The organism is Propylenella binzhouense, from assembly GCF_009866965.1.
GTDB classification, from domain to species: Bacteria; Pseudomonadota; Alphaproteobacteria; order Rhizobiales; family Afifellaceae; genus Propylenella; species Propylenella binzhouense.
This window is the reverse complement of sequence record NZ_SPKJ01000007.1, coordinates 57,061-99,758: the sequence shown is the minus strand read 5'-3', so window position 1 is coordinate 99,758 and position 42,698 is coordinate 57,061. Positions and strand designations below refer to the sequence as shown.

41 protein-coding genes and 2 pseudogenes (1 of these 43 running past the window's edge) are annotated in these 42,698 nt (G+C 66.6%); 11 read left to right on the top strand and 32 right to left on the bottom strand.

Features of this window, described 5'->3' with window-relative positions; all coding sequences use genetic code 11:
• Nucleotides 1–1,726: DUF4384 domain-containing protein (locus E4O86_RS04280; protein ID WP_161139268.1), on the top strand; the 1,726-nt coding region annotated here is incomplete at its 5' end.
• A gap of 64 nt (nt 1,727–1,790) precedes the next feature.
• On the opposite strand, the gene E4O86_RS04275 is transcribed toward E4O86_RS04280, so the two are convergent.
• Nucleotides 1,791–2,234: a hypothetical protein gene (locus E4O86_RS04275; protein WP_205520690.1), complete on the bottom strand. Its 444-nt coding sequence runs from the start codon at nt 2,232–2,234 to the stop codon at nt 1,791–1,793.
• A gap of 271 nt (nt 2,235–2,505) precedes the next feature.
• Between E4O86_RS04275 and E4O86_RS04270 the strand changes: the two genes are divergently transcribed.
• Nucleotides 2,506–3,441 carry a ring-cleaving dioxygenase gene (locus E4O86_RS04270; RefSeq protein ID WP_161139267.1) on the top strand — a complete coding sequence of 312 codons (936 nt, stop codon included), beginning with the start codon at nt 2,506–2,508 and terminating at the stop codon, nt 3,439–3,441.
• A gap of 1 nt (nt 3,442) precedes the next feature.
• Here E4O86_RS04270 and E4O86_RS04265 read toward each other — a convergent pair whose 3' ends face one another.
• From E4O86_RS04265 to E4O86_RS04245, 5 genes are all read right to left on the bottom strand, one after another.
• Nucleotides 3,443–4,087, bottom strand: a complete 645-nt coding sequence (locus tag E4O86_RS04265) for an alpha/beta hydrolase (protein ID WP_246206189.1) — start codon at nt 4,085–4,087, stop codon at nt 3,443–3,445.
• Entirely contained in the window at nt 4,080–5,576 is a 1,497-nt protein-coding gene (glgA, locus tag E4O86_RS04260; RefSeq protein ID WP_161139265.1) for a glycogen synthase GlgA, read from the bottom strand. Before glgA ends, E4O86_RS04265 begins: the two co-directional genes overlap by 8 nt.
• 3 nt (nt 5,577–5,579) lie before the next feature.
• Nucleotides 5,580–6,845, bottom strand: coding sequence for a glucose-1-phosphate adenylyltransferase (gene glgC / locus E4O86_RS04255; RefSeq protein WP_161139264.1), 1,266 nt, complete (start codon nt 6,843–6,845; stop codon nt 5,580–5,582).
• Between the two features lie 218 nt (nt 6,846–7,063).
• Nucleotides 7,064–7,366, bottom strand: a complete 303-nt coding sequence (locus E4O86_RS04250; RefSeq protein WP_161139263.1) for a hypothetical protein — start codon at nt 7,364–7,366, stop codon at nt 7,064–7,066.
• Between the two features lie 69 nt (nt 7,367–7,435).
• The gene (locus E4O86_RS04245; RefSeq protein ID WP_161139262.1) at nt 7,436–8,413 is read right to left on the bottom strand and encodes a GlxA family transcriptional regulator; all 978 of its coding nucleotides are present in this window, start codon (nt 8,411–8,413) and stop codon (nt 7,436–7,438) included.
• 235 nt (nt 8,414–8,648) lie between these two features.
• Here E4O86_RS04245 and E4O86_RS04240 point away from each other — a divergent pair, with 235 nt between their 5' ends.
• From E4O86_RS04240 to E4O86_RS04225, 4 genes are all read left to right on the top strand, one after another.
• Nucleotides 8,649–9,206: a dihydrofolate reductase family protein gene (locus E4O86_RS04240; protein WP_161139261.1), complete on the top strand. Its 558-nt coding sequence runs from the start codon at nt 8,649–8,651 to the stop codon at nt 9,204–9,206.
• Nucleotides 9,207–9,366: 160 nt separating this feature from the next.
• Nucleotides 9,367–10,554, top strand: a complete 1,188-nt coding sequence (locus E4O86_RS04235) for a DJ-1/PfpI family protein (protein ID WP_161139260.1) — start codon at nt 9,367–9,369, stop codon at nt 10,552–10,554.
• A gap of 131 nt (nt 10,555–10,685) precedes the next feature.
• Nucleotides 10,686–10,928 (top strand): type II toxin-antitoxin system Phd/YefM family antitoxin, encoded by a 243-nt coding sequence (locus E4O86_RS04230; RefSeq protein ID WP_161139280.1) that lies wholly within the window; start codon nt 10,686–10,688, stop codon nt 10,926–10,928.
• Complete coding sequence (locus E4O86_RS04225; protein WP_161139259.1) at nt 10,928–11,353, top strand: type II toxin-antitoxin system VapC family toxin; 426 nt, start codon at nt 10,928–10,930, stop codon at nt 11,351–11,353. The genes E4O86_RS04230 and E4O86_RS04225 overlap by 1 nt, the downstream gene beginning before the upstream one ends.
• Before the next feature lie 10 nt (nt 11,354–11,363).
• Here E4O86_RS04225 and E4O86_RS23435 read toward each other — a convergent pair.
• Nucleotides 11,364–11,492: pseudogene (locus E4O86_RS23435) on the bottom strand (GMP synthase (glutamine-hydrolyzing)); the annotation flags it as partial.
• 30 nt (nt 11,493–11,522) lie between these two features.
• Between E4O86_RS23435 and E4O86_RS23430 the strand changes: the two are divergent.
• Nucleotides 11,523–13,052, top strand: a complete 1,530-nt coding sequence (locus tag E4O86_RS23430; RefSeq protein WP_246206187.1) for a thiolase family protein — start codon at nt 11,523–11,525, stop codon at nt 13,050–13,052.
• A 1-nt stretch (nt 13,053) separates the two neighbouring features.
• A complete protein-coding gene (locus E4O86_RS04210) occupies nt 13,054–13,473 on the top strand; it encodes a Zn-ribbon domain-containing OB-fold protein (protein WP_161139258.1) in 420 nt (139 codons plus the stop codon).
• 47 nt (nt 13,474–13,520) lie between these two features.
• Here the strand turns inward: E4O86_RS04210 and E4O86_RS04205 are convergent.
• From E4O86_RS04205 to E4O86_RS04150, 12 genes and pseudogenes are all read right to left on the bottom strand, one after another.
• A pseudogene (locus E4O86_RS04205) lies at nt 13,521–13,792 on the bottom strand (IS481 family transposase); the annotation flags it as partial.
• A 338-nt stretch (nt 13,793–14,130) separates the two neighbouring features.
• On the bottom strand, nt 14,131–15,351 hold the full coding sequence (locus E4O86_RS04200) for an ABC transporter substrate-binding protein (protein WP_161139257.1): 1,221 nt from the start codon (nt 15,349–15,351) through the stop codon (nt 14,131–14,133).
• Nucleotides 15,352–15,367: 16 nt separating this feature from the next.
• A complete protein-coding gene (locus E4O86_RS04195; protein WP_161139256.1) occupies nt 15,368–16,075 on the bottom strand; it encodes an ABC transporter ATP-binding protein in 708 nt (235 codons plus the stop codon).
• A complete protein-coding gene (locus E4O86_RS04190) occupies nt 16,068–17,852 on the bottom strand; it encodes a branched-chain amino acid ABC transporter ATP-binding protein/permease (protein ID WP_343039091.1) in 1,785 nt (594 codons plus the stop codon). The genes E4O86_RS04195 and E4O86_RS04190 overlap by 8 nt, the downstream gene beginning before the upstream one ends.
• A complete protein-coding gene (locus tag E4O86_RS04185; protein ID WP_343039090.1) occupies nt 17,849–18,796 on the bottom strand; it encodes a branched-chain amino acid ABC transporter permease in 948 nt (315 codons plus the stop codon). The genes E4O86_RS04190 and E4O86_RS04185 overlap by 4 nt, the downstream gene beginning before the upstream one ends.
• A complete protein-coding gene (locus E4O86_RS04180; RefSeq protein ID WP_161139255.1) occupies nt 18,793–19,794 on the bottom strand; it encodes a zinc-binding dehydrogenase in 1,002 nt (333 codons plus the stop codon). The genes E4O86_RS04185 and E4O86_RS04180 overlap by 4 nt, the downstream gene beginning before the upstream one ends.
• Nucleotides 19,795–20,059: 265 nt before the next feature.
• Complete coding sequence (locus E4O86_RS04175) at nt 20,060–20,842, bottom strand: carboxymuconolactone decarboxylase family protein (protein ID WP_161139254.1); 783 nt, start codon at nt 20,840–20,842, stop codon at nt 20,060–20,062.
• A gap of 28 nt (nt 20,843–20,870) precedes the next feature.
• Nucleotides 20,871–21,686, bottom strand: a complete 816-nt coding sequence (locus E4O86_RS04170) for an ABC transporter ATP-binding protein (protein ID WP_246206186.1) — start codon at nt 21,684–21,686, stop codon at nt 20,871–20,873.
• Between the two features lie 2 nt (nt 21,687–21,688).
• A complete protein-coding gene (locus E4O86_RS04165) occupies nt 21,689–22,477 on the bottom strand; it encodes an ABC transporter ATP-binding protein (RefSeq protein ID WP_205520689.1) in 789 nt (262 codons plus the stop codon).
• 2 nt (nt 22,478–22,479) lie between these two features.
• Nucleotides 22,480–23,607 carry a branched-chain amino acid ABC transporter permease gene (locus E4O86_RS04160; RefSeq protein ID WP_161139252.1) on the bottom strand — a complete coding sequence of 376 codons (1,128 nt, stop codon included), beginning with the start codon at nt 23,605–23,607 and terminating at the stop codon, nt 22,480–22,482.
• The gene (locus tag E4O86_RS04155) at nt 23,607–24,473 is read right to left on the bottom strand and encodes a branched-chain amino acid ABC transporter permease (RefSeq protein WP_161139251.1); all 867 of its coding nucleotides are present in this window, start codon (nt 24,471–24,473) and stop codon (nt 23,607–23,609) included. The genes E4O86_RS04160 and E4O86_RS04155 overlap by 1 nt, the downstream gene beginning before the upstream one ends.
• Before the next feature lie 31 nt (nt 24,474–24,504).
• Nucleotides 24,505–25,749, bottom strand: a complete 1,245-nt coding sequence (locus E4O86_RS04150) for an ABC transporter substrate-binding protein (protein WP_161139250.1) — start codon at nt 25,747–25,749, stop codon at nt 24,505–24,507.
• A gap of 251 nt (nt 25,750–26,000) precedes the next feature.
• On the opposite strand from E4O86_RS04150, the gene E4O86_RS04145 reads away from it, so the two are divergent.
• From E4O86_RS04145 to E4O86_RS04135, 3 genes are all read left to right on the top strand, one after another.
• Entirely contained in the window at nt 26,001–26,774 is a 774-nt protein-coding gene (locus tag E4O86_RS04145; RefSeq protein WP_161139249.1) for a carboxymuconolactone decarboxylase family protein, read from the top strand.
• A 229-nt stretch (nt 26,775–27,003) separates the two neighbouring features.
• Nucleotides 27,004–28,617, top strand: a complete 1,614-nt coding sequence (locus tag E4O86_RS04140; protein ID WP_161139248.1) for a flavin-containing monooxygenase — start codon at nt 27,004–27,006, stop codon at nt 28,615–28,617.
• Between the two features lie 28 nt (nt 28,618–28,645).
• Nucleotides 28,646–29,428 (top strand): SDR family oxidoreductase, encoded by a 783-nt coding sequence (locus E4O86_RS04135; RefSeq protein WP_161139247.1) that lies wholly within the window; start codon nt 28,646–28,648, stop codon nt 29,426–29,428.
• Nucleotides 29,429–29,435: 7 nt separating this feature from the next.
• On the opposite strand, the gene E4O86_RS04130 is transcribed toward E4O86_RS04135, so the two are convergent.
• From E4O86_RS04130 to E4O86_RS04070, 13 genes are all read right to left on the bottom strand, one after another.
• Nucleotides 29,436–30,206, bottom strand: coding sequence for an SDR family NAD(P)-dependent oxidoreductase (locus tag E4O86_RS04130; RefSeq protein WP_161139246.1), 771 nt, complete (start codon nt 30,204–30,206; stop codon nt 29,436–29,438).
• A complete protein-coding gene (locus E4O86_RS04125; RefSeq protein WP_161139245.1) occupies nt 30,194–31,564 on the bottom strand; it encodes a flavin-containing monooxygenase in 1,371 nt (456 codons plus the stop codon). Before E4O86_RS04125 ends, E4O86_RS04130 begins: the two co-directional genes overlap by 13 nt.
• Nucleotides 31,565–31,613: 49 nt before the next feature.
• Nucleotides 31,614–32,561 (bottom strand): alpha/beta hydrolase, encoded by a 948-nt coding sequence (locus tag E4O86_RS04120; RefSeq protein ID WP_246206200.1) that lies wholly within the window; start codon nt 32,559–32,561, stop codon nt 31,614–31,616.
• Between the two features lie 2 nt (nt 32,562–32,563).
• On the bottom strand, nt 32,564–34,303 hold the full coding sequence (locus E4O86_RS04115; RefSeq protein WP_343039089.1) for a flavin-containing monooxygenase: 1,740 nt from the start codon (nt 34,301–34,303) through the stop codon (nt 32,564–32,566).
• A 200-nt stretch (nt 34,304–34,503) separates the two neighbouring features.
• Entirely contained in the window at nt 34,504–35,796 is a 1,293-nt protein-coding gene (locus tag E4O86_RS04110) for a TRAP transporter large permease (protein ID WP_161139244.1), read from the bottom strand.
• A complete protein-coding gene (locus E4O86_RS04105) occupies nt 35,796–36,290 on the bottom strand; it encodes a TRAP transporter small permease (protein ID WP_161139243.1) in 495 nt (164 codons plus the stop codon). Before E4O86_RS04105 ends, E4O86_RS04110 begins: the two co-directional genes overlap by 1 nt.
• 91 nt (nt 36,291–36,381) lie before the next feature.
• Nucleotides 36,382–37,422, bottom strand: a complete 1,041-nt coding sequence (locus tag E4O86_RS04100; protein WP_205520687.1) for a TRAP transporter substrate-binding protein — start codon at nt 37,420–37,422, stop codon at nt 36,382–36,384.
• A 175-nt stretch (nt 37,423–37,597) separates the two neighbouring features.
• Nucleotides 37,598–38,764: a CaiB/BaiF CoA transferase family protein gene (locus tag E4O86_RS04095; RefSeq protein WP_161139241.1), complete on the bottom strand. Its 1,167-nt coding sequence runs from the start codon at nt 38,762–38,764 to the stop codon at nt 37,598–37,600.
• Nucleotides 38,765–38,814: 50 nt separating this feature from the next.
• Entirely contained in the window at nt 38,815–39,444 is a 630-nt protein-coding gene (locus E4O86_RS04090) for a TetR/AcrR family transcriptional regulator (protein WP_161139240.1), read from the bottom strand.
• 104 nt (nt 39,445–39,548) lie between these two features.
• A complete protein-coding gene (locus tag E4O86_RS04085; RefSeq protein ID WP_161139239.1) occupies nt 39,549–40,706 on the bottom strand; it encodes an acyl-CoA dehydrogenase family protein in 1,158 nt (385 codons plus the stop codon).
• 59 nt (nt 40,707–40,765) lie between these two features.
• On the bottom strand, nt 40,766–41,224 hold the full coding sequence (locus tag E4O86_RS04080) for a Zn-ribbon domain-containing OB-fold protein (RefSeq protein ID WP_161139238.1): 459 nt from the start codon (nt 41,222–41,224) through the stop codon (nt 40,766–40,768).
• 17 nt (nt 41,225–41,241) lie between these two features.
• Nucleotides 41,242–42,420, bottom strand: a complete 1,179-nt coding sequence (locus E4O86_RS04075; protein WP_161139237.1) for a thiolase family protein — start codon at nt 42,418–42,420, stop codon at nt 41,242–41,244.
• Nucleotides 42,417–42,698 carry the 3' end of a thiolase C-terminal domain-containing protein gene (locus E4O86_RS04070; protein ID WP_161139236.1) on the bottom strand. The gene runs 888 nt beyond the window's last position, so the window shows 282 of its 1,170 coding nt (coding positions 889–1,170); the start codon falls outside the window, past its right edge — the gene reads right to left on this strand; its stop codon occupies nt 42,417–42,419. The genes E4O86_RS04075 and E4O86_RS04070 overlap by 4 nt, the downstream gene beginning before the upstream one ends.

Here is a 42,698-nt window from a genome sequence, read left to right as displayed (position 1 = left end):
GGCCGCGCTGGAGCCGGAAGCCGTCGCCGTCGAAGCGCCCGCCGCTCCCTTCGACCTCGCCGCCGCCGACGGTTCGCCGCCCGGGGCCGAGGCGAGCGTGCCTGCCGCACCGCCTGCCGCCGCGCTTGCGCCGGTCGCGCCGGCTGCGTTCGCCCCGCTCGCGTCGAACCTCGCGACGGAGCCGGCGATGCCGATTGCGGGGGCAACCGAGATCCGGGCAATCCGCGAAGCAGGCCCGCCTGCCGCGGCACCATTGCCCGCCGCGGCACCATTGCCCGTCGCGGCCCCGGCCCCGATCGCCCCGCCGACCGGGACCACGGCGACGGAAGCTTCTCCCCGGACGGCGATCGCGGCGGCCGCGAGCATCTCCCCGCCCGCCGCGCCCGTTCCGGAGGCCGTCGCGGCCGAGACAGTCGCCCTGTCCTCTCCCGCCGCACCGGAAAGCATGCCGACGGTGGCCGACGCCATCGTCCTGAAGGCCCAAGCGGCTCCCGTTCAATCCATCCCGGCACCGGCGGGCACCGGCTTGGCGGAAACGGTCCGCGACGCCCCGGCGCCGGTTCCAGCCGAGACGTCCATGCGCGCAGCGGCGCCGCCGGCCGCCCCGGTCGAGCCGCCGGCCGCTTCGGAACCCGCGCCGATCGAAGCCGCTGCGGCGAAGCCTCCTTTGCCAGCCTCGAAGCACACGCTTGCGGCCATCGCGTCCTTGCCGGCGGACGGCCGAACCGAGGTCCTCGCCCGCTCCGCGGAGACAACGTCCGCCCTCGTCCCGGCCGCGCCTTCCGCCACGGGCGTAGCCGCAGCCGCGGCAGCCATTCCCGCCGCTCCCGAGGCGCTCTCCGCGATCCCGGAGACGGCGGCGGTCGAGCGCGTTGCGGCCCTTTCCACGGCGCAGCCGGTCCCGAGCGCCCCGCTCGCGCCGGTGCGGACGACGTCGGGCGCGGTCCCCGCGCGATCCGAAGCCCCGGAGGCAGTGCCCGAAGCGGATGCCGCCAGACTGGCGATGGTTCCGCTGGCGCCGCCGGCATTCGAGGGCAACGGCCCGCTGCAGCGGATCGAGGAGACCGTGTCCGGGCTGCCCTGCGCGCAGCTCGACGCCCGCTTCGATGCCGGCGCGGTGAGGGTGTCGGGCCACGTGCGGTCCGAGGCGGATCGCAGCCGCCTGGCGACGCGCCTCGCCGCCCTCGACGGGGTCTCCACCGTGGACGATGCGGACGTTGCCGTCGTCGGCGAGCCCTATTGCCGTGTTCTCGACGCGCTCGCCCGGCCGGGATTCTCGCCGTCGCGCTATCAGCGCTACACGGCCGCGGCGTTCGCCGAGCCCGCGCTCTTCGGCGTGAAGGGCTTCCGCGGCGGCGACCGCCTGACGATGGAACTGCAGGCGCCGCGCTTCCCGAGCTCGATCTATGTCGACTACTTCGCCGCCGACGGGAGCGTCCGCCACATCGTGCCTTCCGCCCGGCAGGCCGGGAACCGCTACGCGCCGAACGCATCGATCAGGATCGGGGCGGATGCGGAGCGCGGGCTCTATGTGGGCCCGCCATACGGACTGGACGTGATCGTGGTCACCGCCAGCTCCAGGCCGCTCTTCGCGGGGATGCGGCCGGAGGCGGAGCAGGCCGAGCCCTACCTCGCGGCCCTGGCCGCGGCGGTCGAGGCGGCACGGCAGGCGGATCCCCGCCTCACCGTCGAATACACCTACAACCTCGTCCAGACCGCCCCGTGACGCCGCCGGCGCGGCAACCGCGCCGGTGCGCTCCGTCGAAGGCGGGCAGCCGGCGCCCGCAGGCCTATTTCATCGCGGCCTTCGTCGTCATCCGGACGCCCGGCGACACGAAGTACATGTGGACGTCGAAATGCGGCACGGTGAAGCCTTCATGCCCGTTCGGCTCGAAGTTGAATTCCATGTGGTCGATCGGCGGCTGCTCCGTCCCGGCGAACCACGGAACCAGCTTCTCGAACGACTTTCCCGCGGCGAAATCCTTCTGCGCGATCATGTATTCCATGCAGACCACGCGCCCGTTCATGACGCAGTAGATCGGCCCGAGCGGAAGCGTGGCCGGATTGGCCCAGTGCTCCCCCATGCCCGGAACGAAGGGCGACACCTGCACCACCCCCTTCGGAAGGCTCTCGACCTTCGGCAGCTTGTCGATGCTGGTATCCGCCCGGCCCGCCTGCGCCGCCGCAACCATCGCGAGTCCCGCCACCAAAGCGGCGGCCAGTTTCACAGTCATTCTTCCCCCCAATGCATCCGACCAGCCGGGCCGATCCGGCCGCGCCGGTAACGCTCCCCTGTCGCGCCCGAATTCTCGGCCGCGGCGCTGGCGCATTTCTTGTACTCTACCCGGCGTCTCTCGGCTCGCGCGATCTCGCGGAGCGGGAATGACCGGTGCACCGATGGTTCACCGGGAATGAAACAAACTGTCGGGCAGACCCGGGCTCGACCCGGCGCGGCCAGGACGCGACATAGACCGGGACAGAAACGCGAACCCGATCGAGGACGCCATGGAACTCAAAGGCATCCACCATCTGACCGCCGTCTCGGCCGACGCGCCGGGCAATGTCAGGTTCTACACCAACACGCTCGGCATGCGGCTCGTGAAGAAGACGGTGAACCAGGACGACGTCTCGGCCTACCATCTCTTCTACGCGGACGGTAAAGCGACGCCCGGGAGCGACATCACCTTCTTCGACTGGCCGGCGCCGCGCGAGCGCCGCGGGACGCACAGCATCGTCCGCACCGGCCTTCGCGTCGCCGGCGAGCAGAGCCTCGAATGGTGGGCGGACCGCCTCTCGGCCGAGGGCATGACCCATTCCGGCATCGGGACCGAGGACGGCCGGGCGGTGCTCTCCTTCGAGGACCCGGAGGGGCAGCGCCTCGCCCTCGTCGACGACGGCGGCGCCGGCACGGCGAATCCCTGGGCGGAGAGCCCGGTCCCGGCCGAGCACCAGATCCGGGGTCTCGGCCCGATCACGATGAGCGTGCCGGACGCCGCCCCCACCGAGCTCGTCGTCACCCGCGTCCTGAAGATGAGGCCGGCGCGGCGCTACGAGACCGCGGACGGCGAGGTGCATGTCTACGAGATGGGCGACGGCGGGCCTGCCGCCGAGCTTCACGTGCTCGTCCAGCCCGGCCTGCAGCCGGCGCGACCTGGCGCGGGGGGCGTGCATCACGTCGCGTTCCGCAGCGCCGACGCCGACTATGACGGCTGGGCCGACCGCCTGCGGGAGCTCCGCATTCCGACGAGCGGCAAGGTCGACAGGTTCTACTTCCGGAGCCTCTATTTCCGCGAGCCGAACGGCATTCTCTTCGAGATCGCGACCGACGGGCCCGGCTTCGCCACCGACGAGCCGATGGAGACGCTCGGCAAGACGCTCGCCCTGCCGCCCTTCCTGGAGCCGCGGCGCAAGGAGATCGAAGCCGGCCTGAAGCCGCTCTGAGCTAGGCCGCGACGATCGCGGAGAGGAGGTCGCGCACGCGCGCGACCTCGTCCTCGTTCACCGTGTGGCCCATGCCCGGATAGATGCGGGCATCGACCTCGGCGCCGCGCGCGCGGAAAAGTGCGGCGCTCGCCTCCACCCTTTCGAGCGGAATGTGGAAGTCGACGTCGCTGCAGCCGAGGAAGGCGGGCGTGCCGGCGAGCGAGCCGCGGTCCGGCCAGACGGTTCCCTCCGGGCCGATGAGCCCGCCGCTCAGCGCGACGACGGCGCCGTAGCGCCTTGGATTGCGGATCGCGAATTCGAGCGCGAGGCAGGCGCCCTGCGAGAAGCCGAGGATCGCGACGCGTTCGCCCGGCAGGCCGGCCGCCTCGATCTCGGCGACGAGCGCGCCGATCCGGCCGAGCGCCGAACCGAGCCACGGCTCGTTCGAATCGGTCGGCGCCATGAAGGAATAGGGATACCAGGTCGATCCGGCCGCCCGGGGGGCGAGCGCCGCCATCTCGGCGGGAAGGACCAAGCGGGCGAGCCCCATCATGTCGGCCGGGTTGCTGCCGCGGCCGTGGACGAGGATCACCGCCCCGCGCGCGGCCGAGAGCGCGGGGCCGGCGCGCGACACCGGCTGGCCGGCATGCGGATCGTCATTCAAGTTCGGCTCCTTCCGGCTCGGCGGCGGGGGCGGCGGCGACCTCCGGCGCCCGCTCGGAGGCGAGCGAGCGGTAGAGCTCGGCATAGCGCGCCGCCGGCCGCTCCCAGCCGACCGGAGCGCCCATCGCGTTCCGCTGGAGCCGGCGCCAGGCGGCGGGATCCGCCCAGACGGCGAGCGCGCGCTCGATGGCCTCGGCGAGCGGGCCCGGTGCCGGCGGCGAGAACTGGAAGCCGGTCCCGGCACGCATCGCGAGCGCCATCTCGTTGGCATCGACCACCGTGTCGGCGAGCCCGCCCACCCGGGCGACGATCGGCAGCGCGCCGTAGCGCATGGCGCAGAGCTGGGTCAGCCCGCACGGCTCGAAGCGCGACGGCACCAGGACGGCATCCGCGCCGCCCTGCACGAGATGGGCGAGCGCCTCGTCATAGCCGATGACGACGCCGACGCGCTTCGGATCGCGCTCGGCGGCGGAGCGGAACGCCGCCTCGAGATCCGCATCGCCGGTCCCGACCAGGGCGAGCTGGAGCCTGCGCCCGGCGAGCCGCGGCAGCGCGGCGAGCAGAATGTCGAGCCCCTTCTGCCAGGAAAGCCGGCTCACCACGGCGCAGAGCATCGCCTGGGCATCGGCGGGCAGGCCGAACCTTTCCTGGAGCGCACGCTTGTTGACGCGCCGCGCGATGGTGCGCCTGACGTCGAACGTCTTCGGCAGATGCGGGTCGGCCTCCGGGTTCCAGGCCTCCCCGTCGATGCCGTTCAGGATCCCGCTCAGCCGGTCGGCGCGCGCCCGCAGCACGCCGTCGAGCTGCATGCCGTGCTCCGGCGTGAGGATCTCGCGCGCATAGGTGGGCGAGACGGTCGTGATCCGGTCCGCGAACTGAAGGGCGGCCTTGAGGAACCCGACCTGCCCGAAGAACTCGATCCCCTCGACCGCGAAGGCCGCGGGCGGCAGGCCGAGCGCGGGAAAGATCTCCGCGGGAAAGACGCCCTGGAAGGCGAGGTTGTGCACGGTCGCGACCGTGCCCGGCGAGCCGCCGCCGCCGAAATGGAGAAGCGCCGGCACGAGCCCGGCCTGCCAGTCATGCGCATGCACGATGGCGGGGTCGAAGCCCGGGGCGAGGCCGCGCCCGAGCAGCGCGCCGACCTGGGCGAGCGCCGCGAAGCGCCGTGCATTGTCCGGCCAGTCCCGCCCGTCGCGGTCGAGATAGGGATTGCCCGGACGGTCGAACAGGTGGGGCGCGTCGAGCACGAAGAGGGCGAGCCCCGCGGCGCGCCCGGCGAGGAGCCGCGCGGGACCGCCGAAGAGATGGTCGAAGGCGTGCACCGTCCCGGCCGCATCGAGCGCCCGCATGACGGCGGGATAGCCCGGCACCAGCGTGCTGACCGAGATGCCTTCCCTGGCGAGCGCCGCCGGCAGCGCTCCGGCGACATCGGCGAGCCCGCCGGTCTTCACCAGCGGGTAGATCTCCGAGACGACCGACAGCGCCTGCATCGGCTAAGCCGACAGCCGGTCGATCATCGGCTGGGTGATCAGGCACACGCCGCGCGCCGTCCGCCTGAACCGCGCGGCATCCGCCTCCGGGTCCTCGCCGACGACGAGGCCGTCGGGTATCCGCACGCCGCGGTCGACCACCACCTTGGTGAGCCGGACGTTCCGGCCGATATCGGCATAGGGGAGCACGACGGCCTGCCGCACCTTCGCAAAGGAATGCGCCCGGACGCCGGTGAAGAGCAGCGTGCGGTGGAGCTCGGCCCCGGAGATGATGCAGCCGCCGGAAACGAGGGAGCAGATCGCCGCGCCGCGCCGGCCGGGCTGGTCGTGCACGAACTTCGCCGGCGGCGTGATCTCGCTATAGGTCCAGATCGGCCAGTTCCGGTCGTAGAGATCGAGCGAAGGCAGCGAGGCCGTGAGGTCGACATTCGCCTCCCAATAGGCGTCGACCGTGCCGACGTCGCGCCAGTAGACCTCGCTTTCCGCGCTGGAGCGGACGCAGGAGCGCGAGAAGCGGTGGGCGACCGCCTTGCCGTGCTCGACGAGATAGGGAATGACGTCGCGCCCGAAATCGCGCTGCGAATTCGGATCGGCGGCGTCGCGCTTCAGCTGCTCGATCAGGAAGTTGGTCTCGAAGACGTAGATGCCCATGCTGGCGAGCGAGCGCTCCGGGTCGCCCGGCATTCCCGGCGGATCCGCAGGCTTCTCGAGGAACGAGACGATGCGGTCGCAGGCATCGACGGCCATCACGCCGAAGCCGCTCGCCTCGCTCCGCGGCACCTCCAGGCAGCCGACCGTCACGTCGGCCCCCTCCTCGACATGCTGCTGGAGCATCGGCTCGAAGTCCATCTTGTAGATGTGGTCGCCCGCCAGGATGACCATGAACTGCGGGCCGTAGCTCTCGATGATGTCGATGTTCTGGAACACGGCGTCGGCCGTGCCGGCATACCATTTGTCCTCGGAGACGCGCTGGCTCGCCGGCAGGATGTCGAAGCTCTCGTTGCGCTCGGGCCGGAAGAAGTTCCAGCCGTGCTGGAGATGGCGGATCAGGCTGTGCGCCTTGTACTGGGTGGCGACGCCGATGCGGCGGATGCCGGAATTGAGCGCGTTGGAGAGCGCGAAATCGATGATGCGGGACTTGCCCCCGAAATAGACGGCCGGCTTCGCCCGCTTGTCGGTGAGTTCCATGAGGCGGCTGCCGCGGCCGCCGGCGAGCACATAGGCCATCGCGCTCCGCGCCAGCGGACCGCTGGTCGAATGTAGGTTCATGCCCCTCTCCGCCCCTCGCCCGGCGCCCGCGGCGGCCCCTGCCGCAGGCGCGATTCGATCCGCCTTCCCGGTGACACATTATAGCCGGGCGCGGCCGCCGTGTTGCGACAATCCGGTGACGGGCGCCGGTGACTCCGGCCCCGTGACTGGGGCCCGTGACTGGGGCCCGTGACTGGGGCCCCGCATCCGCCCGCCGGCACCGCGGGCGGCAGGCGCGGTCAGCGATGCGCCTTGCTGTCGCCCTGTGCGCGCTTCTCGGCGGTGTCGCGGCCGACGATCTTGGAGAACATGCTGTCCTTCTCGTAGAGCAGCGCCAGCCCGCGATCCTCGAACTCGTCGAAGAACTCGTCCCAGGAGATCTCGGTCAGCGCGTCGTGCTCGGAATTCGGCGCGTCGGGGAACATGATGCGGATGATCCCGACATCGCCGCCCTTGTGCGTGCGCTCCACCGCGGCGGGCCTGCCGCCCTTGCTTTCCGCCCATTTGCGGATCGTCGCGTGATCGGTCGTCGTCTCAGCCATGGTGACCTCCGTCTCGCAGACTAACCGGCGCGCGGCCGGGTCGGTTCCGCGCGGCCGCGCGACCGGGGCCTACGCCTGCAGGTCGGCGTGCATGTCGCGAAACAGCCTCGGGGCGACGCCGAAGCGCCGCTCGAAGGCATCCGCGAGGCGCGCGGGCGGGAACAGGCCCACCTGCGCCGAGATCGACTTCAGCGAGAGCCCGCGCGAGAGAAGCATGCGCGCGGCATCGAGCCGGACAATCTCGACGAACCGCGCCGGCGTCTCGCCGGTTGCCGCCACGAATTTGCGATGGAAGGTGCGTTCGGTCATCCCGGCGCGGGCGGCCAGCGACGGCACGTCCAGCGGCGCGTCGAGATTTGCCTGCATCCACCCGATCAGCTCGGCAAACGGGCTGTCGCCCTTCACCTGCGCCCTGAGGAGCGGGCTGAACTGCGACTGGTAGCCGGGGCGCCTGGCATAGAGAACCAGCCGCTTCGCGACCTCGCCGGCGATCGTCGCGTCGAGATCGCGGCCGATCATCGCCAGCGCCATGTCGATGCCCGTGGTCACCCCGGCCGACGTCCACAGCCGTCCATCGACCACGTAGAGCGCATCGGGATCGACCGTGACCTTCGGAAAGGCGGCCGCAAACGGCTTGCAGGCATCCCAGTGCGTCGCCACCCGACGGCCGTCGAGCAGCCCGAGCGCAGCAAGCAGGAAGCCGCCGGTGCAGACGGCGCCGAACCGTTCGGCCTCCCGGACCAGCTGCGGCAGCGCCGCCCTGAGCGCCGGGTCCGCAACCGCCGGCAGCAGGTGCTCGCGTTCGGCGCCTGCGACCAGCACCGTCCGGACCGCCCCGGGGCGACATTCGGCGATCGCTTGCGTCTCCACCGCGACGCCGCTGCTGCTTTCGACGGCGCCGCCTTCGGCCGACACCAGCCCGATCTGATAGAATGCCGGCTTTCCCCGCTGGCCCAAGGCGCGGTTGGCACCGTTGAAGACCGAGGCCGGCCCCGACGTGTCGAGCAGCTCGAAGCCCGGATAGACGATGAAGGCGACAGGGTGCATTGGCAGGAATTGCCACGTCTTTGTCATTTCTGCCAAGGCCTTTCGCTGCCAAGCTCCGGCCCGTCAAGGACAGCGCCGGGCGGCCGGCCAGCCGTCGAACGGCGCGGCCGGAGGCAGACCGGCCGCCGGTCCGGCGTTGCGACGAGGGTTCCGGCCTTTCGCGGAGCGGACACAGGCCGACGGCGCGGCTCGCCCGGACTGCGACTGCGCGAGCCGGCCATCAGGAGGATGAAGAATGCGAAAGCTCGTGGTCTGGAATTTGATGACGCTCGACGGTTCCTTCGAGGGGGCCGAAAAGTGGGACCTGGCCTTCCACGAGGCGGCCTGGGGCGACGAACTCGGAGCCTTCAGCCTCAGGCAGGCAGAGGAGTTCGGCACGCTCCTGTTCGGCCGCGTGACCTTTGAGGGGATGGCCGCCTATTGGTCGAAGGCGACGGGAACGACCGCCGACTTCATGAACGGCGTGGAGAAGGTGGTCGCGTCGCGAACGCCGGCGAAGGTCGACTGGAACAACAGCCGCCTCCTCGAAGGTGAACTCCCGGGCGCGGTGGAAAGGCTCAAGCAGCAGCCGGGGAAGGACATCGGCGTGTTCGGCAGCGCCGACCTGCTCGCCGCCCTTCTGCGGCACGAACTGGTCGACGAATTGCGCATCTGCATCGCGCCTGTCGTGCTCGGCAGGGGAAACCCGCTGTTCAAGCCGTCCGACCGCGCGCTCGCCCTGAAGCTCACCAGGACCATGCCGCTGAAGACCGGCGGCGTGATCCTGTACTACGAGCCGCAATACCAGACCTGACGACCTTTTCCGCGCCATGCCTGAAGCCCGCGACCGGCACGGCCCGGGCGGGCGACCCGGCGAACCGGCGGAAGATCCGCGGCGGCGCCCTCGCTTCCGCGCGAAAGCGACCGTTGCATCGGCTTGGCATTGCGGAATGCCCTGCCCGGAGATTCTGGCGATGTCTCTGCGATATCTGATCTGGGGCGGCCTTGCCCTCGCCTCTCTCCTGCCGGCGGGCTTCGGCGGCTGGCTCTTTTCCCTGCCGGCGGCAACACCGGCCGCCGAAGCGCCGCCGGTACCGCCGGAGGAGGCGCGCGCGATGCTCGCTTCGCTCAGGCCGACGAAGCGCGAGCGCCCGCTCATCGCGATCATCGGCATCAACGATGCGACGGAAACGACCGACTATTTGGTGCCAGCCGGCATCTTGCGGCGTGCCGACGTGGCCGAAATCGTGATGCTGGCGACCGATCCGGGGCCGGTTCAGCTCTTTCCCGCGCTGAGGGTGGAGTCCGACGCGACCATCGTGGCGTTCGATGCGGCGCATCCCGAAGGGGCCGACTATGTCATCGTCCCCGCCATGAGCCGCGACGACGATCCGGCCGCGCTCGCCTGGATCAGAGGCCAGGCCGAAAAGGGCGCGAAGATCATCGGCATCTGCGCCGGCGCGAAGGTCGTCGCCGCCGCCGGCCTGCTCGACGGCAGGCGCGCGACGACACACTGGTACTATCTCGGCGCGATGCTGAAGCGCAGCCCGACCATCGCATATGTTGCGGACCGGCGGATGGTCTCCGACGGGGACGTGACGACGACGACCGGCATCAGCGCATCCATGCCGATGATGCTGACGCTGATCGAGGCGATCGCCGGCCGGGCCAAGGCGGAATCCGTCGCCCATGATCTCGGGCTCGGAGAGTGGGATGCGCGGCATGCGAGCGCGGCGTTCAGGCTGACCCGTCCGTTCGCGACGATCGTGCTCGCCAACAGGATGGCGTTCTGGAACCGGGAAGAGCTCGGCGTCCGCCTCGCGCCCGGGATGGACGAGGTCTCGCTCGCTTTCGTCGCCGACGCATGGTCGCGGACCTACCGGTCCGCGGCCTTCACATTCGCGGCCTCGACCGCCGCGACCGTGACGGCGAACGGCGTCCGCGTGCTGCCGGACCGGAACATGGCGGAGCTGGCGGAGGACCGCCGCGCATCGACCTTCCCCGGCCGGCGGCCGGCCGATGCGCTCGACGACGCGCTCCGCGCGATCGCCGCGCGCTACGGCGATGGCACGAGCCATATCGTCGCCATGCAGCTCGAATATCCCCGCCCCGGCCAGGGCAAGGCGATGCGTGCTGCGGCTCCGGAGACTGCCGCGCCATGACCAGGCAAGGCGGCTCCGGGCGTTCGTCCGGCGGGCCGCCGAGCTTTCTCGAGCCTGATGAAGCCGCTGGTTCCAAGATGGAGGCGCGATATGACCATCTACATGGTCACGAGCGTGATCAGGAGCGTGAGATGGATGCGATCAGTCTGGCGGATGCCAAGGCCCATCTGAGCGAGCTGGTCGACCGGGTCGAAGCGGGCGATTCGATCGACATTACCCGCCGCGGCAAGCCGGTCGCGCGGCTCATCGCCGTGGCGGGACCCCGCAAGCCGATCGATGCCGCGCTGCTCCGATCGTTGACGGCAGGGATGCCGCCCCGGTCCCAGAGCGCCGCCGATCTCGTGCGGTCGATGCGGGATGACGACCGCACCTGATGCTCTACCTCGACACGTCGCTGATCGTCGCGGCGCTCTCCAACGATGCGATGACGGCGCGCGTCCAGGCCTGGCTCGCCGAGCAGGACCCGGCGCGGCTCCTGATCAGCGACTGGACCGTCACCGAGCTGTCTTCCGCCATGGCGATCAAGCTGCGGACCGGAAAGATCAGCCTGGAACAGCGCGCCGCTGCACTCGCCATGTTCAACAAGCTGGTGGCCGAGAGCTTCACCGTCCTGGCCGTGACGGGCGGCCAGTTCCGGACGGCGGCAAGGTTTGCCGATCAGCATGCCCTCGGGCTGCGTGCGGGCGACGCGCTGCACCTCGCCATCGCCTCGGAGCATGGCGCCACGGTGCATACGCTCGACCAGCGGCTCGCCGAGGCCGGGCCGGTGCTGGGCGTGCCGGCGCAGTTGCTGGCATGATCCGGGACTGTCCGCACTCGATCGCTCGCGGGGGCTTCCAGGTCACGTCGTAGACGACGCGGTCGACGCCCTTCACCTCGTTGATGAGGTGGGTCGCGGCCCGGCCGAGAAAGGCCAGGTCGAAATGGAAGCAGCCGGCGCCGTGCGCGTGCACAGGAGCCAGGCGACAATGCACCGCGTCACCGCCGGGCGTCCCGGCCGTGACGACGCGGGTTCGTCCGCGGAAATCGGCAGTCGTATCCCTCCCTTTGACGTCGTTGATCCCTATCAAGGCATGGCCACGCCCCTTTGTGGTCGGCTGACGCCATTCCGCACCGGCGGAGCGGTTCGGGCCCATGCCGGACCGAATTTCGTGAAAGCCAGGCTCGCCGCCCTTGCGATGCGAAGGCGATCGGCAGGCCTCGAAGGGGATTGTCTCATGACAGGGAAATTACGGGAACGCATTGCGATATCGGGCGTCGGCTGCTCGCGCTTCGGCAATCTGCTCGAGACGCCCGAACTCAAGGGCACCACGATCCAGGAGCTGACGGCGCGCGCGGTCAAGGAAGCGCTCGACGACGCCGGGCTGACCGGCCAGGACGTCGACGCGGTGTTCGCCGGCAATGCGATGGTCCACAGTTCGCAGGTGCCGGGCACCTATTCGCAGCTGTCGAAATGGACCGGCACCCAGTTCAAGGCCGGCGTCCATTTCGAGGCGCAATGTTCGACCACCAATGTCGGCGCGGCGCTCGCCGCGATGTCGATCGCGGCCGGCACCTACGATACCGTGCTGGTCTACGGGCTGGAGACCACGCGCACCAAGGTGAAAGGCTTCAGTCCCTACGAGCGCGAGCCGATCTCCCACCAGCAGACCTGGCTGTGGACCGACATGGCGGTCAACCAAGCCTATGGCGTACCGCAGGGCTACGACATCTTTTCGACCTATAACGGTCTCGTCGCGCTCGGCTACTGCCGCAAATACGGCATGTCGATCGAGGACTTCGATCGCGGCATGTTCGAGCTGTGCAAGACGCGGCGACTGCACGGTTCGATGAACCCCAAGGCCAACATCCAGGAAAGGCTCGAAGACCGCGCCGAGAGGGAAGGCTTCTCCGACCCGTTCGACTATTGGCGGTCCGACAAGCACAATCCCTTCGTCGCCTGGCCGTCGCGGCTGCTCAGCCTGGTGACCACCGCCGACGGGGCGTCGGCCATGGTCATCACCCGCGCCGATCTGGCCAAGGGCGGCAAGTCGCAGCCCGTCGAACTCAAAGGCTTCGGCATCAGTTACAGCGACCTGCCATGGTACGGCGAAGACCCGACCCATTGGGAGTTCGACCGCCGCGCCATCGATGCCGCCTTCGACATGGCCCGCATCAAGCCTGCCGATATCGACTATCTGCACACCCACGACTGCTCGCACATCTCCGGCATCTGCACCGCCGAGGCGACCGGCTACCTCGAACCCGGCACAGGGCTCAGCGCGGCGCGCGACGGTCGGCTACGCTTTGACGGCGACCGGCCGATGTCGACCCACGGCGGCCGCCACGCCTTCGGCCATGCCTGGGGCGCCAGCGCCGGCACCGACACCTACGAGGCCGTCCTGCAGATGCGCGGCCAAGCGGGACCGCGGCAAATCAAGAAGACACCGGAGATCTCCGTCATCCACACGCACGGCTACGCCATGATCGGCACCGTCGTCGTTCTCGGGAGCATTTGACATGCCGAACGTTGCCGAACAGCCGAGCGCCATCCGCTCCTATTACGAAGGGCTCGCCGAGGGCGTCTTTCGGGCGGTCACCTGCCAAGCCTGCGGCGGCTACACCTTCCCGCCGACCGGCTGCTGCGAGCATTGCGGCAGTTGGGACGTGACGCCGGTCGAACTGAGCGGCGACGCCACGCTGCTGCTGGCCTCGCATAACATATCGCCGGCCTGCCATCCGCGGTTCGAGAAGATCGCGCCTTATGTCTATGGCCATATCCGCCTGAAGGAGGGGCCGATCGTGCAGGCGATCGTTCTCGGCGTCGATCCGACACCGCAGGCGCTCCAAGCCCTGTTCGAGCGCGGCCCGGTTCCGGCGAAGGCGGAAACGTTGCAGATGGACGACCTGCCGGTCCTGGCCTACCGGATCGTCGGCTGACAAGACCGGCCAAACGATGCGGGCGGCGGCACGGGTCTTGTGCCCCTGCCGCCGTTCGCGACGAATGAGTTGATTGTCTCTCGATCGGCCGGCGGCCTTGGTTTCGACAGCCGAGGTGCGGGCGTTCGGTGTTGTAGTGGACGAGCGAGAGATCGAGATCGGCCTGGAAGGCCGCCACCGCCTCGCAGGTCTCCACCGCCTCGTAGAAGGTGGCGCGCATCTTCACCCGGAAGAATTCGTCGAAGACGGCACCGTCGAAGCGCTCGGCAAAGCCGTAGGCGCGGGGTGTCCGCAGGCGGGTCCTGCGGTGCGCGATGCCGAAACACGTCCCGTAACAGCTTCCTCCCTTGCCAAAGCCCGGCACGGAAAGACGCTTAAGAGGACAGATATTGCAGAAGCGGCTGATCTCCTGGCGGCCGCCGAAGCGGGCTCTATCAGCCAAAGCAGAACGGTCGGAACCGGGTGGAACCAGCCCCAAGCCGCACCCCGCGCAGCCGGCCATCGCGACTGCGCAGGGCTTGCGAGCAGGGTCCGCGCAAGCTTGACGACATGCGGGGCCACTTGAGCGGCGTTTCCGGACCCCGCAAGGTCCAAGGCGTGGCCGACCACCATTTGCCACGCCTTGGGATATGCCAGGCTATAGGGTCGAAGCCGACCTTATTGGCCCGTCCACACGGGCTCGGCCACGGCTGATTCGGCCGGGAACACGGTCACCGGAACGCCGTGACGCCACTGTGCGATGAGGATCGAGGCGTTGTTCCTGCGCCCGTTCTCGGCGAAGGAGACCGTGCCGCCCGGGAAGAAACGTGCCGGTCCATCGGTAAGGTTCATGGCGTGAAGCGCCTGCGTCACCGCCTCCGGATCGGCCGACTTGGCCATCTCCATGGCTTCCTTGAGCAGCCAGAAATGGCCGTAGGTGGAGATGTCCTGCGTCACCCAGGGGAGGCCGGTGCACTCCTTCCAGTGCTCGGTGAAGTCCTCCTGGCCCTTCAGCCCCCAGTTCGCGGTGATGAACATCGCTCCTTCGAGCAGATCCTTGCCCACGACGTTCAGCAGGTCGGGCGTGCCCATCGGGCCGCCATTGTTGACCAGCGGCAGCCGCTCGCGCGTCAGGCCGAACTGGGTGAGCTGCTCCAGGATGAGCTTGATGTCCGGGGTGGCGGTCGGCAGGAACAGCAGGAAATCGGGCCGTGCGGAGCGGACCTGCTGCACGATGGGACCGGCCACCGACAGCGGCGGCGTGAAGACCTGGTCGACGACCAGCTCCAGCCCGAATTTCTTGAGCCCGCCGTTGCGCATTCCCTCGGTGAAGCCGACCGGCGAGGGCGTGTTGTCCATGACGATGCCGACCGTGTCGGGCTTCGTTCCGGTGGCCTGCTCGGCAAGCGCCAGGATCGTCGGCAACGCGTCCTCCGCCTGCTTGACCGAGGTCGGCGAGGTCATGAAGACGTGCTTGTAGCCGCGGCCCGTGATCCGCTCGGAATAGGACAGCGTCAGCCACGGGATGCCGGCCCGCTCGGTCACCTCGGTCACCGGAAGCGTGAAGGACGACACATAGGCGCCGACCCCGCCGCTGATGTCGGGATGAGCGGAGAGAAGCCGCTCGGCCGCGTTCTTGGCCGATTCCGGGCTGCCGCCGACATCGGCCACGACCAGGTTCACCTTGGCCCCGCCGAGCGCCTCGATGCCGCCGGCCTCGTTGATGTCGGCGATGGCGCATTCGGCCGCGGCCCTGGACACTTCGCCGATGCGCGCCCAGGCGCCGCTCAGCGGCATGGCCAGCGCCATGGTCACCTGTTCCTGGGCCGTTGCCACCCCCGTGGCGCTCCACACCGCGGTGAGGGTCAGAGCACTCAGACCTGCAAGCAGTTTTCTCATCTTTCCACCTCCCTAGCTACATTCCGAAATAGGCACGACGAATCCGGTCGTCTTTTGAAAGCTCCTCGAACGTGCCGGACAAGACCACCTCGCCCGTCTGCAGGACATAGCCGCGATCGCTGTGCTCCATGGCCTCGGCCACGCGCTGCTCAACGAGGAGGATCGTCAGCCCGCTCTCCTTGTGGAGCTGCGAGATGCTTTCGAAGATCAGGTCGGCGACGGCCGGGGCGAGGCCCATCGAGGGCTCATCGAGCATCATGAGCTTCGGCCGTGACGCCAGTCCGCGTCCGATGGCGAGCATCTGCTGCTCGCCCCCCGAAAGCGTCCCCGCAAGCTGGTGGCGCCGCTCGGCGAGCTTCGGAAAGAGCGAGAACACGCGATCGAGGGTCTCGGCGAAGCGCTCGCGCCCGGCTTCGACCCAGGCACCCATTTCCAGGTTCTCCATGACGCTCATGGAGCGGAACACCTCGCGGCCCTCCGGGACATGGGCGATGCCGAGATGCGCCCGCTGGGCCGCACTCGTGGTCGAGAGGTCGACACCCTCGAACACAACCTTGCCTGATCGCGGCGCCACCGTTCCGGAAATAGCCTTGAACAGCGTGGACTTGCCGGCACCGTTAGGCCCGACGACGCAGACCAGCTCGCCCCGCATCACCTCGATCGAGACGTCGGCGAGGGCGCGCAGCCCGCCATAAGCGACGGTAAGGGACTGGACTTCAAGCATGCTTGGCCGCCCATCTTTGCCCGAGATAGGCCTCGATCACGCGGGGGTCGCGGGTCACGTCGCCCGGCGCGCCCTGCGTGAGGAACCGGCCGTGGTCGAGGACGACGAAGCGATCGGCCAGGCCCGCCATGGCACCGATCGTGTGCTCGATGATGACGACGGTCACCCCGTGCGCGGGCAGGCGGGCGACCATGGACATGAGCTCGTCGGTTTCGGCGCTGCCGAGGCCGGCCAGCGGCTCGTCGAGCAGGAGCAGCCGCGGACGCGAGGCGAGCGCGCGCGCAAGCTCCATCAGCCGCAGTTCCTTGCTCGTCAGCGCGGAGGCGAGCGTATCCTTGCGGTCGGCAAGCCCGACCATCGATACCGCCTGCTCGGCCAGCCTCCAGGCCTGCTCCTCGTTCTCGGCGTGCACATAGGCGCCCACAGCCACGTTCTCCAGCACCGCCATGCGCTGAAAAGCGCGGACCACCTGGAAGGTGCGCCCGATGCCCAGCCGGCAGGCGCGATTCGGCTTCAGGCCGGCCACGTCGCGGCCGTCGAACCGTATCTCGCCGGCATTGGGGCGGACGATGCCGTTGAGCAGGTTGAAGAGCGTCGTCTTGCCGGCGCCGTTCGGCCCGATGATCCCCAGGATCTCTCCTTCGCGAACGTCGAAGGAGACGTCGTCGACCGCCTTCAAGCCGCCATAGGTCTTTGACAGCCCACGAACGGACAGGAGGATATCGCCGGGCTCGGGCCGCGGCGCGGAGTGGTCTTTCGCCACCGCGGGCGCCGCGGCGCCGACCGGCTCGGCCGGCCGCGCTTGCTCGACCCCCTTGCGGCGGCTCAGGAGGTCCCTCACCCGCCAGTAGATTCCCTCCGGGGCAAGAAGGATGACGAAGATGATGGCGACGCCGTAAAGCAGGCCTTGGATGCCCGGCAGCACGCTGCCGAGTTCGGCATGCAGCGTCTCGCTGAGCGGAAGCAGCGTGGCTGCTCCGATCAGCGGGCCCCAGACGACACCCGCCCCGCCGAACAGCGAAAGGATGATCGCCTGCGCCGAGATGATGACGCCGAAGACGCTGCCCGGCGTCAGCACGAAGACGACGACGGCATAGAGGCCGCCGGCGGTCGCCGCCAGGGCGCCGCTCAGGATCAGCGCCTGCATCTTGCAGCGGAAGGTGTCGACGCCAGAGGCCTCGGCCGCCAGTTCGTTCTGCTTGATCGCCAGCAGCGACAGGCCGAAGCGGGAGCGCTCGATGATCAGCGACAGCACCACCGAGAGGACGAGCAGGGCGAGCGCGACGGCGAGATAGCCGTGATAGCTGCCGAACTGCATGTACCAGAGCCGGTGCTCCGGCCGCATCGGCAGGATGACCTCCTGGTAGCCCAGCCATTCGAAGACGTAGACCAACGACAGCGGGTAGGCGAGCATGGCGAGCGCGAAGTAGAGGCCGCTCAGCCGGAAGGTGGGATAGCCGATCACCGCCCCCGCCACCGCCCCGACCACTGCCGCCAGCGGCAGGCCGAACCAGGGCGTCAGGTCGAGATGGAGCGAGGTGAGCGCTATCGTGTAGGCGCCGAGCCCGAAGAAGGCGGCATGGCCGAAGGAGACCAGGCCGCTATAGCCGCTGAAGATGTTCCACGAGATGGCGAAGGTGGCCCAGATCGGGATGATGGTCAGCAGGAGCGCGTAATAGGCGTTCTCGACAATGAAGCTCAACGCGAACCAGGCGGCCGCGATGATCAGGATGAAGGCCAGCGGCCTTGCGATCTTGCGCCGGTCGCTCACCGTCACGCCCTTTCCACGTGCCGGCCGAAGAACCCTTGCGGGCGCAGCAGCAGGACCAGCAGGAAGACGATGAAGACCGTCGCGTTCTGCAGCTGCAGCGGCAGCACCAGCGTCGCGAGCTGCTGCACCAGCGCGATGACGAAGCCGCCCCAGAAGGCGCCGATGAGACTCCCCAGGCCGCCGAGCACCACGCCGGCATACATGATGATGAGGAAATCGAAGCCGACGAGCGGCTGCACCGGATAATACAGCACGATCAGACCGCCGGCGACGCCGGCGATCGCCGTGCCGAGGCCGAACGCGATGCGGTGCGCGCGGTCGACGTCGATGCCCATATAGATCGCGGCCGTCGGATTGTCGGCCGACGCCCTGAGCGACTTGCCGACGCGGGTGCTGCGGATCAGCCAGTACAGCGCCAGCGTGACGGCGACGCAGATGATGGCGTCATAGGTCCGGGCCTTGTTGATGAACAGGGCGCTGAAGTCGTCGAACAGCAGAGGGATCTCCCAAGCCGAGTAGGACAGCGGGCTGATGATGGAGGCGGGCGCCGAGCCGAGCAGGATCAGGGCGCCGTTCTGGAGGATCAGGGCAACGCCGAGGGTGAGGATGAGCTGGGCCTGATGCGCCTCGATCTGGTTGGCGATCCTCAGGCCTGTCGTGCGCACGATCAGCCAGCGATGCAGCAGGTAGCCGATGGCGAACATCAGCGGGGCGATCAGGAAGGCGGCAAGGAACGGCGCGACGGGACCGAGGAAGCTGCTTGCGAGCAGGCTGCCGACGATGGCCAGGACCAGATACATCCCCACCATCATGAAATCGGCCTGAGCGAAGTTGATGACGCCCATGATGCCGAAGATGAAGGCGAGGCCGACGCACATCAGGCCATAGATACAGCCGAGCTGGATCCCGCTCGTCAGCGCCTGCAGGAACTGTTCGATGAAGATGCTCACGAGCCTGGCCTCACGATCGCGCGGCCGAGCACGCCGCCGCGCTCCAAAGCCTCATGCATGCGGTAGACCTCCTCCAGCGGCACGGATCCGCTCAGGACGGCGCGAACTGCGCCGTGTGCCAGAAGATCGAGGCAGCGGCGCAGCTCCTCGCGCGTGGTGCTGGTGGCGCTGAGCATGGAAATGCCTTTCAGGAAAAGCTGCGCCGGGTTGAAGGGGATGAATTCGCCGCCCAGCTGCCCGACAAGCACCCAGCGGCCGCCCTTGGCGACCGAGCGGCGGGTCGCGGCGAAGGCAGGGCTGCCGACATTGTCGATGACCACGTCGACGCCCTCCCCGCGGGTCAGCTCGCGCACCGCCTCGGAAAAATCCTCGCCGCGCCCGCCGACCACGACCTCGTGGGCGCCGGCATCGCGGATCGCGGCGGCTTTCTCCGTCGAGCTCGTCACCGCGATGACGCGGGCTCCGGCGCTGCGGGCGACCTGCAGGCCGTGCATGCCGAGACCGCCGCCCGCGCCGGTCATCAGCACGCTCTCGCCCGGGCGGACCTGCCCAACCTCGACGATCGCATGGTACATCGTGCCGATCGCGCAGGAGGCGATCGCCGCCGCCTCGACAGGCACGCCCTCAGGCACAGGAACGACATTGTCGGCTTCGACGGCGACGAACTCGGCGTAGCCCCCGTTCAGCCCGACATCTCCAAGGAAGATCTTCTCGTCGCAGAGCGGCTCGCGGGCGGTGCGGCAGAAGCGGCAATCGCCGCAGACATGATAGCGCTGCGTGGTCGCGACGCGATCGCCGACCCGAATGCCGCGAACCTCGGCGCCGATCTCGACGACCCTGCCCGCAACCTCGTGGCCGGGGATGATCGGCATCTCGACGCCGGCCTTCAAGGTGCCATCCCGCGCGACCACGTCGTGGAAGCAGATGCCGCAGGCTTCGACATGGACGATCACGTCGAGCCGCCCCGGCACCGGGTCCGGCAGGGTCTCGACCCGCATCACCTGCCGCGCAGGCCCAGGCTCTCTTACGACGACTGCTCTCATCCCGTGCCGGGTCCTCCCAAGGAGGTATGAAGAGGAGAACCCCCCATACCGTTTGTGTTTGCCTGTACCTTCTGGTTGCCAGCGCTGGCTGACGAACGAGAGTTCCCAGTCCCTCCCCGGTGCCGATGTGACGCGTTCCCGTCAGGGGCGCGCGGCGCTGCCGGCAGGCTCGGAGATGCGTCGATTGCCGTCCTCTTCCCCGAGGAGGAACAGATCGCGGCTATCGGGCCGCCTTGTGCTGGCGCAATTCGTCAAGCAGCACGGGAATGCCCATCGTGGAGGTCTGCATGCCGATCTCGCCGGTGATCTGCAGCACCTGCAAAATCTCCTCCTTGGTCGCGCCGCAGGCGAAGGCCTTCTGGTAGTGCACGCGCAGGCCGGGCTCGTAGAGGTGGGTCGCCGACGCATCTATCGCGATGTAGATGAATTCCTTGATCTTGGGGTCGAGAGGCCCCTTCTGGCCGGCCAGCGAATACTGGAGATACGACTTGAAGAAGTCGTGGTCGATCGCGAGCAGCCCGTTCCAGAAGTCGTTCCAGTAGCCCCTAAGCCGCATGAACTCGGCCTTGGTCTTCTGCCGCTCCGGGTCGGCCAGAAGTTCCGCGATCTCATCTCCCTTGTCGAGATTGTTCAATTCGTCGACCAGCGCCGGGACGCCCATGGACAGAGCATGGACGCCAAGGATGCTGACCAGTTGCAGCACCTCGACCAGCTCGTCCTCGCTAGCGCCGAAGGCGAGCGCGTTGCGGATATGCTGGCGCAGCGCCGGCTCGTGCATATGAGTGACGGCAGCATTGACGGCGATGAGGATGAATTCGCGCACCTTCGGCTCGAGCGGACCGGACCGGTGCGGCAGACCCCAAAGGTTGAGCGCCGCTTCGAAATAGCCGGGCGAGACCTGCAGCAATCCCTCCCAATAGGAATTCCAGTAGCCGCGCTCCTCGATGAAGCGCTGCTTGAGCGCCGCGCGGTCGAGAGCTTCGGTCCTCACAAATTCGTTCACGACTACCGCCCCCCTGTCATTCCGAAATTCAGGCTGCGCCGGCAAACACCGCCTGTCCCGCCTCTTCCGAGCCCAGATAGGCGGCGATTACCGCCGGATCCTGCTGCACCTTCGCCGGCGGCCCATCGGCGATCTTGCGGCCGAAATCGAGCACCACGATGTGGTCGGAAATATCCATGATCACCGGCATGTCGTGCTCGACGACCAGGAAGCTGACGCCGTAACGGTGACGGACGTTGCGGATCAACGCCACCATGAGCGTCTTCTCCGGCCGGCTCATGCCCGCCATCGGCTCGTCGAGCAGGATCATGCGCGCGTCCTGCATCAGCACGCGGCCGAACTCGACCTGCTTCTGCCGGCCGTAGGGTAGTTCACCGGGCATCGCCTCGGCGAGTTCCGGGATGCCGAGGAATTCGAGAATTTCGGCGGCCCTGTCCTCGGCCGCGGCCTGTTCGCGCCGCGCCCGCGGCCCCAGGACCGCGCCCTCGATCAGACCGGAAGCACCGTGGCGATAGGCGCCGACCAGCAGGTTGTCGCGCACATTGAGGCCGGGAAACAGCGCGAGGTTCTGAAAGGTGCGCGCCATGCCGGCGCGCGCTACCCGATGCGGCGCAAAGCCGGAGATGTCCTGGCCGGCGAAGCTCACCCTCCCGGCGGACGCTCGATACATGCCGGTGATGCAGTTGAAGAGCGTCGTCTTGCCGGCGCCGTTCGGGCCGATCACCGCAGTGACCTCCCCTTCCCCGGCGGTGAAGGAGACGTTGTCGAGCGCAGTCAGCCCTCCGAACCTCATCTGCAGGCCATCGACCCTCAGGATCGGATTGTCCGTTGCTGCCATGGTCATCCTCACCCTGCCGCAGCCTGCCGCTCGGCGCGCGCGCCGAGATAGGATTCGTGCATCCGCTCGCTCGCGGCCACGAGCTCGGCCGGTCCCGCCAGGACGATCTCGCCGCGCTCCAGCACATAGGCGTAGTCGCAGATGCCGAGCGCCAAGCGCGCATTCTGCTCGACGATCAGCAGCGCGGTGCCGAAATGCTCGCGTATCTTCTTCAGCTGCTGGTAGATCGCACCGACGATGAGCGGAGCGAGGCCCAGCGACAGCTCGTCAATCAAAAGGACGCGCGGCGAGGCAGCGAGCGCGCGGCCGAGCGCCAGCATCTGCTGCTCGCCGCCCGACATTAGCCCGGCGGCCTGGTCCTTGCGCTCGGCAAGCCGAGGAAAGAGGTCGTAGACCGCGTCCAGCCGCTCTGCCAAGGTCGCGCGCGGCAGGATGGCGCCGCCGACCTGCAGATTCTCCTCGACGGTGAGGTTCTTGAACACCAGCCGCCCTTCCGGGACCTGGCCCATGCCCAGTCGCACGATACGGTCCGCCGACAGTCCGGCAATGGACTTGCCTTCCAGCAAGACTTCGCCACCGGTGATCGCGCCGTTGTGGAGCCGGATGAGCCCGGAGACGGTGCGGATCAGCGTCGTCTTGCCGGCCCCGTTGGCGCCGAGCAGCGCAACCACGCCAGCCTTGGGCACGGTGAGGTTGACGGCGTTGAGCGCCACCGCCTTCCTGCCGTAGGCGACGGAGAGGGTGCGGACCTCGAGAAGCGGCGTGTCCGCCGCCGGCGTCCCGTTGAGCGCCATCATCGTCAAGCCTCCGCGCCCGGCCTGACCAGCTTGGTGAGCTTCCGCGCCGCGCCCACGATGCCGCCCGGCGCGAAGATGAGAAGCACCGCGACCAACGACCCGAAGATCAGGTTGACCACCTGGGGCCGGTGTTCGACGAAAATCTTCGCCAGTCCGCCACCCGCTGCGCCGAGTTCGCCGGCAAACCCGGTGAGCACCGAGGGCAGCAGCAGCCAGACCAGCGCACCCACCACGCCGCCGGCGATCGAGCCCATTCCGCCGATGATGATCATGGCGATGAAGCTGATCGCAAGGTTCAGGCTGTAGAGCTCGGTAGAGACGGTGGTGAGATAATAGGCCTGCAGCGCTCCGGCCAACGACGCGATGGCCGAGCTGAATGCGAACGCCTTGAGACGCAGGACACGCACGTCGATGCCGCTGGAGGATGCCGCCTGCTCGTTGTCGCGGACCGCGAGCAGCGCCCGCCCCTCGCGATGCTTCAGCGAATAGTTGCAAGCCAGGCAGCAGAGCACGACGATCGGCAGCAGGAAGAAGTACCATTTCAGCGCGCTGTCCAGCGCGAACGGGCCTATCGCAGGCTGCGGATAGGAGATGCCGAAAACGTCGAAGGCGGCGTACTGGTATTCGGAGAAGGCGAAAACCACGATGAAGTGGAGCGCCATGGTCGACAGCACGAAGTAGAGGCCGCGTACGCGCAGCGACGGCAGGCCTGCGAGCACGCCGGCGGCAGCGCCCGCGATCAGAGCGGCGACGAGGCTCACGAGGAACGGCAGGCCGAGCTGCGCTCCAGTCGCCGCCGCCGCCATCGCGCCGACGGCGAAGAACGCGGCATGGCCGATCGAGACCAGCCCGGCACAGCCGGTGAGATAGTTGAGCGACACCGCGCCAAGAACGGCGATCAGCGTCAGGTTGAGCTGCGCCAGGCCGACGTTGAGCAGCTGGATGTTACTCAACCGGTATCCGAGGATCGCGCGATCGTGGAGCACGAAGGGCAGATAGACGAGCACCGCCGCGGCGACCGCGAGCCACAGCCAGCGCAGCGGCCGTGCGGCAGCTTTTTGTCTCGCGGGCGCGGAAGGAGCGAACTCGTCGATCGGCATCGCGGTGCGGGAGGTCGAAACGCTGGTCATCACACGCGCCCCAGTTCGCGATTGCCGAAGAGTCCCCAGGGACGGACGAGCAGCATGATCAGCAGCGGAATATAGATGAACACGTCGCGCGCCTTGGGCGAGATGTAGCCGGAGGCAAGCTGCTCGATCACCCCGACGAGAATGCCGCCGACAATGGCGCCCGGAATGCTCTGAAGGCCGCCGATGACGACCGCCGGCAATGCGAGCAGGCCGATATGCTCGAGCTCGGTAGAGGCAAGCTGAATCTGGCCGAGAAACACTCCGCCGATGACTGCGAGGATGGTGCCGATCGCCCAGGCGCCGGCATTGATCCGGTTGACATTGACCCCCGAGAGGATTGCCGCCTCATGACTGTCGGCAGTGGCGCGCATCAGCAGTCCCGCTTTGGTGAAGCGGAAGAAGGCGAAGAACACGCCCATGCAAACCCATGACACGACCGCCGCCGTGAGGTTGAGCTGCGAAAGCCTCACGTCACCGAGGATCAGGACGCCTGTCGGCAGCGAGGTCGCCAGCGGCTTCGGCTGCACCCCGTAGAGGATTTCGATGAGCGCCTTGAGAATGATCGACAACGCGATCGTGATCATGATCACCGGCAGGAGCGGCTGGCCGCTCAAGGGCCGGATGAACAGGAACTGGATGACGATACCCAGCAGCGCCGCCGCGGCAATAATGACGATGACGGCGACGGGGAAAGGAAGGCCGAGCTGCGTGGTCGCCGTATAGGCGAGATAGGCGCCGCAGACCATCAGGATGCCCTGCGCGAAGTTGAAGACGCGCTCCGCCTTGTAAATGACGGCGAAGCCGAGCGCGACGAGGCCGTATATGCTGCCCAAAGCCAATCCGGTGAGAAGAAATTGAACCAGCATAGACGGTCCTCGCGCGCCCCGTTTCGTGTCGTCAGTTCACGTACTGCTCGAAGTCCGCATAGTCGCCGAACGACTTGAACTTCTTGGTCGCGTAATCGTAGCCGATGGGCTGAAGCACCTTCAGGCCTTCATGGTCTTTGGACGTGTAGACGAGCTTGGAGGACAGGCCGGACGCCGGCAGTTCGAATCCGTCGTTCAGTATCTCGACGAGCTTTTCGCGGGTGGGCTCCTCCCCGGCTTCGGTGATGGCTTCGGCGACGAGGCCGGCCACGACCCAGCCGGCGACGAAGTTGATGTCGTCCTGGAGCGCGCCGTGGCCATCCTTCTCGGCCTGGGCGATCAGGTCCGCCGCGGCTTCCGGGCTGGCGGCGCTGGCCGGCGTGAAGCAGCTGACGAAGTGGTAGTTCTTGCCGGCCGCCTCGCCGACGCTTTGATAGACGCTGGGCGTGCCCAAATAGGTGATTGCAAAGCTCGGCACGTCGACGCCGTATTGCTGCATGGCCTTCAGCACCAGCAGCGAGGTCGTCGCGACGCCGTGGATGGCGACAAAGTCCGGCTTGGCATCCAGAAGCGCGAGCACCTGGGGCGTCGCGTCAGCCGCCACCACCTTGATAGGGATCGAGACGTTGGTGCCGCCGAGCTTCTTCACCGCCTCGTCCATGTAGCCGTTGAACTCGACCCCCGAGGCGACATCCAGGTGGACGGTCGCGACCTTCGGCTTGTCGAGCTTGAGGCTGTTTGCGAAGTGGCCAACGCCGACCTGCGCCATCTGCTTGAAGCCGCAGAAGCCGCCGTAGATGAGCGGGTTGGTGGGCTCGACCGAGGCCTTCGCCGTCGTGTAGGTGCCGACCACCGGAACCTTCAGCCGATTGATCATCGGCACCAGAGCGGTCTGCGCGCTGGAATTGCCCATGCCCGACATCCCGAGCACCGGCGTCTGGCTGGCAAATTTCTCATAGGCGATGCGTTCGGACGGCGCGTCGTAGCGCGTATCCTCGGCGAGCACGTTGATCTGCCGGCCGTTGATCCCGCCCTTCTCGTTGACGAGATGCATACGCGACTGGAACCCCTTGACCCAGGGATGCTGCGATCCCGCGGCCGGCCCGCTCATGTCGCCGGTGACGCCCCAATCGATGCGGTCTTCGTAGACCCCGTCCTGCGGGCTCTCGAAGGCGAGCGCCTGGCTCGACGAAAACCCGAGGCTGAGTGAAAGCGCCGCGCCGGCAACGGCGAGAAAACGCCGCGCAGCATGAGTCCCGTCAGCACACCTTGCCATTCACATCTCCTCCCTGCGCCCCCGCCCTGGCGGAGGGGGCAAGCCCGCTGTTCCTCGTTGGGACCCTTCCGTATGGGGTATTACCAACAGCATAATTTAAATACCAGTGAGTAGGCTTCCTGTCAACGGGGTCGTCGCGCCGGCGAGCCCGCCACGCTACTGGTCAGTACCGATATTGACGTTTAAATATGCTTCGATGCTCATCGGTCGCCGCAGCCATGGCGCGCCCCTCGATCGGAAAGGAATAGTCGATGCAGCCTTCGGAGCCGGAGCTTTCTGCTGAGCAGCTTGAGCTGAAGCGGGACTTCGTTGCCAATCGCGGCTACTGGAACGAGTTCTGGGATGGCATGCTGACGCTTAGTCCGGACTTTTTCAGGGCTTATCTGAATTTCTCGTCAGTTCCGTGGAAGACGGGCACGCTCGAGCCGAAAATCAAGGAACTTGTTTATATCGCGATCGATATTGCGACCACGCATCTTTATGAGCCGGGACTGCGCGTTCATCTGCGGAATGCGATGACGTATGGCGCTACGCTCGAAGAAATCATGGAAGTGTATCAGCTCGCTTCCGTGCTCGGCATGCACACCTTCACCATGGGAATGCCGGTGCTGGTCGACGAATTCCGGAAGGCGGGCCGCTCAGCCGAGTTCGAGGCGCCGATGGATGAACGCCGCCTTGCGCTGAAGGCCGAATATATGAGGCATCGCGGCTATTGGCACGAGCACTGGGACGGGCTGCTCAAGTCCGATCCCGATTTCTTCGCGGCCTATGTCGCGCTCGCGACAGTACCTTGGAAGACAGGACGGCTCGAGCCGAAGGTGAAGGAGCTCATCCACATTGCCATCGACGCGTCCACAACCACCCTCTACGAGCCCGGTCTGCGCATCGACATCCAGAACGCCCTGAACCGCGGCGCGACCAAGGACGAGATCATGGAGGTCTATCAACTCGTCTCCGCGCTCGGCATGCACACCTGCATCATGGGCGTTCCAGTGCTGCTCGACGAGTTGAAGAAGCGCGGATGAGGGTTCTCTGCCGGCATGGCCGCAAGAGCTGCGGCCCGCCTGCCTTGCGACTGGCGTTCGGGCCCTGCCGAATCATCGGACGCCAGGCCGTCGAACGCCGTTCGTCATCCCTTCCGCGTCAAAAGACGGACATACCCATCGGTACTCCGCTTGACTGGCTGATATGGAAACATGCTAATCGGTTCGTTGCGCGTATCGAATGCGCCACGTTCCAACGCGGGAGGAGAGGATGTCTGGAAGCGGCAAGCCGCCGGTACGACATGTCGATGCCATTGTGGTCGGCGCGGGTTTTGCCGGCCTCTGCCTGCTTTACAGGCTGCGCGGCCTCGGCCTTTCCGTGCGGGTGTTTGAGACCGGTGCCGGTGTTGGCGGTACCTGGTTCTGGAACTGCTATCCCGGCGCGCGCTGCGATGTGGAAAGCCTGCAATATTCCTTCTCCTTCTCGGAGGAACTGCAGCAGGAATGGGAATGGACCGAGCGCTACGCCTCGCAACCCGAGATCCAGCGCTATCTGGACCATGTCGCAGACCGCTTCGACATGCGCAGGGACATAAGCCTCGAGACCACCGTCACCGCCGCCATCTATGACGAGCAGGCGAACCTCTGGCGTGTTGAGACCGACCGTGGCGACGTTTTCGAGGCTCGCTTCTGCATCATGGCGACCGGCTGCCTTTCGGCGGCGCGCGTGCCCGATATCAAGGGGCTCGACCGGTTTGGCGGGCAATGGTTTCATACCGGGCGCTGGCCGAAGCAGCCGGTCTCCTTCAGGGGCAAGCGGGTTGCCGTGATCGGCACGGGCTCATCCGGCATCCAGGCAATTCCCATGATCGCCGCGGAAGCGGACCACCTCTTCGTCCTCCAGCGCACCCCAAACTTCTCCATTCCCGCCTGGAATGCTCCCTTGCCGGTCGAGCGTCAGAACGAATGGAAGGAAAACTACGAGGAGCATCGCCGCGCTGCCCGCAACTCGCGCTCCGGCATTCTCTACGAATATGCACAGCGGGGCACTTTCGAAGTGGACGAAGACGAACGCCGGCGCGAGTACGAGCGACGCTGGGCGACCGGCGGCGCCAACTTCACGCACTGCTTCAACGACATTTTCTTCGACAGGTCGGCCAATGACTTGGCGGCGGAATTCGTACGCGAGAAGATTCGCGAGATCGTAAAGGATCCAAAGGTAGCCGAGATGCTGACGCCGACCGACCACGCGATCGGCACCAAGCGCATCTGCGTCGACACCGATTACTATAAGACGTTCAACCGGGAGAACGTCACGCTGGTCGATCTGCGCCAGGCGCCCATCGAGGAGATCACCGAAACCGGTATCCGCACGGCGGCAGCCCATTACGATCTCGACGCCATCGTCTTCGCGACCGGATACGACGCGGTGACCGGCGCCCTGCTGAAGATCGACATCCGCGGCAGGGACGGCCTGAAGCTCGCCGACAAATGGCACGGGGGCCCGCGCAGCTATCTCGGGCTGATGATGGCCGGCTTCCCCAATCTCTTCGTCATAACCGGACCGGGCAGCCCGTCGATCCTCACAAACGTCGTCGTCTCAATCGAGCAGCATGTCGACTGGGTGGCGCGCTGCATCGATCATATGCGGGCCGGAGGCGCAGAACGGATCGAGCCCACCGAAGAAGCCGAGGACGCATGGGTGCGGGAGGTCGGCGAGGTGGCGAGCAAGACGCTCTTCACCGGGACCAACTCCTGGTACATGGGCGCCAACATTCCCGGCAAGCCACGCGTGTTCCTGCCCTATGTCGGCGGCTTCGGAAAATACAGCCAGATCTGCGAAACCGTAGCTGCCGAGGGCTATAGGGGCTTCCAGTTGGCCTGATGAACTCGTCCCGCACCAAAGGCTGCCCGTGACAAGACAGAAACTTGCAGTCGTAACCGGCGGTGCCAGCGGCATAGGTGCCGCCTGCGTTCGCAAGTTCGCCGCTGAAGGCTGGCGCACCCTCATAGCCGACGTGAACGTCCCGGGAGGCGAGGCGCTGGAGCGCCAGTTGGCGGACGAAGGCCGTGCCTGCGAGTTCCGCCGCCTCGACGTTTCCTCCGAGGAAGATGTGAGCGCCTTCGCGGCGGCGCTGAGCCGCGAGGCCGGTCCGTTGGACGCATTGATCAATTCAGCGGGCATCCTGCAGGGCGCAGTCCGGCTGACGGACATGACGATGCAGGCCTACGACGCCATCATGGCCGTCAACCTGCGCGGCGCAGTCCTGATGGGCAGAGCCATCGGGTCTCTCATGGCGGATGAGGGTGGCGGCGCGATCGTCAATCTCTGCTCGATCAGCTCGGTCCGCGCTTCGGCCCAGCCCGCCTACGCCACGTCCAAGGCAGGGCTGAAGATGCTGACCGAGATCATGGCTGCCGAACTCGGCCCCAGGGGCGTGCGCGTCAACGCTGTCGCCCCGGGCTATACGATGACGCCCCTGATGGCCTCGCTGATCACAAAGGGCCAGCGCGATCCGGAGCTGGTCGTGGAGCGTTCCGCGCTGCGCCGCTTCGTCGAGCCGGAAGAGGTGGCGGACGGCATCTTCTTCCTGTGTTCGGACGCGGCGCGCTCAATTACCGGGGTGCTACTGCCGATCGACTGCGGCTGGCTCGCATACTCCGCCTATTCGGCTTTCGCGACCCAGCCGGACTGATCACGCTTCAGTTCATCCACAGGCCGCCGGTAACGTTGATCGCTTGGCCGGTCATGTAGGCCGCAGCGTCGGAAGCCAAGAAGGCGACGACGCCCGCGATGTCGTCTGGCTGGCCTGCGCGGCGCAGCGGAATCGTCTTCACTCGCGTCTCCACATCAGGGAGACCCTGCGCGCGATTCAGCGCCTCCGCCTCTTCGCGCATCCTCGTATCGACGATGATGCCCGGGCAGACGGCGTTCACCCGGATCCCGTGTTCTGCCATCTCGCCCGCCAGCACCTGCGTCAATCCAATGATGGCGAACTTGCTGGCGCTGTAGGCGGCATGGTTCGGGACGCCCTTCTTCCCTGTCCACGAGGCCATGTTGACCACCACGCCCGACTGTCGCTTCACCATATGCGGCAGCACTGTCTGGCAAAAATTGAACGCACCATCGAGGTTGACCGAAAACACCTTGCGCCATTCCTCTTCGCTCGTCTCGAGGAAGCGCGACGTGCGCAGAATGCCGGCATTGTTGACCAGCAGATCGACATGGCCGAGCGCCTCTATCAATTGCGCGGCTCCGGCCTCTACCTCCTGGCGTGACGCGACATTGCCGTAAGCAGCCTCTACAAGGCGGCCTTCCCTCCTCACGAGCGCTGCGGTTTCCTCGGCACCGGACCGGTCAAGATCGAAGATCCCGATATCGTAGCCGGCCCGCGACAGCGTCTGCGCAATCGCCCTGCCAATTCCGGCGCCGGCCCCCGTGATGATCGCCGTGCGGCGCGTCACGCCTGCCATGCCTGATCCCTTTTCTCCGCCGCCCAGCTAACCTGCCGCTGCGGTCGCACCAGGGCGGGAACCGGTGGGGAGCGTTTGATGCCGCTCTTCGCATAGTCGCGCGCCAGCGCCTTTCGGTAGCGGCGCGGATCGAGTTCCAGCCCGTAGCGCGGCGAATCCGGAAACTGCTTCGCCTGCCAAGCATGGTCGTCGGCGATGGCCTTTTCCATCTCCGCCTTGGTCGGCAGCTTGAGGGCGCCGCTCGCCGCCGCGGCGATATACTCGGCCTGATCGTCCATCATGCGGATGTTGGCGCCGCCAGTGACGTCGAAATAGCCGATGAAGAAGACGTTCGGCAGCCCGGGATGGACGACGCGGTTGTAAAGGTCCAGCCGCGTCCCCGAGACCGGTGACGTGCCTTCGGGCAGGAACGGCAGATCGGTTTCGTAGCCAGTCGCCGCGATGATGCTGTCGACCTCCGCGCTAGTGCCGTCGACAAAATGCACCACCTTGCCGTCGATGCGCTCAATGCCCGGCTTCACCTTGATGCGTTCCCAGGCGATGTGGGAGATCAGCGTCGGATGGCTGATGGGATGTGTGCGCGTATTCGGCGTACGGAAGCCCCATTGCTCCATGCGGCCGTGGAAGATCCGCGTCAGCATGGTCCTGAGCCATACGCGCACGCGCCAGGGCAGCCACGGCTTCTCGAACTTCGTCAGGATGCGCGACTGCGGCACGCCGAACATCAGCCGCGGCATGACCAGCACCGGCGAGCGGGCGCAAAGGATCGTCTGCTCCGTCACTGTGCAAATGTCGGCCGCGATGTCGACGCCGCTGTTGCCGGGTCCGATCACCATCACCCTCTTTCCGGCAAACGGCTCCGGGACGCGATAGGCATTTGAATGCAGATACTCGCCGGTAAAGCCTTCGATCTGGGGCGGATGGCGCGGGATGGATTGATGTCCGCTAGCCACGACCACCCCGTCGAAGACCTGCGACTGGCCGTTCTTGAGCACGATCCGGTACCGTGCGCCTTCAGGCTCGATCTTCACCACCTCGCTGTGGAATTTTATGCGCCGGGTCAGATCGAAATGGTCTGCGTACTCCCGAAAGTAGCGCTCCATCTGGCTCGTGTCGGGATAGAGCGGCGTGTCCTCGGGAAACGGAAAATCGATGAAGGAGCTAACCTTGGCTTCCGAATTGATATGCAACGATCGATAGGCCGGGCTGCGGCCGCTGTCGTTCTCGTAGGCCCATAGGCCGCCGATCCTGCTGCCGATCTCGAAGATCGTCGCATCAACGCCCCGCGCCAGCAAGTTCTTGGCAGCGCACAGACCGCCTGCTCCGGCGCCGATGACGGCGAAGTGTTTCTCTGCCAACGTTGTTCTCCCTCGCATGGCGGACTCCGAACGCCGGGCCGACAGCACCTCAGTCGATGTTCAGCCGATCGCGCAGCCAGCCGCAGGCGGCATCCAGCGCTTCCTCGGAACGGCCGATAATGCCGACCCATGGCATGAAGCCATGATGCACGTCGCCATAGTGGATATGCGTGGCGTCCACGCCGGCATCACGCAGGCGGCGTGCATAGTCCTCGCCCTCGTCGCGCAGCGGATCGTATTCGGCGGTCACGATGTAAGCCGGCGGCAGGCTTTTCAGGTTCTGCGACCGATTGGGCGAGACATACGGATGCGCGCCCTCCGATTGGTCGTTGAGATAATGTCCCCAGAACCATTTCATGGTCTCGCTGGTCAGACCGCAGCCGGTGCCGCGTTCGACATACGAGGCCGACCCCGCCGAATAGTGGTCCGTGACCGGGTAGATCAGAAGCTGCGCTGCGACATCCGGTCCGCCTTCGTCGCGTATGCGGATCGCGGTGACGGCGGCCATGTTGCCGCCTGAACTATCCCCGGCCAACGCCAGCCGCGTAGGGTCGCCGCCGAATTCAGCTGCGTGCTCGGCCACCCAGCGGGCGGCAGCGAGGCAATCGTCGGTACCCGCCGGGAACTTGTGCTCCGGCGCCAACGCATAGTCCACCGAGACGACAATAGCTTGGGCCCGGCGGCAAATCTGGCGGCATATGCCGTCATGCGTGTCGATGCTGCAGATGACGAAGCCGCCACCGTGGAAATAGAGCACCACCGGCCGCCCATCCCGCAGGTCGGGCCGATAGATGCGGATCTTCATGTCGCCGCGGGGACCGGGCACCGTCCGGTCCTCGACATGGCCGACCTCGGGTCGCTGCACGAGAGCGTAACGCGCCAGATCGCCGCCGCGAACTGCCTCGACCGTCTGCGCATGCATCGGCGGCAACGCGGCCGCCTTGTCGAGCATCGCCCGGATGACGGGATCGAGCGGCATTGCTTCTTGCCTTTCCATGGTCACGCGACCGCCTGCCGCCGGTCCTGGTGGTCACCTCGCCCCTGCTTCGCTGGAGCCGTCCCGAGCACGAAGCCTCGGTAGCCGGCGGCGGCCACATCTTCACATGTCTTCCGATAGCGGCCGATGCCGGCGGTATAGGGCAGGAAGACGCGCGGCTTGCCCGGAACATTGGCGCCGATGTACCAGGAGTTGGCGCGCGGGAAGAGAGTCTTGTCCGCTTCCTCGTTGACATGGCGAACCCAGTCCTGCTCCGCCGTGCGGGCCGCTTCGATCGTGTCGAAGCCGCTCGCCCGGAGGTGCTGGATGCAGTCGGCGATCCATTCGACATGCTGCTCGATGCCGACGATCATGTTGACCAGCACCGACGGGCTGCCGGGTCCGGTGATGATGAACATGTTAGGGAATCCGGCCGTCATCAGGCCCAGATAGTTCTGGGGCCCGTGTTCCCACTTGTCCTTGAGCGCAACGCCGTCGCGGCCGCGAATATCGATCGCCGTCAGCGCGCCGGTCAGCGCATCGTAGCCGGTGGCGAAAACCAGAGTATCGATCGCGTATACCGCCGCCGCGGTGCGGACTCCGCCGGAAAGGATCCGATCGATCGGCTCCGACCGCAGGTCGATCAGGGTGACGTTGTCGCGGTTGTAGGTCTCGTAATAGTCGCTGCCGACACAGATGCGCTTTGTCCCCAGCGGGTGATCCTTGGGGCAGAGCTTTTCCGCCACTTCCGGGTCATTCACGATCGACCGGATGCGTTCGCGTACATAGTCCGCCGCAGTCTTGTTTGATTCCTCGTTAAGGTAGATGTCCTTGAAGGAATGCACGAAATTCACGCCGCCCTCGGCCCAGCGCCGATCGTATTCGGCGCGGCGTTCGTCCTCCGACACGTCCATCGCGGAGCGGTCGCTGAATTCGTAGAAGGTGCCGACCTGCTTCGCCCGTGCCCGGTGTTCGGGATAACGATCCTTCCACTTCCGCTGTCCTTCGTCATCGAGCGGGCGGTTGCGTGCAGGAATCACGAAATTGGGCGTGCGCTGGAACACGTAGACGTGCTCCGCCTCGCGGGCGATCATCGGGATCGCCTGCACGCCCGATGAACCGGTGCCGACGACGCCGACGCGCCGCCCGCTGAAATCGATCTTGTGGGCTGGCCACTGGCCGGTGTGATAGAAGCGGCCACCGAAATCCTCGATGCCGCAGATGTCCGGCAGGCGGGCGGTCGACAGCGAGCCGCTGGCCATGACCAGGAACGGTGCGGTGACGCGATCGCCGCGGTCGGTCGTCACCGTCCAGGAGGCTGTCGGCTCGTCGAAACTCGCCGCCTCGACACGGGTCTTGAACTGGATGGCCGAGCGAAGCTCGAAGCGGTCGGCGACGTGCTGGATATAAGCGAGGATTTCCGGCTGCTGCGCGAAGCGCTCGGTCCAGTTCCACTCCTGCTGCAACTCTTCCGAGAAGCCGTAGGAATATTGCATGCTCTCGACATCGCAGCGCGCGCCGGGGTAGCGGTTCCAGTACCAGACGCCGCCAACATCGTCCGCCGCCTCATATGCGCGGACGCTCATTCCCATCTGGCGAAGCTTGTGGATCATGTAGAGACCGGCAAACCCCGCACCGACTACGATCACGTCGAAGTCGCAGGCCCGATCTCCGCTGCTGGTCCTGGAACCACCCATGTCGCTCCTCCTTGGGATCGGCGCGCCTTTGCGGCGCTTATCGCTTGCGCACGCTTTGCGGCCCAACCGCGTGCCGGAACCAACTAGCATATATGCATACCGATTAGTAGACCAATTGTCGGACCAATGCAATGCTTTCAGGCTCGTCAGCTTCGGTGGCTGGGGTCCTGAGCGGTCGCGGCTATCCGGCTGCGACCGCGCTCACTGCGGACGACCCATGCGATGTGGCCGCCAGGGGCGCGACGCCGTGTGCCGACGCGCTCGCCCTACCCGAAAAACAATCGGGGCAAGATCAGCACGATCGACGGGAAGGCGATGATCAGGAGAATCCGGGCAACGTCGGAGACGATGAAGGGCATAATGCCGCGGATGATCGTCGCCAGGGGCACCTCCGGCGCGATCGAGCGCAGGATGAAGAGGTTCATGCCGATCGGCGGCGTGATCAGGCCGAGCTCGACCAGCATGACGACGAAGATGCCGAACCAGACCGGGTCGAAGCCGAGCCCGACCACGATGGGGAAGAACATCGGCAGGGTGAGCAGCATCATGGCCAGGCTGTCGAGCACGCAGCCGAGCAGGACGTAGATGACCGTGATGATCAGGATCACCGTATAGGGCGACAGCTCCGAATTGCCCACGAGTTCGAGAATGGCGCGGTGCGAGCCGGTGAGGTTGATGAATTCGCCGAAGATGGTTGCCCCGATGATCAGCGCGAAAAGGATGGCGGTGGTCTGGACCGTATCCTTGAGGATCTCGTAGAACTCGCGCAGGCTGACCCGGCGGGCGATGGCGAAGGCGAGCGCGCCGACCGAGCCGATGCCGCCGGCCTCCGTCGCGGTGAAAAGCCCCGTATAGATGCCGCCCAGCACCAGCACGAAGAGCGCAGCCACGGTCCATATGCGGCGCAACGCCTCGAGGCGCTCGCGCGTCGTCGCGCGTTCGGCCGGCGGGGCCGATTCCGGCTTGCGGAACACGGTCCAGCGCACGGCCAGCGCATAGCCGACGACGCCGAGGAACCCCGGCAGCAGGCCGGCGGCGAAAAGCTGCCCGATATGGGTCTCGGTGGAAACGCCGTAGACCACCATGATGATGCTGGGCGGAATAAGGATGCCGAGCGTGCCGCCGGCCGCCACGGTCGCGGCGCTGAGCCCGTTCGAGTAGCCGTAGCTGCGCATCGAAGGAATCGACACCTTGCCCATGGTCACCGCGGTGGCGACGCTCGAGCCGCAGACGGCCGCGAAGCCGCCGCACGAGACGATCGTCGCCATCGCCAGCCCGCCGCGCCAGTGGCCGAGAAAGGCCTGCCCGGCGCGATACAGATCCGCCGAGATGCCGGCTCCGGCGACCAGATTGCCCATCAGGATGAAGAGCGGAATGACCGACAGATAATAGGACATGGTCGAGCCGCTGGTGATCAGCGCCAGCATGCTCATGGCCGGCGTGGCGCCATTGACGATGGCAAAGCCGATCGCGCCCACCACCGCGAGCGCGATCGCCACGGGCACGCGCAGGAAGATCAGCGCGAAGGCGCACAGAAATCCGATGGAAGCTGCAAGCATTATTCGAGACCCGAATGGCGCGCCGCGCCGTGGTTGTCGTCGCCCGGAACCCTGAAGATCGTGAGCAGGAAAGCGATGGCGGTGACCGCGGAGAGCGCCGCCATGAAATAGTAGGCCGGCGAGAGCGGAAGCTGGAGGAACGGGGTGACGTCGCCGTAGCTCGCCACCCGCGATCCCTGCACGGCGAGCCGCCACGCCAGCACGGCGAAAGTGCCCGCCCCGAGCGCCGCCGCGATGAATTGCTGGACCCGCTTCATCAAGGGTGGCGTGACGTTGTCGAACAGGTCGATCACGACATGGCGCTGGCGATAGGCGAGCTGCGGATAGAGCAGGAAGGTGATGCCGACCAGCGACAGCTCGGTCAGCTCCGTCGCACCAGGCAACGGACTGCCGAGCAGGTTGCGCCCGATCACGTCGCCGAGCGTCAGGAAGGCGAGCAGAAGGACGAGCACGCTCGCGGCGAAGGTGGTGATGGTTTCAATGCGGGTGAGCATGAGTCGCCGCCTCCTGATCGCAGGCTCGGGGAAGGAAACAATGGCTTTCCGGCAGCAGCCTCGCCGCCGGAAAGCCCGTGCCTGGGTGGGGTCAGTTGGCGCCGGCGCCCTTGTCGAGCTCGGCGCGGAAGGCTTTCAGCACCTCGCCGGCATTGGCGAGCCCTTCCTCTTCGGCCTTTTTGATCCAGGCCTGGTCGATCGGTTCGAGCGCCTTCTCGATCTGCGTCATCAGCTCGGCGCTGGCGTCCTTGATCGTCACGCCGCCCTCCTCGAGCGCCTTGCGCGACGTCTCCTCGCCCTTGGCATACACTTTGCCGGCCGCAAGCGAGAGTTTCTCGCCGGAGATCTCCATGATCGCGGCGCGGTCCTCTTCCGAGATCGCGTTCCACTTCCGCTCGTTCACGAGGAGGGCGAGCACGGACTGGCCGAGGCCGCCATCAACCACGGTGACGTATTTGAAGATGTCCTGGACCTTCCAGTCGAGGATCGGGTTGAACGGGAAGAAGGTGCCGTCGACGACGCCGGTCGAGGCGAGTTCGTACATCTCCGAGACCGGCTTCTGGATCGGCACGATGCCGAGCTGGTTCATGATGGCGACGGCGGTGGCGCTGGGCGCCCGCATCTTCATGCCCTTGAGCTGCGCCACATCGGTGATGATGGCGCTGTCGTTGACGATGTGGGTTGGCGTGCTGGCCCAGATCGACAGCACATGCGTTCCCTCGAACGGCTTGAGCTGCTTCAGATACTGGTCGTAGACCCGGTAGAAGGAGGGCGACAACACGGCCGGATCGTTCTCCAGCAGCGGCAGTTCGCCGATCTCCATGATCGGGAACCGGCCGGGGGTGTAGCCGGGCAGGATGATGCTCACATCGGCCAGGCCGTCGTGCACCACGTCGAACTGCGCCGCAGCCGAGCCGACCGCCTTGGGCAGCCATTCGACCCTGACGCGGCCTTCCGTCACCTTCTCGACCTCCGCCGACCAGGGCTTGAGCACCGGCTCGTTCAGCACGTAGCCCGGCGGAAGCCAGGTCGAATAGGTCAGCACCGTCTCGGCTGCCGCACCGGCTGTCGCCAGGCCGATCGAGAGATTGGCGAGCGCGGCTACGCCGAGCGTCTTGAGTATGGTTTTCATGTGCACGGACATAAGATCCTCCCTGTCGCGCGCGGCATTGACCGCGACCCGCAAGTACGCATCGGCCGAAAATACCGATTAGTATAGAATACGCATCGGCCGGAGATACTGACTGGTATATAACGATATCCGGCGGTAATCAACGCACTTCGTCACGCCGTTCGGGCCTGCGGCGTCAGGGCGCTCGACGAGGCTCGATGCCGAATTCGGCGAGCACCTCGGCCGTGTGCTCGCCCAGCCGGGGCGGCAGCCGCCTGATCGAGGGCGGGCTTTCCGAGAAGGCGAGCGGGCTCGCGGGGAGGCGCATGCCGCCCTCGCTCGGGTGCCGGTGCATCTCCCAGAAGCCGGTGGCGACGAGATGCGGATCGTCGAGCAGGTCCTCCAGTTCGTTGACGACCGCGTGAGGGATGTCGCTGCCGCCGAGCAGTTCCAACCACTCCCCGGTCGAGCGCGTCTTCAGGATACGGCCCACCTCGGCCCAGATGGTGCCGAGATTGGCCTGCCTTCCGGCCTGGGTGCTGAAGCGCGGATCCGCCATCAGGTCGGGCCGGTCGATGAGCGTGAGGAATTGGCGCCAGTTGGCGTCGTTGTAGGGCAGGAAGCAGATGTAGCCGTCGGCGGTCGGAAAAGGACGCCGCATCCCCTGCCGGATCGGCTCGTAGCCCATCTGCCCGACAGGCGGGTCGAAGATGTAGCCGCCGAGATGCTCGGCCGAGTTGAAGGCGACGATCGTCTCCAGCATCGGCACCTCGACCTTCTGGCCCGCACCGGTGCGCTCGCGGTGAAAGAGCGCCAGCGCGATCGCATAGGCCGCATGCACCGCGGTGATCTTGTCGCAGATGATGGAGGGCACGTAGCGCGGCTCGCCGGCGGCGATCTTCTGCAACATCGCGAGCCCCGACAGCGCCTGCACGATATCGTCATAGGCCGCCTTGCCGGCATACGGGCCGGCCTGCCCGAAGCCCTGGAGGTGGCAGTAGATCATGCGCGGATTGGCCTCCGCGATCGCCTCGTAGGCAATGCCGAGCTTGGCGGCTGCCCCGGCGCGGATGGAATGGACGAGAACGTCGCTGCCCGCCGCCATGCGCCGCAGCACCTCGCCGGAGCCCTCCTGCTTCAGGTCGAGCACCACGCTGCGCTTGTTGCGATTGTTGGCCAGGAACAGCGCGCCCATGCCTTCGGAGCGGCGCGGGCCGATCGAGCGGGTGATGTCGCCTTCCGGCGACTCGATCTTGATGACGTCGGCACCCATGTCGCCCAGGTACTGGGCGGTCATCGGCCCGAGCACCACAGACGAAAGGTCGAGGACGCGTATGCCGCTGAGCGGCCCGTTCTTGTTCATCAGGCAGTTTCGCTATCAGTTGCGACGGCGAACCGGGCGCCGCCGCGGGTTCATCCCTTGCCGGTGTCGGCGTTGACCATGTCGAGGATCAGCAGCGCCATCCGGTCCACCACCTCGTCGAGCGACAGCCGGCCGTCGGGCCGGTACCAGACATAGGCCCAGCTCACCATGCCGCCGATTGCCAGCGCCGCCATATGCGCATCGCTGACGTGGAACTCGCCCGCTTCAATGCCTTCGCGCAGCAGCGCGGTCAGCTTGCGGTCGAAATCGCGCCGCATGTCGTTGATGCGGTTGAAATCCGCGACGGCCAGGTTCTTTTCCTCGCGGGAGAAGATCGCGATGTGCATCTGACTGGTCAGGACGGCCCTCACGAACCGCTCGCCGAGCACACGCAGCTTCTCGGTCGGGCTTGCCTTCAGCGGCAGAACGCTGTCCATCGCTTCCAGCGAGGAGGCGATGCCGCGCGAGCATATCTCGGCGAGCAGTTCGCCCTTGGAGCTGAAATGTGCGTAGATGAAGGGTTTCGTCACGCCGAGCCGTTCGGCCACGGCGTCAAGGGTCGTGTTCTCGTATCCTTTTTCGTAGAATAACTCGACCGCAGCGGCGATCGTGCGCGACCGCTTGAGCGCCGCGACTTCGTCGCGGATGCCGAGTTGCTGCGCCTTGCGCTGCGGTGCCATAGGTACTTCCTTTTCCCCGCTGGTATGACTGAATACCGGTGTAGCCGAAAACGCCCCGCCTCACCAGCTTCCTCAATCAACTCCCAGCAGCGAGTGCGTCGAGCTCAACCGGATTTCCTGCTGCCCAGCATGTCCTTGCCTATGATCTGCTTCATGACCTCGACGCTGCCGCCGCCGATCCGGCTCATCCGCGCATCGGCAAAGGCGCGTGCGATCGGGTATTCCCACATGTAGCCCCAGCCGCCGAAGAGCTGCAGGCACTGGTCCATCACCCGTCCCTGCATCTCGGTCGAGACCAGCTTCGACATCGCCGCATCGACCGAATCGAGCCGGCCCTCAAGGTGCAGCTCGATGCAGCGGTCGAGGAAGACGCGCTGCATGGTGAGTTCCGCCTTCATTTCGGCGAGCTTGAATTGGGTATTCTGGAAATCGGCCAAGGTCTGGCCGAACATCTTGCGCTCCCGGGCGTAGTCCCGCGTCCATTCCAGCGCCGCCTCGGAAGAGGCGACGGCCCGGATGGACTGGATCAGCCGTTCCTGCGCCAGTTCCTTCATCAGCACGTAGAAGCCGCGGTTCTCCTCGCCGAGCAGGTTGGAGACAGGAACCCTGAGACCTGAGAAGAACAGCTCGGCGGTGTCCTGCCCCTTGCAGCCGATCTTCTCCAGCATGCGGCCACGCTGGAAGCCCGGCCGGTCCGTTTCGACCAGGATCAGGCTCACGCCACGGCCGCGCGCAGTCGGATCGGTCTTGCAGGCCAGCACCACCAGATCGGCCGAATGCCCGTTGGTGATGAACACCTTCTGGCCGTCGATGACGTATTCGTCGCCTTCGCGACGCGCGGTCGTCTTGATGTTCTGCACGTCGCTGCCGCCGGAGGGCTCGCTCATGCCGAGCGCAGTCACGATTTCCCCGGCAACCATCTTCGGCAGCCAGCGCTGCCTCTGCTCCTCGGTGCCGTGATGGAGGATGTACGGCGCCACGATGTCGGAATGGAGATAGTAAGCCGGCGCGGTGGCCCCGGCGCGCGCCATCTCCTCGATCATGATCGCGCTGTACAGGAAGTCGGCTCCGGCGCCGCCATATTCCTGGGGAATGGTCATGCACAGGAAGCCGGACGCGGCCGCCTTCAGCCATGCCTCGCGCGGCACGATGCCAGCCTTCTCCCACGCCGCGTAATTCGGCGTGATCTCCTCCGCGATGAAGCGGCGCACCGCGTCGCGGAAGATCTCGTGGTCGTCGGAGAGAATGCTGCGCGGTATCATCGTTTTCCATCCGGGAGCCGGGCCGGCGGGAGCGCCGGCCCCGGTCAGTTTCAGTCGGCTCAGGCGAGTTCGAACCAGAAGTCCAGCATGTCGCCCTTGCGCTTGTCCTTGTCGGCAAACTTGGTCACGACACGCGTGCCGATCTTGAGCTTCTCGGCCGCGGCGGCCGGATCGGCGAGGTCGACGCCCCTGAAATAGCCGCCGAGCGCGGTGTCGGCACCGTCGAGCAGGACGTAGCCGAAGGCGTAGGGCGGCTCGGGCAGGTTATTGAAGGGCTCGTAGACGATCGTGAAGGTCTCGATCTTGCCGCCCGGCCCGACCTCGACCCATTCCGTGGTCGGCTCGAGCGTCTGGTCCGAGAAGGCCCGCGGCGGCACCAGCACCCGGCCGGTATCGCCGCAGCGCCGGCCGAAGATCTTGGCGTTGTCGCGGATCTGGACGAAGAACCAGCTGGCCACCTCGCCGAGCGCATGCGTGTACGTGATCTTCCAGTCTTCCTGACGCTTCAGAAGTTCCATCTTTCCAAATCCTTCGTTCAAGCTTCGACGACCATGGTGCCGAAGAACTGATGATCGCCGCCATTGCCGCTGGCGATACCGAGCTTCGCGCCTTTGACCTGATGGCCGCCGGCACGTCCCGAGACCTGCAACGCGACCTCGGCGACGCGGATCATTGCGGTGACCGCGATGGCGTTGGTGCAGAGCACGCCCCCCGACGGGTTGACGGGTATCTCGCCGCCGATCGAGAAGCGGCCCTCGTTGACCTGGGCCACCGCTTCGCCGAGCCCGGCAAGGCCGGCCGCCTCGATCGCGTGATATTCGGTGTTGGAGAACGGCGCGTAGAGCTCGGCGACGTCGACCTGCTTCCGGGGGTCGGTGATGCCGGCCATCTTGTAAGCGCGCTCGAAGGACCGCTTCAGGGCGAAGGCGTCGGCATGGTCGGCCATGTAGCCGTTGCCCATGCGGTCGCCGATGTAATAGGTTTCCGAGCAGTGCCCCACGCCGGTGATCCACACCGCGTCGAGGCGGTTCTCCTTGATGTAGCGCTCCGAGGCCAGGATCATCGCGCCGCCGCCGCTCGATTGCGGGCAGCAATCCATCAGCTTGATCGGCCAGGAGATCATGCGCGAGGCCATCACCTCGTCGACCGTGACCTCCTTGCGCAGATGCGCATGGGGATTCAGCGAGGCGTGCTTGCGGTTCTTCACCACCACCTGGGCCATGTCCTCCTGGGTCATGCCGTATTTCTCGGCATAGCGGATGCCCGACATCGCCAGCATGGTGATGGTGCCGAGCGGCAGCGGCCGCTCGTATTGGGGGTCCCAGATCTTGTTGAGCACGGTCTGGGAATCGCCGCACTCGCCGACCTTGTCGGCGCCGGCCGTCATGACCACGTCGCAAGCGCCGGCCGCGACATGGTAGTAGGCGGCGGCGACGCTCGATATGCCGGTCGCGCCGCCGGTGTTGATGCGGAGGAAGCGCTTGCCGCGCCCGCCCACGGCATCTACGCCGAGCCGCTCGGCATTGCCGATGCCGACCATCGCGTCCGGCGACAGCGAATAGACGATTGCCTCTATGTCATCGAAGTCGAGCTGCGCCTCGGTCATCGCCTTGGCGACCGCCTCCCGGACGAGGTCGGGATAGCTCGAATCGTCGCGGCGGGAGCGGAATTCCGATTGGCCTATGCCGATGATTCCAACGCGCGGCGCGCTCATGCCTGAACTCCTTCTCGTTCGGCGCCCAGCACGAGAACGGTCTGGTACATCATCGCGAAGCCGCTCGCCGCATGGGCGAGCGCCGTGCGGGCGCCCTTGATCTGATGCCGGCCGGCCTTGCCACGGACCTGCCCGGCCGCTTCCGCGATCCGGATCAGCCCGGTGCAGAAAACGGGATTCAACGTCACGATTCCGCCCGACGGGTTGATCGGCACCTTGCCGGTCCGGTCGAATATGCCGGAGCCGAGATCGGCCTCCCACGCTTCCGGCTTCGACAG

What these genes read in the sequence shown, in the direction of transcription:
- E4O86_RS04155 (WP_161139251.1), bottom strand. Translation starts at nt 24,473, where the DNA reads ATGCTGGTTCAATTTCTTCTCACCGGATTGGCTTTGGGCAGCATATAC.
- E4O86_RS04250 (WP_161139263.1), bottom strand. Translation starts at nt 7,366, where the DNA reads ATGGCTGAGACGACGACCGATCACGCGACGATCCGCAAATGGGCGGAA.
- E4O86_RS04235 (WP_161139260.1), top strand. Translation starts at nt 9,367, where the DNA reads ATGTCTCTGCGATATCTGATCTGGGGCGGCCTTGCCCTCGCCTCTCTC.
- E4O86_RS04240 (WP_161139261.1), top strand. Translation starts at nt 8,649, where the DNA reads ATGCGAAAGCTCGTGGTCTGGAATTTGATGACGCTCGACGGTTCCTTC.
- E4O86_RS04275 (WP_205520690.1), bottom strand. Translation starts at nt 2,234, where the DNA reads ATGACTGTGAAACTGGCCGCCGCTTTGGTGGCGGGACTCGCGATGGTT.
- E4O86_RS04130 (WP_161139246.1), bottom strand. Translation starts at nt 30,206, where the DNA reads ATGGCAGGCGTGACGCGCCGCACGGCGATCATCACGGGGGCCGGCGCC.
- E4O86_RS04245 (WP_161139262.1), bottom strand. Translation starts at nt 8,413, where the DNA reads ATGCACCCTGTCGCCTTCATCGTCTATCCGGGCTTCGAGCTGCTCGAC.
- E4O86_RS04270 (WP_161139267.1), top strand. Translation starts at nt 2,506, where the DNA reads ATGGAACTCAAAGGCATCCACCATCTGACCGCCGTCTCGGCCGACGCG.
- E4O86_RS04225 (WP_161139259.1), top strand. Translation starts at nt 10,928, where the DNA reads ATGCTCTACCTCGACACGTCGCTGATCGTCGCGGCGCTCTCCAACGAT.
- E4O86_RS04085 (WP_161139239.1), bottom strand. Translation starts at nt 40,706, where the DNA reads ATGATACCGCGCAGCATTCTCTCCGACGACCACGAGATCTTCCGCGAC.
- glgA (WP_161139265.1), bottom strand. Translation starts at nt 5,576, where the DNA reads ATGCAGGCGCTGTCGGTCGTCTCGGAGATCTACCCGCTGGTGAAGACC.
- E4O86_RS04170 (WP_246206186.1), bottom strand. Translation starts at nt 21,686, where the DNA reads ATGACCATGGCAGCAACGGACAATCCGATCCTGAGGGTCGATGGCCTG.
- E4O86_RS04230 (WP_161139280.1), top strand. Translation starts at nt 10,686, where the DNA reads ATGGATGCGATCAGTCTGGCGGATGCCAAGGCCCATCTGAGCGAGCTG.
- glgC (WP_161139264.1), bottom strand. Translation starts at nt 6,845, where the DNA reads ATGAACCTACATTCGACCAGCGGTCCGCTGGCGCGGAGCGCGATGGCC.
- E4O86_RS04210 (WP_161139258.1), top strand. Translation starts at nt 13,054, where the DNA reads ATGCCGAACGTTGCCGAACAGCCGAGCGCCATCCGCTCCTATTACGAA.
- E4O86_RS23430 (WP_246206187.1), top strand. Translation starts at nt 11,523, where the DNA reads ATGCACCGCGTCACCGCCGGGCGTCCCGGCCGTGACGACGCGGGTTCG.
- E4O86_RS04095 (WP_161139241.1), bottom strand. Translation starts at nt 38,764, where the DNA reads ATGAACAAGAACGGGCCGCTCAGCGGCATACGCGTCCTCGACCTTTCG.
- E4O86_RS04200 (WP_161139257.1), bottom strand. Translation starts at nt 15,351, where the DNA reads ATGAGAAAACTGCTTGCAGGTCTGAGTGCTCTGACCCTCACCGCGGTG.
- E4O86_RS04145 (WP_161139249.1), top strand. Translation starts at nt 26,001, where the DNA reads ATGCAGCCTTCGGAGCCGGAGCTTTCTGCTGAGCAGCTTGAGCTGAAG.
- E4O86_RS04120 (WP_246206200.1), bottom strand. Translation starts at nt 32,561, where the DNA reads ATGGAAAGGCAAGAAGCAATGCCGCTCGATCCCGTCATCCGGGCGATG.
- E4O86_RS04100 (WP_205520687.1), bottom strand. Translation starts at nt 37,422, where the DNA reads ATGAAAACCATACTCAAGACGCTCGGCGTAGCCGCGCTCGCCAATCTC.
- E4O86_RS04105 (WP_161139243.1), bottom strand. Translation starts at nt 36,290, where the DNA reads ATGCTCACCCGCATTGAAACCATCACCACCTTCGCCGCGAGCGTGCTC.
- E4O86_RS04160 (WP_161139252.1), bottom strand. Translation starts at nt 23,607, where the DNA reads ATGACCAGCGTTTCGACCTCCCGCACCGCGATGCCGATCGACGAGTTC.
- E4O86_RS04110 (WP_161139244.1), bottom strand. Translation starts at nt 35,796, where the DNA reads ATGCTTGCAGCTTCCATCGGATTTCTGTGCGCCTTCGCGCTGATCTTC.
- E4O86_RS04140 (WP_161139248.1), top strand. Translation starts at nt 27,004, where the DNA reads ATGTCTGGAAGCGGCAAGCCGCCGGTACGACATGTCGATGCCATTGTG.
- E4O86_RS04080 (WP_161139238.1), bottom strand. Translation starts at nt 41,224, where the DNA reads ATGGAACTTCTGAAGCGTCAGGAAGACTGGAAGATCACGTACACGCAT.
- E4O86_RS04090 (WP_161139240.1), bottom strand. Translation starts at nt 39,444, where the DNA reads ATGGCACCGCAGCGCAAGGCGCAGCAACTCGGCATCCGCGACGAAGTC.
- E4O86_RS04165 (WP_205520689.1), bottom strand. Translation starts at nt 22,477, where the DNA reads ATGATGGCGCTCAACGGGACGCCGGCGGCGGACACGCCGCTTCTCGAG.
- E4O86_RS04180 (WP_161139255.1), bottom strand. Translation starts at nt 19,794, where the DNA reads ATGCGGGTCGAGACCCTGCCGGACCCGGTGCCGGGGCGGCTCGACGTG.
- E4O86_RS04150 (WP_161139250.1), bottom strand. Translation starts at nt 25,749, where the DNA reads ATGGCAAGGTGTGCTGACGGGACTCATGCTGCGCGGCGTTTTCTCGCC.
- E4O86_RS04195 (WP_161139256.1), bottom strand. Translation starts at nt 16,075, where the DNA reads ATGCTTGAAGTCCAGTCCCTTACCGTCGCTTATGGCGGGCTGCGCGCC.
- E4O86_RS04075 (WP_161139237.1), bottom strand. Translation starts at nt 42,420, where the DNA reads ATGAGCGCGCCGCGCGTTGGAATCATCGGCATAGGCCAATCGGAATTC.